Here is a 57,671-nt window from a genome sequence, read left to right as displayed (position 1 = left end):
GAGTTCACCCTGAATACGATAGCTTTGATATCGTTGTCCTGACGGGCTTCCCTGATCAGTTTGATATAGCGGTCACTGCTGATGACAGTTTCTTTTTCGCTATCGCCACCTACTATGCTACCCTGGGCATAGATGAGGGCGATTTTGGCGTCGTTGTCCCTGAAACGGTGTTCATTGGCATTTTCGTAGTTGCTCAGGGTCACGAAGTTCACTTTGTCAGTGCCGCTCAGGCTCAGACGGGATTTGATTTCATCCATCACCTGGTCGTCGTAGCGCAGGCCATCCACCAGTTTCAGGCGGGCGGCATCTTCTGCATTTTGGATAGCGCCGTCATTGGCGTATTTGTGCAGGGTAGCTGTATCGATTTTACGGCTCTGACCTATATTAAATAAGAAATTGCTATACAGTTCACCCAGGTAAGCATTGGTCTGGATGCGGTTTGCAGGGGTCATTTCCGTTTCGCGCAGTGGTTCGGTGGCGCTTTTGAAACGGCCATCGTAGAAGATCTGCGGCTGGATTTCCAACTTTTCCAGCAGCCCTTTCAGGAAGGTGACCTGGGAATAAAAGCCATTGAAGTCAAGCCCTCCTTTTGGATGGAGGTATACTTTGTTGGCCACGGAGGCGACAAAGTAGCTCTGCTGACTCATATTCTCGCCATAGGCATAGATCCACTTGCCACTGGCTTTGAAGCGCTCCAGTGCGTTTCTGAATTCCTGGTTGGTTGCAAAGCCGTTGGCATTGCCTTCCACTTTCAAGTAAATACCTTTGATATTATCATCGCCGGTTGCATTGTCAACCAGCCTGATGACGTCAAACAATCCGGGAGTGCCACCATCTCCTTTTTTAGTGAACATGCTGAGTGGGTTGGCGACTTTCTGTTCACTGAGCTCCTGGTTTGTTTCCAGTACCAGAACGCCATTAGGGGAAATGACAACCTTATCGGGCGATATAGCGCTTCCGATCAATCCCAGGAGAATAACGATTCCCAAAACACCTACGACAATGAGTGCTAGTAGGCTGGCCAAAAAGATCTTAAAAAAACTACGCATATTTTGAGATTAAGGAAAACTGCTTTTTCCAAAAATAAAGATTATGTCTACTTTTGGGCCGTTGAAGATACATGAATAAAGCAATATTACTTATAGGTGGTAATCTGGGCAACCGTACGGAGAACCTGCAACAGGCTGTGATGCAAATAGATAAGCGGGCGGGAACCGTTGAAAAAAAGTCGGGATTGTATGAAACAGCTGCGTGGGGCCATGTGCAACAACCAGACTACCTGAATCAGGCTTTGCAGATAGATACGACACTGAGTGCTGAAGAGCTGTTGGATACCGTACTCGATATAGAACGGCAGTTGGGAAGGGTACGCCAACAAAAATGGGGAGCACGGGTCATAGATATAGATATCATCTTTTATAATGATGCGGTGATCGATTTGCCGGCGCTGAAAGTGCCACATCCGCAGATGGCGAACAGGCAGTTTGTACTGGTGCCGCTGGTGGAGATTAGTCCCGATTGGATACATCCGGTATTACATAAAGATGTCAGCGCTCTGCTGGCGGAGTGTACCGATACATTACCTGCCCAAAAATTTCAGTTACAGGAGCAAGCCAGATGAATTATAAATACATTACAATTGAAGGAAATATAGGGGCTGGTAAAACGACGCTGGCTACAAGACTGGCGAAGCACTTTGGTGCGCAACTGATATTGGAAGAGTTTGCGGATAATCCATTTTTGCCTAAGTTTTACGAGAAGCCACAGCAATATGCTTTTCCGTTGGAGCTGTTTTTTATGGCCGAGCGGTATAAGCAGTTGAAAGATATGTTGCAGACGCAGGATATGTTTAACAACTTTTTTATATCGGATTACCTGTTTATAAAGAGTTTGTTGTTTGCAAAGGTGACATTGAAAGATGAGGAATATAGCCTGTACCAGAAGCTGTTTGATATTATTAATCCGCAGTTGTTACAACCGGATCTGCTGATATTTCTGAATGCACCGATTACAAAGTTGCAGCAGAATATAAAGAACAGGAACAGGTCTTATGAGCAATCGATACCTGATAGTTACCTGGGTAATTTGCAGGATGTGTATATGCAGTATATTAAGCAGCACCCGGTGAAGACATTGATGGTGGATACGACGAAGGTAGATTTTCTCAGGAGTGCTGAAGACTTTGAAAGGTTGTTAAAAGCATTAGAGGAAGATTATCCACCGGGTATAAATTACTTTTAAAAGAAGTTGCTATAAGCCAAATAAAAACGCTTTTGCCAGAGGCAAAAGCGTTTTTATTTGGGGGGATTTTTCAGGATCGCTTGCAGCGATCCTGAAAAAATAGATATAGCATTAATTGCGTCATAAATAATAATCAATTACTCCGTAATCACAGATATAGAGCTTCTCTATTACGTAATAAATAATATTGCTTTGCCCTATATATTTAAGGCGGTTATATTTACGCTAATTTGATGATTAATTTAGTTTTGTTTACTATGGGGCTGACTGTCTAGTCAGCCCATTTTTTGAGCAATAGTCTGTGCAGCAATATAGCCACTACTCCATGCATGCTGGAAGTTGAACCCACCTGTAATGCCATCTACATCCATTACTTCACCGCCAAAGAACAATTGCGGCAATAATTTACTTTCCATCGTATTCGGATCGATCTCTGATAATTTGATGCCCCCACAGGTAACAAATTCTTCTTTGAACGTGGTCTTCCCTTTTACAGGGCATTCCATGGCCACCAGTTGTTTGATGAGTTTATTCTGTTCCTTTGAAGGCACATCGGCCCAGCGGGCGTCTTCGGCAATGCCTGACTGCTCCAGCATAAATTGCCATAAGCGTTGGGGCAGGCCAAAAGGATTTTTGTTGTAGATCTTTTGTCCGCCCAGTTCGAATCGCAGGCTTTGCAGGTCCTCCCGCAGGCTGTTTTCATTGTGATCCGGCAGCCAGTTGATAACAGCGGTAAACTGGTAGTTAAGATCTGCCAGTTCTCTTGCCCCCCAGGCAGAGGTCCGTAAAATAGCGGGCCCGCTCAACCCCCAGTGGGTGATGAGCACAGGGCCCTGTTCCTGTAGCTTAGTGCCTGCAATCTTCACAGCGGCGATAGCGCTGACACCCATGAGTGAGATAATTGGATTGCCCGGCATATTGAAAGTAAAGAGCGACGGCAAAGGAGGAACGATTTCGTGACCGGTTTCCTGCAACCATCCAAACTTATCAGCCTGAGGATACCCTCCAGCCGCTACAAATACAAACTTTGCTTCGATAGGTGCTTCGTCCTGCAACAGCACTTTCCAGCCATCGGAGGTTTGTTCCAGGCCGCTTACAGCCGTGTTGGTTCTGATCTGCACCCTGTATTTATCTGCTTCCTTCAGGAGACAATCGATGATGGTCTGGGAACTATCTGTAACCGGAAACATACGTCCATCGGGTTCTGCCTTGAGCGAAACGCCTCTTTCCTGAAACCACTGGATGGTGTCAGGCACAAAAAAATGCCCAAAAGACTTCTTCACAAAATGCTGTCCTCTTGGATAACGCTTTGACATATATAATATATCGGGGGCATTATGCGTGACATTGCACCTGCCGCCGCCGGATACTTTTACTTTGGAAAGCAGCTTGCCACTCTTTTCTAACAGGATGACTTCCAGTGATTTTGCCATTCTGGCGGCATTTACCGCACAGAAGAAACCAGCTGCCCCACCCCCAATAACTACTAATCTATTGTCTTTCATTTATTTATACCTGATCGTTAAACTGATATTTTCTTAACCATTTTCGGCCTGCAATATCCTAAGAAAGTTTATAACAATTTAGTTTATAAAACACTAGCCGTATTTTTTGTATATGTTATTTTTTCATATTATTTTGCATATTATATTTTTGTATACTATATTGTCGCAAATAAGTTTCCACATGCAATCTGTGAAATCTAAAACTAATCGCTTAAAGTGGTTGTTCCCATTATGTCTGATGGGTATTACAGCAGCCCTTGCATTTTATCCCGCCGATGAATGGCAGGATAAAATTACGCAAGCCCTTGAACAGTACAGCAAACGCTTTCCCCAGGAAAAAGTTTATCTGCAGGTAGACAAAGATTACTACGGTGCTGGTGAAACCATCTGGTTTAAGGCCTATGTACTGTTGCAAGGCCAGCCTTCTCTCTCTGCAACGAACCTATATGTAGAATTAATCGATAAGAGTGGGAAGATTGTTCAAAAGAAACTTATTTCTATAGGTGGTGCTACTGGTTCAGGTGCGTTTGTAGTTCCGGAAACCATGCCGCCGGGTCAATACCAGATCCGTGCTTATACTGCCTGGATGCTGAACTTTGATGCAGAGTTCTTGTTCTACAAGGACATCGAAATCTTTGATCCGGCTCACCCGGGCCAATTGCCGGTTAAACCGGTTGGCAATGACTTTTCTGTTCAATTTTTCCCTGAAGGCGGTAATGCGATCGTAGGTGTGGGCGGTCGTATTGCATTCAAGGCGATTAATGATCAGGGTTACCCTATCGAAGTGAATGGTATCGTACAGAACCTGAAAGGGGAAACAGTTACATTACTGAAAACAACGCGCGACGGTATGGGCATGTTTGACCTGACCCCTGCAGCCGGTGAAACTTACAAGGCAATCGTTCAAACCAGCAAAGGACAACAAAAAACGGTACTGCTGCCACAATTAAAGACAGCGGGTGTGGGACTTAAAATATTCAATAAAGGTACACGTATCTTCTATCAGACTTTGCCGGCTACGAAAGATAATCCTATATATAACAATATGTTGGTTGTAGCACAGATGCAACAACACGTGATATATAAAGCCAAGCTGAATTCAGCTGAAGGCCAGTTGAGCGGCTTCATTCCTACTGCCAACCTGCCATCAGGTATCGTACAGTTCACCATCTTCACTGCAGATGGTATGCCAATCGCAGAGCGTCTGGCATTTGTACGTAAACCTGATCAGCTGCAACTGACTTTACAGAATTTAAAGATCAACAATCAGCCAAGACAGAAGAATGTACTGGAAGTAAAAGTGCCTGATACCATGCTGACCAGCCTGTCTGTATCTATCACTGATGCGGACAATGTGGTGATCAGCGATGATCAGAACAACATCCTCTCTAACCTGCTGATGACTTCTGATCTGAAAGGGTATATCGCCAATCCGGCTCAGTACTTCAGAGATATGGATCCTGCTACCCTGCAGGGCCTGGACCTGGTGATGATGACGAATGGATGGAGAAGGTTTACATGGGAAAAAATTCTGCACAACTACCTGCCAGAAATCAAGTATCCTTATGAACAGGGACTGCTGCTGAAAGGTATCGCAACCATCAACAAGGGTACTGCTCCACTGTCAAATGGTAAAGTGGATTTCATCCTGAAACAGCCTGTTGATACTTCTACCGCATTCTCTTCTGTTACTACGAATGATAAAGGTGAATTTGCCATAGACCGTCTGCAGTTCGTAGATACCATCAACGTATTCTATCGTGCAAACGATCCGAATAAAGCCTGGAAAGACGTGAACGTGAAGTTTGAGAATCATTTCTTCGAGACGCAGTCTTCTGCTAACATGCCTTATCCTTTCAGAGAGCCACAGCCTATTGAAAACACTGTGCTGAACAGCTTCCTGAATACAGTAAATGAAAACAATGCAGTAACACGTTCTATACAGCAGAAACCAATCTTCCTGCAGGAGTATAACGTAAAGGATAAACGTCTGAGCAGAACCGAAGTAGTAGAACAACGTTATGCTACCGGTATGTTTAACGCGGGTGATGGTTATTCATTTGACCTGACCAAGTCTGAAAACGGTGCAATCAACATCTTCCAGTACCTGCAGTCCAAAGTACCGGGTCTGACGATCAATACAACAGATCCTACTACCCCGGCTATGCAATGGCGTGGTGGTGCACCGGTACTGTTCCTGAATGAAATGCCGACGAGTGTGGCAATGCTGAATAACATCAACATCCAGGATGTGGCGTTCATCAAGGTATTGCGTCCGACTTTCGTAGGTGGTTTTGGGGGTAGCAGTGGTGCGATTGCGGTGTACCTGAGACGTGGTGGTGATAGCAAGTCAGACGTAGATACACATGGATTTGAAAAATATCGCAAGGCAGGTTATGATATCGTAAAAGAATTCTATGCACCTGATTATACTGTACGTAAAGAGATCCATATATTGCAGGATAAGCGACTGACACTGTACTGGAATCCAAACCTGGTAGCAGATACCCTGACGCATACAGCACGTATTTCTTTCTACAATAATGACTTTACAAGAAGATTCAGAGTTGTGGTAGAAGGTATGGCTGAAGATGGAACACTGGGTCGTGTGGAACAATTGTATTAATAAGTAGTATACAAATAAATAGAAAGGGTGCGTCTCAAAGTTTTGAGACGCACCCTTTTTTTCTGACAATGGGTTTCATTCCCCGTTGGTAAATTCTCTCTTTCATGAAGGTTTTTATTCGGATACCTCTGATGGAGAGAATTTTCGTATATGCAATTCTCATGGCCTTCCTGTTACTTAGGATACATCCTCTTTTCATTGAAAATAGGTTTCATGCCTGTTGGTGAATTCCCGCTTTCATGAATGTTTTATTCAGATACCTAATGGGTCCGGGTTTCTATTTGGTTGATTCCAAGAGGTTTTAACCAGGATACAACTTCTTTTTTGTAGCTGTCTGCAGGGAATTTTGTTATATTTATTGCGTATCGTTTCGTAAATACAATCTTCCCGGAATGCAACACATGCCATCTATCGCCATAGATATGGACGAAACCATCGCAGATCCCATTACAAAAGCCCGCTCCTGGTATTACCGGGACTACGGCACCATCTTTACAGAAGACCAGCTCAGGGGTAAATCTATCTCTGAAGCCGTACCACCTGAACACAAAGGCATCATCCACCAATATCTCAATACCCCTGGTTTCTTTCGTGACCTCCCCGTATACCCGGATGCTCAAAGGGTGATCGAAGAACTGAACAAAAAATACAAAGTATACATCGTCTCTGCCGCCATGGAATTTCCGAATTCCCTGATGGACAAGATCAGCTGGCTGCAGGACCACTTCCCCTTCCTCACCTGGCGGCAGTACTGCCTGTGTGGCGACAAAAGCCTGGTACAAACGGATTACATGATCGATGACCTGATCAGGAACTTCCAGTTCTTCAAAGGCACCCCCCTGCTCTTTACAGGACCTCATAATATCCATATCGAAGGGTATAACCGTATATTAAACTGGGAAGACGCGGCCGCGAAATTACTCTGACCGGCATCATTCCTGTAACAGGATATCACATAAACAGCTAATTATTATCTGATGATCAGAAAGGGACTATTATTGTTACTGCCCATCCTGGGCCTCTATTGGAATACAAGCTATGGACAGCACCTCAAAGCGGGATTTGACCCCAAAGAATATGCAGACATGCTCGCTATCTGCTTCCTTAACGCAGATACCCCGTGGACCAAAAAGATACCACCCCCGGAGGACTCCAAACTCATTTACCGCTCCAAAGAAACAGGTTTACACAATCGCTGGGACCTCTGGACCTACCATGGCAATGTGGCCGTGATCAGCATCCGGGGCACGGTGGGCAACAAAGAATCCTGGCTGGAAAACTTCCATGCCGGCATGATCCCCGCCATTGGTTCCTTTCAGCTGAACGATAGCACTCACTTCAACTACCGCTTTGCCAAAGACAGTAATGCATATGTACATGCGGGTTGGACACTGGCCCTGGCCTCAATGGCAGGCGATATCGTGGCAAAGATCAAAGACTGCTACCGGCAAGGCATACATGATTTCATCCTCACAGGACATAGCCAGGGTGCTGCGATCACCTTCCTGCTCCGTTCCTATCTTGCATACATAGACGATCCGGCTTTCCCAAAAGATATTACCATCAAAACCTATAGCAGTGCTGCTCCCAAACCGGGGAATTTATACTATGCGTACGACTATGACTTTGTGACGCGCAATGGCTGGGGATTCAGAATTGTCAATACGCGTGACTGGGTACCGGAAGCCCCTTTTTCCTTGCAGACCACCCGCGATTTCAATAGCCCGAATCCTTTCCAGTATGTAAAAAAGTCACTGCGAAAACAATCGCTGCCTGTAAGAATTGTGCTGAGTTATATGTATGGCAGACTGGATAACAGCAGTAAAAAGGCTAGCCGGCGCATGCAAAGAGTTTTGGGCAAACGGCTATATGGTATGGTGAAAAAAACATTGCCTCAATATAAGATGCCGCCTTTTGTAGGCAGCCATAATTACGCCCCTGCCGGCGTACCGATCATACTCGCTCCCACAGCGGATTACGACACGCAATTCCCCTTCGATGGCAAGAACATTTTTCTACATCATGCCTACGATCCGTACCGCTATTTGCTGGAAGCAGACTACCTGAAATGATCATATTAAACCGTACAGAATCAAATCAAACCGCTTAACACGGAATTAACTAAGCACTTAACTTCGGATTAACCAGGTTCAATGTTTTTAAGCGGTATGTTTGTGTCGATAAAAGCAAAAGCACGTTGTCCTTTACTTCCATGTTCCTGCTACCATGCGCAGGGTAGCAGGACTTGGGGGTTAGGGGTTAAGATTGTCATGTGAATTAACTTATTGTATTATTATATAGGGGGAACACATCGGGATTCATGTTATCCGGAATCAAAAACCAACTAAAAAAAAGGGGCTGCCTGCTGGGAGCCCCTTTTTGATGTGTATGGTGCGAAGGTTAGTTCTTTAATTTAAAATAGCCCTTCAATGCAGGTTACCTTTCGATGCGGGTTACCCTTCAATGTAGGTTCCCTTTCAATGTAGGTGCCCCTTCAATGCAGATTAATCCTTTAATTTATGAAGGAAGGTGCTGAGTTTAAATAGCAGTTCATCCTGCAGACCGGCTCTCAGCTTTGCTTCTTCATCGGTAATACCGAGTTTACGCATCCGCTGGTAATAGCCATAGGAGCCTCCAATCAGATCCAGGCATTCCTGGATCTTTTGTTTTACTTCTACTTCTTTACTCTTCTTTTCAAATTCCTTTTTTGAGAGGATTTTGTGCAGGTAGAATACGCTATCTCTTGGTTCTACCCATTGCTGTCCACGCTTGTGCTGGGGTTTATAGACTTCCAGGTAGCAATTGTCCAGTGTGAGTACATCGCCCAGTTCTGTCCGAAGATCGATTACAGGGGGGTGTTGTTTACTCTTTTTCAGCAGACCGCTGATCTGAGCCCCTTTTTCGCCGGCACTGACCAGTACCATGTGCAGGGCAGCCATTTCCATGCTAATGGTGATCTTGGTAAACCGGCTGCCAGCTTTCAGTTTGCCGATCAGGCTTGGATTGGCATGCTCATCAAATACGATATCTTCCACCAGAATTTTGCTAACCATGCGGTAGTTAGGGGTATAGCCTTCTGTATCAGGGGTTTCCTTTTTAGAGGCTTTTACCTTTTCCTGGCGGCGTACGGACTGCAGGTAATCGTCCATCATGCGGAGGTCCTGCATGCGGAGGCGATTGTACAGCTCGTGATGGGTGTAGTTGACAACATTGTTCAGCGAGAGCAGGTCATCCCATACATCGCCGTGCTGTGCTTTTTTCAGTTCTTCCAGCACTTCTTCGGCTGGCATATTACGACGATATAATATTTCCGAGATCAGGAAGATCGAAAAGTCATTGACCGGGTATCCCAGTTCCGGCAACAGATCATAGGGGCTGCGTTTTTGATCGGCAGCCTGTTGTAACTGATCGAGGTCAGACACCACCGGGGCCAGCAGATATCTGCGGGCTGCCGCTCTCAGCTTCTTACTCACATAATCAAGCAGCTGATCGCTCAGCTGACGATGACTGGCAAAGTCATGCAATATCTGCACAAAACGCTTTGATGTAGGCAAGCCGAACTGTAGTAGAATATCATTTTCCATCTCCAGCACAACTGCACCACCGGCCTCTTCCCTGCCGGCCTTCGTCCGCAAATCCGGTTGCTGACAACGCTGATAGTACTCCTGTAATTTCAGTTTTAGCTTATCCATATGTTTTTATCGATTAGGTAAAAATTAATACACATACCTCTCCTGGACCAGTTCGCATGACAATGCCATATGACAAATGTCCATGTCCCGGTTTTCGGATACAAATAGTTGTTTTACAACGAATTAAATAATGGGAGTAGTATTGTGAATTAAATGGGAGAATGCAAATCTAACCTTTTTTGGTATTGGAGCCAAATGAGTAAACGGCTCAAAATATTTTTCGTGTGAGTCTGCTTGTAAAACAAAAAGAATCAACTATTTTGGACACCCGGGCGAACTAATATCAATAGCATATAAATTATTTTTTATATTTTGCCTGCCGGAAGTATTTCCATGCCAAAAAGACGAATCATGTGAGACCTATAGAGCGAACAAATTAAGGCGGAATACCACAACAAGATCAGAAACAATTACAAACAATCTATAAACAGCGCATGACTAACAAGCCTACTGATTTTACCTGGAGTACGGATCCTAATCCGCACCATGTGAGAGTTAGACAAATCCTTAAAGAACACCCGGAGATGAGGGAACTCGTAGGAAAAAATCCATACACCATATTCCTGATTCTTGGGCTCGTAGGTGCACAGGTTGCCATTTCATACTGGGTAAATGATCATTCCTGGTGGATGGTATTTGGCGCAGCCTACCTGGTGGGTGCATTCATCAGCCATGCCCTGTGGGTAATGATTCATGAGTCCAGCCACGGTCTTATCTTCAAAGGTAAATTACCCAATATGCTGGCTGGTATGATTGCCAACCTGCCACATATCTTTGCCAGCTCTGCCTCTTTCCAGAAATATCACCTGAAGCACCACGCTTACCAGGGTGAACATGACCTGGATGCGGATTTGCCTGATTTCTGGGAAGCCCGTCTGGTAAGCAACAACCCACTGAGCAAAATGATGTGGTTCCTGTTCTTCCCGGTATTCCAGGTAACCCGTACTGCCCGTTTGAACATCGAACTGTTTGACCGTTGGGTGGTATTGAACTGGGTGATTCAGCTGACTTTTGATATAGCTATTATTGCGCTGATCGGTCCAAAGGCGTTTGTATTTATGCTGGCCAGCTTCTTCTTCTCAGTAGGTTTACATCCGCTGGGTGCACGCTGGATACAGGAACACTACCTGACACTGGATCCTGTACAGGAAACGTATAGCTATTATGGTCCGCTGAATAAAGTAGCGTTCAATGTAGGATATCATAATGAACACCATGATTTCCCTTCCATTCCATGGAACAAACTGCCTCAGATTAAATCAAAGGCACCGGCTTATTATGATTCATTGCTGTCACATCAGTCATGGTCTAAGCTGATATGGTTGTTTATTTTCAATCCAAAGCTTTCATTGTATTCAAGAGTGTTGAGGAAGGAGAAAGTGAAGATTGTGAAAGAGAAAGAAGAACAGGTATCTCTTTAAATAAAAAAGTGATATATATATAATAAGGGAGTGTATCAAAAGTATGATAAACTCCCTTATTATTTTGACAAATCTCAGCGTCTCTTTTAATATTTCCCAGCTATCTCAAATAAATACCACGCCGCATCCGGCAACCATTACTCCGCCCATCTCCAGTCATAATCCTTCCTGGTCGTCGCTACGATATATTGAAGTCTATATCCGCCATATCCTCCAAACTTCAGATACAGTTTTTATAATTATCAAAGTGTTAAGTAAAGAATACATGAATGAATGGATGACTTTTATTGGCGAATTGCTTTTGAACCTCCTGCAGAGAATTTGACTGAATCACATAAAATCTTAATAATATATAGCGTTAGAAAAGACTACAAGAATATGTGGTTTTGCATAACCCGCCAGGTCGTAACTTGTAATGGATTCCCATAACCCTCGGGAAATATTTTCATCCTGTTAAGATATGCCTGATCAAAAGAAAAATGATGCTGGTAAAATGAGTGGATTCAAGATCTACGCCAATATGATTATCCAGCATGCAGACATTCCCAAAAAGACGATTATCTTTAATACGATAGTATCTGGCCTTGTTAATGCAATTTTATTATCCACACTAAACAGTGCGGCCAATTCGGCAGGAGAAGGTACCGTAAATATCCGCTACCTGGTAGCCTTTGGCATTGCGCTACTTATCTTTTTCATTACTAAAAGATATATCCTGCGGCGGTCTGTTGAGATAGTCGAGAACTCCGTATATAGCCTCAGGTTGCGAATACTGAATAAACTGCGGCAATGTGATTTGTCATCCATGGAATCTATCGGGAAGGATCAGATCTTTACACGTGTTTCCAACGACACCAACTTCATTTCTCAATCAGCGGCAATGATCATCAATGGCTTTCAGGCAGCCATACTTGTTTTCTTTGCATTAATTTACATTGCGATCCTTTCTGTCACCGCTTTCCTGGTTACCATCCTTGTGCTTGTGGTAGCTGTCTCCTATTATTTCAGAAGACAAAAAGATGTAAATGAGGCAATGATGCTAACCAATAGAAATGAAGCCGCGTTCTATGATCATATAGAGAACCTCGTGGAAGGATTTAAGGAAATAAAAATAAGTTCATTAAAAAATGAACAATTATATTTTGATATTAAACAAACTGCACTGGAAGGAAAAGATAACAAAGTAAAAAACGGTTTACACTTTGCAGTAGGATTCATGTTTTCTGAAATGGTATTTTATTTATTACTGGCATGTGTGGTATTTATGCTCCCGCAATTCCTTACATTGTATGCCGGCACCCTCACCCGCCTTACAGCATCTATCCTGTTCATTATAGGACCGCTGGAAAATATTGTCACCACGATTCCCCTGTTCATTAAAGCTATCCACGCTACTAAGAACATACAACAACTGGAAAACAAGATTCAATCATTACGGAATCATGATATCACTCAAAAGAAACAACCACTCCCTCCTTTTGAGGAGCTGAGGCTGGAGAAAGTTTGTTATGAATATATAGATGAAGAAAACCAATCTTCCTTTTCTTTAGGCCCTATCGATCTTGTTTTAAAGAAAGGAGAACTCGTATGTATTGTAGGTGGTAACGGAAGTGGGAAATCAACTATGCTAAAAGTACTTACCAATCTCTATCATCCCAGCTCCGGCCGGATACTTTATAATGGAAAAGATATTTCTCTTTATGACGATGAAGAATACAGGTCCGTTTTCTCAGCTATTTTTACAGATTTCCATCTGTTTCCAAAGATATATGGTGTGAAAGACCTCAATGAAGAAAAAGTAAATGAGTATATCAACTTGATGGCACTTTCACATAAAACACATTTCCAGGGATTAAATTTCAGCAATGTAAGATTATCCACCGGACAGCGGAAACGGCTCGCCTTAATATGTGTGTTGCTGGAAGATAACCCTGTTATGATCCTGGATGAGGTAACAGCGGACCAGGATCCTGAGTTTAAAAAGTTCTATTACCTAGAAATACTATCCTCCCTGCGTCAAAAAGGGAAGACGGTTATGATGGTTTCTCATGATGATAAATATGCAGAACAATTCGATAGGATTATAGAAATGGAATATGGTAAAATTATTTCAAAATAGTCAATCGATATGTATCAGCACTTTTCTCAATTATCCAATATCAACGAGGTGCTACTGCAGCGTACCTTGTTATCAAACCAGAAAATTGTTTTTGTTTCAGGCACTAAACAGGAGGAGGTAGTTACGCATCGACAGTTTGTGCAGGAAGCACAGCTTTTACTAGGATATTTTACAGCAAACGGCATTCGTAAAGGAGACGAGCTGATTATCCAGCTGGAGGATAATAAAAAATATCTTATAGCACTTATCGCCTGCATCCTGGGCGGTATTATTGCCGTTCCACTGGCGACCGGTTCCCAGCACGAACACAAGCAAAAGATCAGGAATGCCTGGCAGATCATGCACAAACCATTTCTGTTTACCAATAAAGCTACAGCTACCAGGCTGGCCCAATATTTTACTGATCATCATGAAGCAGATAAAATATGGTGGCAGCAAATTCAGCCATCCCTGCTTTTCTGGCCGGATGAATTTGAAGAAACAACAAACACCATAAATACAAGTGCGGCACCGGATGAAACAGCTTACCTGCAGTTTTCCTCCGGCTCTACGGGTAATCCGAAAGGGGTAATGATGTCTCATTCCAACGTGTTACATAATACAGATGCAATACTGACGCTTTCAGGCGGTACCCCGGCTGACCATACAATTATTTGCTGGCTTCCACTTACGCACGACATGGGGCTGATAGGCTGTTTTTTCACGGCCATACTGGGAGGCCTCAATCTTGTAGTAATCCCTACCACATTGTTTATCCGTAACCCCCTGATCTGGATGGAAAAAACCCACCAGCACAGGGCAACAATCAGCTATTCCCCGAATTTCGGCTTTAAATACTTCCTCCAGGAATATAAGGCAAGAGAACACAATCCTGATTGGGATCTCAGTTGTATGAAAGTGATCTATAATGGAGCAGAACAAATATCCAAACCTATTGTAGATGATTTCGCCGCATCACTGAAAGACCAACACCTCGGTACCGTAATACGACCTTCTTATGGTCTGGCAGAAGCCACCCTGATCGTTAGTTCTCACAGACTGCAGGCTCCCATCATTTCTGTATTTGCTAACAGGTTAAGTATAAAAGAAGGCTGTGCCGTTGAATTTGTAACGGAAACAACTGAAAACTCACTGGAAATCGTAGCCTGCGGTAAAGCCGTTAACTATGCAAGCTTCAGGATCTGTGATGAAAAACACCAGGTATTAAGTGATGGATGGGTTGGACAGATTGAGTTGAAAGGCCAGGCTATAACAGCGGGTTATTATAAATGCCCCGACGATCAACTGTTTTCGCCTGATGGATGGATAATGACAGGTGATTCCGGATTTATTCATGATGGAGACCTGTACGTTGTAGGAAGACAAAAAGAAGTTATTATTATTAACGGCCTTAACTATTATCCTTATGATATGGAACGGGTGCTGGATAGCGAAAACAACCAGGCTTTCTCCATTACCAAAACAGCTGCCGTTGGCGTGCCGGATGAAACAAACAGTGAAGCCCTCGTTATTTTTGTACAATCCAGGCTACCGGAAGAACAATTCCTTCCCATTGCAGCAGAAGCCAGGAATATTATCCTGCAACATTTCGGATTAATTGTAAAAGATGTAGTGCAGATAGGCCGTATCCCGAAAACAACCAGTGGTAAACTGCAACGCACTAAACTGGCAGATGAATATATTGCGCAGAAAAAAGTACCCCATGCTCCACCCGTTCATAAAAAATATCTGCCACTGCTGAAGGAACAGATATCCGCATTATGCAATATGCAGGATATACCATATGATCTGCCATTGACAGATCTAGGATTTGATTCGTTGAAAAGCACCGAACTGATAAACAGGCTAAACAACATCACCGGGCTTTCACTCAGACCTACCATCGTATTTGAATATACCACCATTTATAAACTGGCGGAATACCTCGAAAACATTACACAAAACAATATCGTATCCTCACCGGTAAAGCCGGCAACCTTTGAACCGGTTGCTATTATCGGTATGAACGGAATCTTCCCCGGAAATGCTGATAATCCTGAAAAATTATGGGAGATGCTGATGAATGGCATTGACCCCGTAGCAGAAATACCGGCAGCAAGATGGAATGTGGAGCAGTTTAAACCCGGGAAACAAAAAGGACAGGGCAACATGCTGACCAACCTGGGAAGTTATACCTCCCATCCGGAACTATTTGATGCCGGCTTCTTTGGTATATCTCCAAAGGAGGCAGTATCTATGGATCCCCAGCAACGGATGCTACTTGAAACGACTTTCCTTGCCCTGGAAAACGCAGGATATACCCTTCCCGAAATCCGCAATACAGATACCGGCGTTTTCGTGGGACTGAGTCATAGTGAATATGTACGCGCACATATGTATGCAGACAATCCGGAAAAGATTGATCCCTACTCACTCACAGGTACAATGACCAGCACTGCGGCAGGCCGGTTGTCTTATTTCTTTGACCTCAGTGGTCCCGCAATTGTGATCAATACCGCCTGTTCCTCTTCTCTCGTAGCAGTACATTATGCCTGTCAAAGCCTGCAATCAGGAGATTGTTCGATGGCCCTTGCCGGCGGTGTAAACCTCATCCTCACACCGGAAACCACCATTGCACTTTCAGAAATACAGGCATTGGCTGCTGACGGAAGGTGTAAAACATTTGATGCAGATGCTGACGGGTACGGACGTGGAGAAGGTTGTGCCATGATTGTACTCAAACGGCTGGATAAAGCACTTGAAGATGGTGATACAATATCAGGGATCATCAGAAGCTCTGCTGTGAACCAGGATGGGAAAAGTAACGGCCTTACTGCCCCTAACGTTGTTGCACAGCGGCAGTTACTCAGCAAAGCCATCCAGACAGCAGGAATCGATCCGGAAGAAGTCAGTTATATCGAAACACATGGCACCGGTACTCCACTTGGCGATCCATTGGAAGTACAGGCCATCCTGGAGACCTATAAACCCGGACAGCGAAAACACCCCCTCCTTATTGGCAGCCTGAAATCCAACATCGGCCATCTGGAGGCGGCAGCTGGTATTGCCGCAATGGTAAAAGTCCTGTTATCATTCAAACACGGAATCCTACCACCTGATTTACATTTCAACAAACCTAACCCGCTTATACCCTGGGAAACAGGTAATATAAAAGTAGTCAATGAACCCACAGACTGGCCCGCCGGCAAAAAAAAGATGGCAGGAATCAGTTCCTTTGGTTTCAGCGGCACAAATGCCCATCTGATAATTGAATCCCCTGAGCTAATTACCTCCGTACCACCTGTCAGAAGCAGTTACATATGCACGTTATCTGCACACACACCGGATACATTGCAGGAGATGGTTGACATATTACTTTCTGCCCTGGAGCAGGAACAGGATAGTATTGGTGAATGCTGTTATAATTTAAACAGGAGAAACCACCTGCTGGCCTACCACTGGTATTGTGTTGCAGATAACAAAACACAACTGTTGAGTGCATTAAAAACATTTGAGGCCAGTCAGGTACACAAAACAAAACAGCTACAACCACTGCTGGCTTTCCAGTTTACCGGGCAGGGTTCTCAATATTCCGGCATGGGAAAAGAACTATATGAAGCTTATCCCGTATTCAGAAATGTTTTAGACGAATGCGACCGGATCTATCGTTTATGCAATAACGGAATATCCATTACAGAGATCATTTTAAAGGATGACCCGGAAAAACGGATAGATCAGACGCGGTTTACACAACCAGCTCTTTTCTGCCTGTCCTACGCATTGTCTGCTCTTTATAAAAGCTTTGGTATTACGCCATCCATCGTACTTGGCCACAGCATTGGTGAAATTGCCGCCTCCTGCATGGCCGGACTATTTTCCCTGGAAAGTGGCATTCAACTCGTGAGTGAAAGAGCACGCCTGATGCAGGAATTACCGGCAGGTGGCGGTATGCTTTCATTACAGATACCTGAAGCAAAAGCCAGGGAACTGATAGCTGCACAAAACTTTCAGTTACATATTGCCGGTGTGAATACCGCGGAGCAAACCGTCGTTTCAGGAACAACAGATCAACTGGAAAAACTGAGGGTATACATGAAGCAACAGGATATTCTTTGCTTTCCGTTGAATGTATCCCATGCCTTCCACTCACCTCTCATGCAGCCAGCTGCAATATCTTTACTTGAAACAACAAAACACATCCCTTTTCATACAACCACCATTCCTGTTATTTCAAATATAACAGGGCAACTACTTACTACAGAACAACAAGCCGATCCTGCCTACTGGTCTGAACATATGCTACAACCGGTAAGATATTTGGATTCCCTTCAAACATTACAGGAAACCGGGTGTACGATCTGCCTGGAAATTGGCCCCCACCCCATATTAACCAATATGGTGAAAGGGTTACCAATGCAAACAACGGATGCTGTTCCTTCACTCAAAAAAGGGAAGTCTGCCGTAAAACAATTCCTTGAAAGCCTGGCACTACTTCAACAATCCGGCATACAGGTTAACTGGAAAACCGGGGAACCCGGATTTCAGTTACGTCAGCAGGCAGTAATAACTTATCCCTTTCTGAAACAAGCATACTGGTTGCCGTTGACGATGGGAAGATCCCAGGCATCCCCCCTACCGGTTAAACATATTTCTGAAAACCAGAACATACTGGAAGTTATTTATTCACCGGTAACAGCCTTACTACCGGAAGAGCAGACAACCATCACTTCGATGCTGATATTGTATGATGAACTAAAGGCAACTGCTCTCAACTGGCGCCGCCAGCTCTACATACAGGGTATTACCGCGGTTACAGCCCACATTTCAGCTATTCCTGTCATACCTGCAGGTACCACAGTCTGCTATCTGTCCAACCCTTTTGATGAAGAGTTACCACTCATCAGTGAGCAGGAAGTATTGAATATGCTGCCCCTGATAGAAAAGATCAGTCATACAAACAACTCACGATTGATCATTGTTACCAATAATGTACACCAGGAAAATACACTTGTCAATCTCAGCGGCAGCATGTTATGGGGTTTCTTTCTTTCCCTGAAAACTGAGCTGGATTACCTGCCGGTGAGCATCATTGATGTAAATGAACTGAATTACGAACCCGCGTTTACAGCTATTTCCAAACATCTTATTCAACTGGGATTACAACTGGTTATCAGGGATGGTAAATGGTTCGTACCAACTATGCAGTCAGTGTCTGTAAATAAACCACAAAAAGAACTGATCATACAGGCAGGCAAAGCATACCTTGTTACAGGTGGAATGGGCAGTATCGGTAAACAGGTAGTAACCTGGCTGATACAGAAAGGTGCTACAAATATTGTAATTACCGGCAGAAGCACCTTATCGGATATACAACATCAACAGTTGCAACTATGGCAAAGTAAAGGATGTATCATTACTTATCTTTGTTGTGATATCAGTGACCAGGAACAATTTGCCCGGTTATTGGCAGCAACCTCTATTCCTCCTATTACAGGCGTGATTCATACAGCAGGTGTCTTAAGCGATAAATTACTGATCTCACATACACCCGAAAGCTTTACACCGGTATTTCCGGGGAAAGTACAGGGTGCCTGGAATATACACCGGTTAAGTAAAGACTGGCAACTGGATTTCTTCATACTCTTTTCTTCCACAGTGTCCTTGCTAGGTAATACAGGACAAAGCAATTATGCTGCTGCTAATTACTTCCTGAATGCATTGGCCTGTTACCGCAGGGAAAGACAACTCCCCTGCACAAGTATCTGCTGGGGCCCATGGCAGCATTCTGCTATGACTGCCGGACTCACTGCACAATTTGAACAACTTGGTATCCGTTCTTTTGAAGGCCCCGAAGCCCTGCAATCAATGGAAAGTATAATCAATGCAGCTCCCGTATATGCCATTATTGATGTACTACCGGCAACAGCAACACAATCCTTTCCCGGATGGCTGCACCCATACATTCCTGCTCATTGGGTGACCATTAAAAAGGAAGCATCCACAACATATATAATACCCACGGACAAAGCCGGTATGCGCAAGCTGCTGGAGGAAACTGCCAGGGAGATACTTGGATTAAGAGCGGATGAATACCTCAATACAGACAGACCATATTTTGAAACAGGTTTTGATTCCCTGATGCTGAATAAATTTAAAAACAGTATTACCGCTACAACAGGTATTCAAATCCCGATATCACATTTTTTTCAATATCCGTCACTATCATCACTTGCAGATCATCTGTTCAAAGATTTAACTATTACGCCGGTATCCCTGATTGAAGAAATCAGCCGGATTTCAGATGAAGAAATAGCCCACCTATTAAACGCATATACCGTATAATGAAAAAATACTACGTAGGTTTATCCAGCACCTTTCATGATTCTTCTATTGCAATTCTGAATGACCAGGGAACAGTGCTTTTTGCAGAAGCAACAGAAAGAAAATTACAATATAAACGGGGATTAAGTTGTCCTGCAGATAACTTTGATATAGGCCGCATACTGAAGAAATATTGTGATAAAGATGCTTCGTTTGTTATTGCAACTTCCTGGAGTGAGGATTACCTGCAATTACTGAACAGGATGGAAAGGATGAACTTTTTTTCTGAAAAATCACTCACTAATCCCAAATTGCAGCTACCTTCAAAATATATCTTTCCCAAGGCGTCTATTTATACTATCCTGAAACTGCAACATCAATATCTGAAAAATGCCGGAACAGGTAGCCTGCTGGCGATTCAACAACAATTTTCCGGCAGTGCTGTGAGCTTCAGGAGTTATCCGCATCATCATACACATGCAGCATATGCCTGTTACAGTAGTCCTTATGAAGATGCTGCATGTGCAATTATAGACGGTTATGGAGAAGGTGGTTCTATCTCTCTTTTTCATTATCAGAACGACCAGTTGAAAGAAGTGAGCCTGCATAAAGGTCCTCAAAGCCTCGGATGGATTTACGAGATGATTACCACCTTGTGTGGTTTTGACTGGTTTACCGGTGAGGAATGGAAAGTGATGGGGCTTGCACCTTACGGCAATATTATTCCGGAGGCGCATAGCTTATTGAAAGAACTCTGCTGGTACGACAATAAGCGATTACATTATCCGGATGATGAAAAAATCATCACTATTACCAGCAAACTACAGGCATTTAAACGTTTACCGGAAAGTAGTCCCTGGTCAGCAGCAGACCTGGCTTTTACAGGACAAACATTTTTTGCAGAGCTGACAACGCTGCTGCTGAAAGACCTTGAATCCATGAAACTTTCTTCCAACCTTGTAATTGGAGGAGGATGCGGATTAAACTCGTCCTTTAACGGAACGGTCACTTCACAAACCGGGTTTGCCCGGTTGTTTGTGCCCTCCGCACCGGCTGATGATGGCAATTCCATTGGAGCTGCCATGCTAGCCTTAAAAGAGGATAACCCCGCCATTCGCTTGGGCAGCAAACCTTTCTTCTCTCCTTACCTGGGTTCTGTTATACAGGAAGATGCCATTAAAAGAATGTTACAGCTGGGAAATATCAGTAAGATCAGACACCTCCCACTGAGTATTCACAAAGAAACAGCTGTTAAACTGGCAGAAGGCAAGCTGGTGGCATGGGTACAGGGACGCGCAGAATTCGGACCACGATCCCTGGGAAACCGTAGTATACTCGCCGATCCAAGGCCGGCAGACATGAAAAACCGCATTAATTCGAATGTGAAGTTCAGGGAAGAATTCAGACCATTTGCTCCTTCCATACTTCATGAATATGGACATGATTATTTTGAGAACTATGAGGAAACACCTTATATGGAACGTACCCTGATATTCAAAGAAGCAGTGAAAGCAAAAATACCGGCGGTAGTACATGCGAATCATACCGGTCGCCTGCAGACAGTAAAAAAGGAGTGGAACAGTGCTTATTATAAATTGATTAAATCATTTTACGATATTACTGGTGTACCTATCGTATTAAATACAAGTCTCAATATCATGGGCAAACCCATCCTGCATTCCCTGGAAGATGCCATCGGCATGTTTTATACTACAGGACTGGATGTGTTGGTGGTAAATGATTATATGATTGAAAAATAATCAAACTATCCTTTTTTACCAGCCCCAATGGCGGGCTGGTAAAAAGAATAGTTTTAAATGGATATGTTATTAAAGACTTCCCGGTATACCGCAAGATTCAGTTGCAGATAATCCGGATCCAGCATAGCGGCATGTGAACCATAACCATTGTAAACTATTACCCTGCCTGCAGTTATTTCCTGCCAGGCCTGCTGCCGTTCTGTATTATGCCTGTTTTCAACAGAACTGATATAATAGATATCTGCATTAATATAACCACTATCACAAAGCTGGTGGATAAACCTGGCAGAATTTTCAATATGCCTGCGCATCATTCCTTTTGTCGCCACACTGCTGTTTAGTACCATGGCTCTTGGATCTGCCAGATATTCATCAGCAATCTGACGGATCGTTTGTTCATCTATAGGTGAAGCTTGTATAAATCTCCTGGAGTCAAGAAATACCAGGGCTTTTACAATTCTTCCGGCAGCTTCCAAAGCGGAGGTTACATGATAACTCAAACTGCCTCCTGCAGAAAAGCCACAGAATACCAGCTCTCCTTCTGGTTGTAATAACTGTACAATAGCTGCCATCTCCGCAATCGTATCGCCTTCAATAAAGTTAATGCCGATCACCCGGAAATCATCCAGATAGGTTGCCAATCCTTTAAAGCCAATCGCATATCCTACAGCCGGCGGAAAAAAGAAAACCGTTTTATCCGGGTTACCGTCCTTCAATATTACATAACCGGATTCTACTTTACTTTTAGTTCCGGAAATATATTGCCTGATCGTATCTGCAAAATCTTTCAGTACTGGGTCATGATACAACTGAATAACCGGTAATAGAATGTCATATTTTTTTTGAACAGCACTGATGATCCGGAATGCCTTAAGGCTGTGTCCCCCGATTTCAAAGAAATTGTCGGCTGTTGAAACCTGTATGCCCAGTTCACTTTCCCATAATTCAACCAGGTAAGATTCCAGGTCATCCTGGGGGGGGATATTCACGGTGCCATACATAGTGTTTACAGGAGAAGGTAACTTTTCCCGGTCAACTTTTCCATTGCTGGTTAGTGGAATTTTCTCAACAGGAATATAATATGGAGGGATAAAATGTGCAGGTAAAGTTGCTGCCAGGAACAACCGGAGTTCACTGGCCGTTACCACCTGATCCTTAAATACAATATAGGCTACCAATGCCGGCATTCCCATTACGTTTACCGCAATAACACAAGCCTCCCTGATAGCGGCATGTTCCTGTAAGCGGCAAACAATTTCACCAGGTTCTATGCGATAACCACGAATCTTCACCTGGTTGTCTATTCTCCCCAAAAATTCGATATTTCCATCCGGCATCCATCTGCCCATGTCTCCGCTTTTATATATTTTTCCTATGCCGGTTATTGGATCAGGTATAAATTTCTGACTGGTCAGTGCGTCTTTTTTATAATAACCCGCAGATACACCATCCCCTCCCACCAGTATTTCACCCGGTACTCCTGCTGCACAAAGCTGCATCTGTTTGTTAACGATATATACGGTTACTCCTGGTAGTGGTTTACCGATACAGGACTCTCCGCCGGCATGCAGGATTTCCTGATCGGTTACCTGGTGCCATGTAACATGCACTGTTGTTTCGGTAATACCATAGAGGTTGTAAAGTGCTACCTTATCATGTCCTTTGATGGATAACCAGCTGCGTAATTTAACGAAGTCCAGGATGTCTCCTCCAAATATAACCAAACGAAGTGCTGTATTTTCCAGTGTCGCTGTTGTGCTGATCATAATTTCCGTCAGCTGATAAAAGGAAGCCGGTGTCTGGTTAAGTACAGTTACACCTTTGTTTATGATGAGATCAAGGAATGTGGTACCATCTCTTACCTGTTCCCTGCCCGGAATATATAATGAGCCACCATTTACCAGTGCACCAAATATTTCCCATACAGAAAAATCAAATGCGGGGGAATGCGCCATCATCCATTTATCTGCTGCTGAGAAATTGAAACACGCTTTCTGCTGCAGAAACAGATGACTCAGATTGCGGTGCATTACCTGGCAGCCCTTAGGCTTTCCGGTAGAGCCGGAAGTATAGATGATATAAGCAATATCGTCTCCGTATATATCAGGAAATACTGCATCACTATTATGCCCAGGCAAATCTTCCATCAGTATGAGCGGGAAAAGTTGTTCCGTCTGATCCTCAATAAATCCTGCTCTACTGATAATGACCTTCACTTCGCTATCGGATGCGATATACATTTTACGTTCCGGAGGATATTCCACATCTACCGGCACATAAGCAGCCCCTGCCTGTAATACTGCAAGAATAGCAATCACAAAATCCGCAGAAGGTGGCAGGCAAATCAGTACCCGGTCTCCTTTCCTGATCTGATGGGTTTTTATCAGCCATCCGGATAGGCGGGTTGCTTTTTGCATCATTTCAGAATAGGAGAGTATTTCTTTTTCATCTTCAAGTGCGGTCTTATGAGCATGAATCCGTGATATATTATCAATGGCTGTCAACAGGTTAATAGCCGGATTAAAATCACCGGCAGATTGTCCTGCTTTTATCAATGCTGCGCGTTCTCCAGCAGATAGCATATCCAGTTTTGCAACCGGCAGGTTATCAGGAGCAATGATGGCCTCCATTATATGCAGCAGGTTAGACGCTGTTTTTTCTATCAGTGCATCTGTATAGCGATGACGGTTATACATAAAACTGATCATGAAGTTTTCTCCAGGATAAATCACAACGGCCAGCGGATATCCTACCTGCCCAAATCCTTCTTTGGAAGTGATTGTTATTTCAGATTCGTCTACAGTACCAAGCGGATAATTCTCAAACACCATCACATGATCCAGTAAATCTTTTTTAAGTGCACTACACGACTGAATTTCTGCCAGTGAAAGATGCTGGTGCGCCTGTATTGAAGACAGGTAATTCCTTATGCCGGAGAATAATTCGCTGATACTGGTGTATTCATCCCAACGAATACGGATAGGCAGTGTATTAATAAAAAGGCCTAACAGGTCTTCCATCCCTTCCATATCTGCCGGCCTGCCGGAAACTGTTACTCCAAACACGACATCTGCCGTATTGTTATATTTCCCTAATAATATCCCCCAGGCCACCTGCATGAATGTACTGGGCGTAATTTTATGCTGACGACAGAATAACGCTATTTTACCGGTAAGTACTTCCGGTACTGTTAACGTATATTCAGCCCGGTCATATACCGTGCTGGTAACACTTCGGTTGGTGGCGGGCAGTGCTGCCACCGTTGTATAATCTTCCAGGTATTTTTTCCAGAATGAAAGTGATGCGGTATTATCTGCAACTCCTTTCCACTCCAGGAAGCGGGTAAAGGAGGTATACTTTTTCCACACAGGTGTAACACCTTTACACAATGCTTCATAACATTCCATCATCTGCTGCACAATAATCTGGAAGCACCAGCCATCCATGATGATATGATGATAGGACCATAACAATTGTGATTTCCCCTCCTGCAGAAATAGGGTAGCCCTGAGCAAAGGACCTGCTGTAAGGTCAAATCCTTCATTGATCCAGGCTGTTTTTGTGTGGCTAACCTGTTCTTCACTGTACTGCTGTAAGTCCACGATGTTCAGCACAGGTGCATGACCATCAGCAATTGTGCAGTAAAGTCTGAAATTTTCATCTTCTGCAAAACGGAGCCGCAGGATATCAAAATGTAATACTGCTTCCTGAACGGCCCTTTGCAGATGATGCGGTTGAATGTTTCCCGTTATTTCAAAATGCCTGATTATATTATTGGCAGCAGAGCCGGGAAATGCTTTATAATGGAAATACATGGCTTCCTGCATCGGCAATAATGCATAACGCCTCTTCTCAGGTTTCAGAAAAGCAGCAAGCGCCTGCACATTGGTATATTCAAAGATATCAGACAACTGGCATTTCAGTCCCTTTTTATTTAACCTGGCTATTATCTGAATAGCTTTAATAGAATCTCCGCCTGATTCAAAAAAATCACTTGATGCTACAATAGTAAGCCCCAGTATTTCAGACCAGGTGGTTGCTATCAGCGTTTCTGTTTCATTCATAACAGCATTGCTACCAGCTACTTTATTGATTACCAGGTAAGGATCCGGCAATGCTGTATAATCCACCTTACCATTCGCAGTAACCGGTAATGTATTTATCCTCACAAAGAAAACAGGGAGCATATAATCCGGTAGTGTTTCAGATAGCTTTTTACGCCATAACTGGCTATCAATTTCTGTCGGGGATAAATAGTAACAAACAAGTTCTTCTCCAAATGACCGGGAAGGAATCAGCTTCAAAAAGATGTCCGTAACACCCTGCTGCTGTAATGCCCTTTTTATCTCTTCCAGCTCAACCCTATGCCCGTGTATCTTAACCTGTCCATCTTTTCTTCCATCCAGGAAAACTGTTCCATTCCCCATCAGGTAACCGGTATCCCCCGTATGGTATACACGTATCGTTTTTCCATTCAGTACGATGTTCCTGAATTTCTCCTGGTTCAGATCGTCCCTTTTATAATATCCTTTGGCCACCCCTGCTCCTGCAATAAGTATTTCACCTTTTTCACCGGGTACACAAAAGCGCCCCTCATCATTCACAATATATACTTCATTTCCACTTACAGGCTTTCCTACAACAGGTTTATTTCCGAAAGACACCAGGGCTTCCGGAGTAATGAGATGAAAGAGCGTACCAATTGTTGTTTCAGTAGGACCATAGTGGTTCACAAAAGAGATGTCCTTTTTGATCCGGGAAAAGCGGGTAAGACCGGCTGTATCAATTTTTTCTCCTCCTGAAAAGATTAGTCGCAAAGCGGAACCTGCCAGTTCTTTTATATTCTCCGCCTGTAATAACAAATAAAATACGGATGGTGTAAGTTTTAGAAAAGTAATTTCCTTCTCCCGGATATAAGAGACCATCCATTCTGCTTGCTGCCGGTGTGCTGCTGGAACGATATGAATGGCAGCACCTGCCGTTAAACACCCCCATAAACTTGTATAGCCAAGATCATATGCATAGGATGCCTGCAGAATACTCTGATCTGTTTGGGTAATATGAAATGTCTGTTGCAGCCAGTTGGTATAATTCAGCAAATTTGCGCCTGTAATCATTACTCCCTTTGGTTTTCCTGTAGTACCGGAAGTATAGATCATATAAGCTGTTTCTGTGCCGTTAAAATCACAAACAGGTAATGGTAACCCATGATCCTGACAAAGCCCGGACAGGGCTGTTACTGATAAGTGAGGCATTTCCTGTATATCTGAAATAATACATTTTACAGCTACATCCGCCAGTATATGCTGTATCCTGGCAGGAGGATTACCACTGTCCAGGGGAACATAAGCAGCACCTGCTTTCATTACTGCCAGCAGCGCAACCGGCAGCCACTGATTTTCATTCATCATTACGCCTACAAAATCGCCTGCTTTTACATCGTGCCTGTGCACCAGAGAAGCTGCTGCCAGATCAGAATAACGGTTCAATTCATCATAAGTAAGATCGCCCGACAAAGAGCGCACAGCCATATTTCCCGGCACCCGGGCAGCAACAGCACGGAAGACATCCACAACATGAAGGAAAGGTGCAGGTGCGACTTCCCTTCCGGCAGCTACCTGTTCAGCAAAGGTCTGACGAAACAATGCGGTGCGTCCTGCCAGGCCTGCATGTTCATGTAATACGGATACGTACAGGCTCAACATCAACCGGATATCTTCCTCCCTGAAATAATCAGGATTATACCAGTATGAAATTTCCACAGACTTTTCCTGTTCTATGATCTGGCATTTCAATTTTTCTCCCTGTATCCATTGAAATACTGTTTCTAAAATATTATTGGTATGAATGTACCCAAACTGATAATCATATATTTTATCAGAGGTAGTGTATAACTGAAACGTTTTAATATTTTGGAGGTTATGATCCACATATTGAAAAAGATCAGGCTGGTCTTTTTTAATGGTAAAGGGCAATACCTTACTCAATAAGCCTATCGTGGAACTTAATTCATCAAATTCTCTTCCATAACATTCCAGGCCAACAGAAAATAATTCACTATCCGTCAGTAACTGCAATACTTCCAGGAAGGCCCCCAAAAAGATGGTTTCAGGAGTGATGCCTGTATGATTTGCTTTATCATACAATTGCTTGCATAACCGGAGAGGAAGGGACGTTGTACAGACTTCCGGCTGGCCAGCCTGCTTTACGGAAGGAGTTTCATTACGCAATATCAGTTCACCATGAAGGTGTTGGCGATTCCAGAAAGTAAGTGCTTCTGTGGCATCATCACTATCCAGTAACTGGCATTGCCATTCTGCATATTGCAGGTAGCCGATCCCCTCTTCTTCCTGGTGATCTTCTTCCAGCATATGCAGCAGCTGTTCCTGTAAAACCATCAGGCTGACTACATCTGCAGCCAGCGGATTCGCTTCCAGCAGGATCATGGTACCACCGGCAATCTCCTGCATGGATATGTACAGCTGAAACGATTGACCGTTATTTTCAGGCGACTGCCGTTGTGTAAATAGTACTTTCGTTTCACCACTCATGGATTGTAACCATTCTCCCTCATCACTTTCCTTTAGTATCAATCGAAAAATATCATACCTGTTCAACAGCGAAATAAATGTATCCTGAATATGTTGTTTTGTATAATGACCGGCAACTGAAAAAGACAATTTACTATAGTTAAAACCTGATGGGGAGGATAACAACAGGGATTGCTGCTGGGGAGATAATCTGTAGGTAAGTGCAGTAGTCATAAAATATTAAAGAGGTTTATATTGGATCAGATCAGGATAAAAACGTTCGGCTTTTCGCAAATACGCATCAAACTCTATTTGCATACTCATTGGGTTTGCAATCCATTGCCTGGTAAGCCTGGCTACATCCGGAGCTATAGGTAGTGGTGTTCCTGATTGCATGGCCATCAGGTTAGTGGTATAAGCCTGCTCTGCAGCAATCATCAGAATAGCAGCAGACTCAAGATCTGTTCCCATTGTTAGCGTTCCATGATTCCGGAGTAAAAGGGTATGGTTTTCCCCGGTTGCATGGAGCAATTGCTGCGCCTCGTTATCTGATAATACCGGACCATTATATTCATCATATAAAGCATGATCCTCAAAGAACATGCAGGATGTCTGGTTGATGGGCGCTATAGGTAAACCGAGTGATGTATATACGATGCCGTGGGGAGAATGGGTATGAACAATACAATGAATGTCAGGCCGGCCTTTATGCAGTGCTGAATGGATACAAAATCCTGCAACATTAACAGGATAATCGCCTGCTACAACATTGCCTTTGCCATCTACGGTAATGAGGTTATCCGGGGTTACCTCTTCAAAAAACAATCCGAATGGATTTACCCAGAAAAGATCTTCCTGTCCAGGTACTTTTAAGGAGATATGACCACTGATTCCTTCATCCAGTCCCTCCATAGCCAATATCCTGTAAAGGCCTGCCAGCCGGTAACGCAGCCACTCTTCGGTTTGAGGTCTTGCTTTCCGTCCAAAAAAAGCAGATGTATTTCTGCGGGCATTGGTTATAGCGCCGGCAGGTGTAACCTCCGGTTTCAGAGAAATAGGGTCAGACATTGCCACCAGTACCTTCCGGTTACCCGTAAATGGTCTTCTTCCATGTGCGAAACGCATATTATCCAGTAACAACACATCATTGTTCTGCCAGGGAAATATAATCGAAGCTTTACTATAGGCAGCTGCAATAGCATCCAGGTCTTCTTTGCTTAACACACTGCCATCTCCCAGGAAACTGTTCCTGGGTACGTTTGCTGCTCCTAATAATTCTATCAGTGATGTCCTGGTGACCTCATCCAGGCTCATGATATTAAAAAGATGCGCCTGGTTAAACCAGACTTTCTCTCCCGATAAAGGATGTACTGCTACTCCCTGAACAGTATAGGATGTTTGTAATACATCGTTTTCTTTCCAGCTGAAAGTCATCCCTTTCTTTTTACAAAGCATCTCCACTTCTTCCCTGCTATCCGTACCAAAAACCTTCTGCCAGGGCAGATCTATATCCTTGTGGAATGTTCGCACGTAACTTACTCCCAGTTGTTCAAATTTATCTCTCAGGGCAACCGGCATCAGCCTGTATACCAGTGCAGCATCTGCAATAGGCGTTTCCCCGCCGGAAACAGCCGCTTCCCTGCTGTAAAACCATATTTTACCCGGCCACGTATCTGTATAGGAATGTTCATTATGCAGCGGAATATGCCTTTCTTTTGGATATTCGGTAGAAGTGTATACTTTATCATTCACCTTTGTTCTTGGCGTTGATGGTTCTGTATAATCCAGCAGCTTCCCTGCAAATGACTGGCATACCTGTTGAAAATCATCTTCATTGCCAACTTTAAAGCCCCTGAAAAGAACAGCACCGTAAGTGGTATATAATTTATCAACCTGTGGTTTATTGGCAATTAACCAGTCTTTTAACGTGGTATTATTATCATTACAGGATAACACGGCATACTTTGTATGTTCTGTACCTCCCTGCATAATTTCCTGCTCTACGGTTTTGCCGGCTATAACAGGTTTTGGAACCGCACGTTTCAAGGATTGTAAAACATCTTCTTTTTTCATCTGTTCAGTTTTATTTATGATACACCTTTCAAATGTTTCAATAGCTCATGGGAACGGGATTTCAGGTTGACAGCAGATTCATCCCAACCGGTTAAAAAAAGCGATTCCACCTTCACGTCGTCCAGTTCACAAACACGTTTCAGCATCATTTGCCATTGATTCGCATAAGTATGAATCACCGTTTTGGTATACATGCTTGTTTTATATTCAACATTGAGTGATAAACCTTCCCCGAATGGTTGCACGGTAAAACTGAGATCAAACTTGCTTCCTTCCATTTTCACTTCTATCTCTTCAACTGCAATATCACCGGCATGTATATCCAGCGAAGAAAAATCGTTATATACAAACCGGGTGTTGATATAATTCCCTAACTGTATCGCTCTCTCTTTTCTGAATAAGGCAGACAACTCATCAAATGGAATGGCGGCATGTGCCATATCAGCAGCCATACCTGCTGCAAAATGCTGTAAGGCTTCCCGGAGTATCACCTGTTTATCAATATTTACTACCACAGGCATCATATTCACAAAAAATCCTACAACAGGCTCCATCGCACTGTTCGTCCTCCCGGATACAGAGGTGCCAATTATAAAATGATCATTGCCCGAAAGCCTGGATTGCAATAATGCAAAAGCAAACATCATTAGTTGAAATGTGGTGCATTTCCTTTCCTGGGCTGTTTGTATAACCAGACGTGAAAGATCGTCAGGCAGAATAAAATTCGAAGTGGCTCCCAATAAATTGTCTTCAGTTTTTACATGTGGAAAAGCGGCCTGCCGGATCTGTGGTCCAATTCTCGACAACCAGTATGCGGATGAGTCTTGCTGATTCCTTCCAGACATCCATTGTGCAAAATCTACATAACGTAAAGAAAGTGGAGGCAACGAATAATGATCTCCTTTTAGTTTTGCATTGTAAAGCAGGATCAATTCTGATAACAGGATAGAGATAGACCATCCATCCGTAATAATATGGTGCAGGTTGAATACGATATAAAAATCCTGCGGATTATTTTGCATGATCATCACACGGAATAACGGCCCCTGATTCAATATGAACGGCTGGTTACAGAAATCACCTGCCAGGGATTTAAATTCCTCTACGCTTTCAACACCATCTACATAATGCAGATAAGCAGCTGAAAGCAGTGTTCCTGATAATTTTACTACAGGACCATCATCATACAGCACTATGCTTGCTCTCAGCTGATCATGACGCTGCACAAGGTAATCCAGGCATTCTTCAAGTAATGGTTTGTTTAAAGCAATCATTACCCTGAAAGCGGTGGTCATATTGTAAGAGATATCCTGCGGTTCATTTGTCTGAAGCAACCAGAGCCTTCTCTGCAAAGGTGAAACCGCATAAAAATCGCGCTCCCCAGCCATTGGAATATCCTGATCAGCCGCTCTTTCAAGGGAGGTGATCAATGATGCCAGGTCGACCAACCGCGGGTTATTAAATACATCGTACAAATTGAGCTTTACTTTGAGCCGCTCCCGTATCCTGTTAATCAGTTTAATCGCTAACAGACTATGACCGCCTGAAAAGAAAAAGTCATCTTCAGGATGTACTACTTCAAGCCCCAGTGTTTCTTTAAATAACAGGGATAGCTGTTGCAATACAATGGTATCGGCAGTTGTATCCCTTGTAACGATCAATGGCACAGGCGTTTCAATTGCAGGCAGTTTAACTTTGATGAAAGTATCCAGTTTTATAATATCTCCCTCCAGCAGTTCACAGAAAGTATCATACAATAATTGCGGGAAAGCCGCATCCACTTTTCCGGTAGCATATATCACAGAAATAAAAAAAGTTTCGTGTTGCGCGGTAACTTCAATACTGAGATCAAATTTAGCATCCGTCTCAAGCTGCTTGTCCGGAAAATCCCGTTCATCGTCATCCTGTGGTAATACCACGTAATTGAAAAGAATATTAAACAGGGGTTGTGTATTACCGGAGCCTGCTAACTTCTTATCCATCAAAATATGTGAAAGCGGATACCATGCATGTTGCATCAATGCTGATAACCGCCTGCCTGTTTCCCGCATATATTCCCGGAAGGGAACAGCCGGTAGCAAATCTGCCCGGATGGGAAGCGTGTTTACCATAAACCCGGTAACATCTTCCATCCCGGCAATACTCCTGTTGGAAACAGGAATACCACAAGTAAAGCTGGCTTGTTTTGTTAAACGGGCTAATACTAACTGGAACACAGATAATATTACGGCGAAGTCTGTTACACCCAGATCTGCCGACAATGACCGGATCTTACCGGCGACTCCGGCAGGAAATACATCCTGTAATGTATTTCCTTCAAACAATGAATCACCGGTAATAGGTGCTGCCGGCAACTGTAATGAAGCCGGCAATGCTTCCAACCATTTGGCCCACCACGCTTTGTCGTTTGCATATTGCTCTCCCGGAAGATATGTTTGTTCATACCATCTTACCACATCATGAAACTGTAGGGAAGGCTGAGGAAGTTCTTCCTGATGATATAACTGTATTAATTCCCGGAGGAATAAAGTGTTGGAATACTCATCTGTGATAAGATGATGTATATCCATTAAAAGGAAGAAGACACTATGCTGCTGCAACAGATAAAACCTGCACAATGGCGCCTGATCAATAGCTATTTTTTGCCTTTGCTGCCGGAATAAAGCTAATGGATCTTCGCTATCCGGCTCCAGGTAAGTTAATCCTCCCGCTATAATGAATGCATCAAATACTATATCTGCAGGAAGTATCTGCTGTTGCACATTACCATCAATTTGTAGAAACCTGGTACAAAGAACTGTATGTCTTTTCATCAGCTCTTTTATAGCCTGCAGCAAAAGCTGTTCATCCGGTTTTTCTTCCAGGCGTATCAGGCCGGGAACATGGTAAGTACAACCAATATCAGGCAAACTTTCCAACACGTAAATACTTTCCTGTGCAGGTAGCAGTGCCAGTGCATCCGGCGCAGGAGAAGCTGTAACAATAGTTGCGGAGGATGGTTGCAGTTCTTTTATGAAAGCCGACAGATCTTTCAGCGTGTTATGTGTTAATATATCCGGTAAGGAAACCTGTACATCAAAATTTCTTCTGATAGCAGATAACATCCTGATAGCGGTGAGGCTATGCCCGCCATTGGCAAAGAAATCAAGTGCAGGGTCTACCTGCTTCCCGATCAGTTTTTGCCATATCTGCCTTAATTCAAACTGTACTGCATCTTCCTGCAAACCGGCAGTGGCAGGCACTTCATCTTTCAGTAATAAAAGTACCTCCTTACGGTTAATCTTTCCACTGCCTAATCGCGGTATATGTTCCACACACTTAAAACCAGAGGGGATCATATATGCCGGAAGCCATTTGGCCAGTTGTTCCCGGATGCTAAGCAGCGGTATTTCATCTCCTGTATAAAGAGCATATAATATGGAAATTCCAGCCGCCTTTTTATGCAACAGGACAACGGCTTCCCGCACTCCTTCCAACAATAATATTTTTGCTTCAATATCACCGGGTTCTATCCGCTGGCCATTGAATTTAATCTGCTGATCTATTCTGCCCAGGTATATGAGATTGCCGGTATCACTCCACATCGCAAGATCCCCGGTACGGTACATCCGTTCGCCTTTTACAAAAGGATCTGCCATAAACTTTTCCCTGGTCAGTGATTCTTTACCAATATAACCACGTGCAACGCCGACACCTGCAACCCAGAGTTCGCCTGGTATCCACGGTGGCAGTAACCGGTATTGTGCGTCAAAGATATAAGCCCTGTCATTCAGCAAAGGCTTTCCGATTGGAATATATTTATAAGTTTCCGCTAAAGGAGAACAAACAAACCCGGTACAATCCACAGTCGCTTCCGTTGGTCCATACAGATTAATCAGCAGGGTGTTATGCTGCCGGTATAAGTAGTCATTAAACTGTTGTACTGCTCCAAAGGATAATGCCTCTCCACTGGAAAAAACATATTGCAGAGAAGCGCAATCACTGGCATTACCTTCCTGTAAAAGCATGTCCATAAACAGGGACAACATAGAAGGTACAAAATGAATCACTGTAATCTGCCGCTCTTTGATCGTGCGTATCATCTCGTCTGGTGCACTTTCCTTCCCTGCAGCTAAAAAGAAAGTATTGCATCCGGAAAACAACCAGTGAAATAACTCCCATACAGAAACGTCAAAACTGCTGGTGGTTTTTTGCAGGATGCAATCCATTTGTGACAGTGGATACTCTTTTTGCATCCAGTATATCCTGTTCACCACAGCTCCATGCTCCACCACCACTCCCTTAGGGTTACCGGTAGATCCGGAAGTATAAATAATATATGCCGCATCTGCCGGTTCCAGGGCAACCACATCAATGCCGGATACATGCGGCTGTTGAATAGCAGATTCAATATCTATGTAAATGTTATCTGCGCCAGTACTAAAAGAAAGTTTACCATACCCAAGCACCACCTTTGCCCCCGCATCCTGCATCATGTAGGAGATACGTTCTTCTGGTAACCGCATATCAATCGGCAGGTAAGTGGCTCCACGTTTAAAAACCCCCATGATAGCCACCATCAGCCATACAGACCGTTCGCAACAAATAGCCACTACATCCCCTTTTTCAATGCCGGCGCCGGCCAGTGCAGACTGTACCGCATTACTGTACAGCTCTATTTCCTTTACTGTAAACCGGTGATTTTCATCTTCAAGAATAGCCGGCGACTGACGATTTAGCTGCGCGTAATAAATCGATAAAAGCGTTTCTTCTGCCGGATAATCGCCCTTTGTATCATTGAAACTATTGATCAGTTTATTCGTATGGACATCCCCCCAAATGCTGATGTCTGAGAGCCGTAAACCATGACTAACAGCTGCTGCTACCTGGGTAGCCAGCAGTTCAATGTGTTTGAGCACCTGCACCATAAGTGCATCCGGATACCTGTCCGGGTTGTAGGATAGTCGCCATAAAATACCCTCTCCTACAGATATATGAACAGATAAGGGATAATTGGTACGATCAAATACAGTTGTTTCAAATACCTTATCATCGCGCTGGTTTTTCACTTCATCAAACGGGTAATCTTCCACTGCCAGTATATGATCAAACAGTGCACCTTCTATTCCTGCCGCATGTTGAATTTCCACTACGGAACAATACTGATAGGGAAAGCTGCTGATCAGTCTCCCCGAAATATCCTTAAAATACTGATCCAGTAATAAGCTATCTTCTACCTGGAATGCGAATGGCATTGTATTGATACACATACCCACCACACGTTCGGCATCAGGGATGTCAATTTCACGTCCGGACACTGTTACACCCGAAACAACTTTTTGCCGGCGGCTGTATCGCGATAATAAAATTCCCCATATACCATATAAGATGGAATTAACGCTTACGCGGAGTTTTACTGCTGCCTGTTTTAATGCATTTGATACTTCCGTGCTTAAAACAGTTTGCAGGGAAACCTGCTGCATGCTAACGGAGGGCTGCATAAAAACGGGGGTTAAAGAAGCCACCGTAAAATCCGGTTCAATATCCAGGTGCTTTAACCAGTAAGCCGTTATCTCTTCCTGTTTCTGTGTGGCCAGCCAACCCGTAATACCCGTAAAAGAAACCGGCTTACCAGGTTGAAACTGCAGCCCGTTCTTTTCTGCGCGGTAATGACTGATCAATTCATGCATGATAATCGCATAACTCCAGCCATCTAGAATTATGTGGTGAAATGAAACCACCAGCTTTGAAACATCGCCCAGTTGTAATATCGCTACCCGGAACAATGGTCCTGACTGCAGCTCAAAAGAACGTAACCTGTCCTGTTCAAGAAATGTATCAAGGTATGCCTGCTGTTTAGCCGGTTCATCCTTTTCCAGCGGGTGAACACTTAACTCCGGTGTCATACTTTCCAGTATCACCTGCACTGGCCGAACACCCTTATCAGCAATAAACTTTGTACGTAATGCATCATGCCGTTGAAATATGAAGGCAAGACTTTTTTCAAAACAGACTTCATCTATTTTACCAGGCAGGGTAAAACAATATTGCTCAAAATAAGCCTGATCATCCGTCTTTGCCAGGGAATGAAATAACAACCCTTCCTGCAGGGGTGTTAGTATTTGTATACTTTGAATATTATGCTGCATCGTTAAATTGAATTAAGTATCTCATCCAGCTCCCTTGCATTAAGCCCCTGGGTATCTATTCCGGATAATGTTCTTTTAAATGAATAGGTATCACTCCGCAATTCGGTAATATATCTTTCAAGGGTAAGTATGTATAGCTGCAACAGCTCTTCAATGGCAGACCTTGTATAAACTCCCTGGTGATAAGAAATATCAATGCATAAAACACCATCTGTAATAATCAGTGTAAAGAAAACCGCAGAAGGCATATAAATTTCTCCCCCGATATCCTGTTGAAAAGAGGATATTTTATGAATGGAAAACGGAGTATTATCCAGCGTATCTCCTTGTCCCAGGTAATTGAAAGTAAAAAACGGCTCATTCCCATTTTTAAGCACATTTTCTTCCGTCAGGTATTTAAGACAAAGATACCCTTCTCCATTACCGGGTATTTGTTCCATCGCATGAATGGTTTGCTGAATGTTGCCCGCTACTTCAGCATCCGGCATGCCGGAAAGCCTGATTGGGTATTTCATGGTAAACCAGCCAATCGTTTCTGCAAAAACAGCAGCATCACCGGTACTACTTCTGCCATGAGATTCCAGGTAACAGGTTATTTCGTCCATCCCATTCCACCTGCAGATCGTTTCAGACAGGCAGGATAGTAAGATCTCTTCGATCGATATTCCCATTCCATGCAGATCCATGTGCAGCAACTGACCTGTTTTTTCTGCGGGCAAAACACCACTTCGCAATTCATAGTGACGGAATGTCTTTTCTATGTGTCTTTCTGCCGGCCATTCATCTTTTATGCTTTCACTCATCTTTTCCCAGTAATCCTGTTCAGCGACAGAGATCTGCTGCACCCGCTGCTTCAAAGCAACTGACCACTGGTAATAGGACCCTGTAGCTGAAAGATGAAGGTCTTCCGGGTTGGTCATCAGGTACAGCCGGGATAACTGTTCCAGTAAGATTCTCCAGGATACGCCATCTATGATAAGATGATGTGCTAAAAGGAAGATCATGTCTTTTTCGCCATCGCGGAACAACAAACAGCGAAACAAGGGCCCTCTTTCCAGGTCAAACCGTGCCTGCCAGTATCGCATCTGTTCTTCCTTCTGCTCATCAGCGTTGGAAAGCACCAGGAAACAATCATTTCCAGGCATGTCCGCAGGTAATATTTTCAGGGTGCGTACATTGTCTGTTATTGGAAAAGTAGCGCGTAACATGGCATGTGAATGCCACAATTTAAGAATGGCTTTTTTTAGCCGGTCTTCATTCACCCGCTCTCCCGCATCCAACAGGATGGACTGATTATAATAATGAGGTTGTGTAATGTTATCGTTGAAAAATTTAATCTGCAAGGGTGTAAGTGGTACTTCCCCTGTGATGGCGGCATCTGCTTCAGGATGCGGATCATTTTCTTGCAGGTAGTTCACCAGCGATGCGATCGTTGAACACCTGAGAATATCCCCCACCTGCAATTTCCATCCTATATCGCGCATCCGTGCTACAACCTGGATAGCTTTAATGGAATCTCCACCTATACTCAGGAAATGATCATGTATACCTATCTGTGTTCTTTTCATTACAGTCTCCCAAACACCTGCCAGCAGTTTTTCCAGCTTTTTTTGTGGTGCTACATAATGATGCATACGCCCGCGTACTTCTTCGGGAGAAGGTAGTGCAGCCATATCCAGTTTACCATTTACATTCAGTGGAAATTTCTCCAGCGCTATCAGGTGAGGAGGATGCATGTATACAGGGAGATGGATGTTAAGCTGTGCCTGTATTTTATCTGTCAATAATTGTGTTCCTTCATAATAGCCTACCAGTTCCAATTCATTATCTGCATTCATACATGCCATTACAAAAGCATCATTCACACCGGCCACCTGTCTTATTACAGCCGCTATTTCACCCGGTTCTATCCGGTAACCCCGGATTTTGATCATCTGATCATTCCTGCCTGTATAACGGATGTTACCATCCGGCATCCAATAGCCTTTGTCGCCGGTACGATACAATTTGCTGGAAGTACCGGCAACAGGAATAAACCTGGCTGCTGTTTTTTCGTCATCCCTGAAATACCCGGCACCAACTGTTTTTCCACTGATATAAATTTCTCCCTCAATACCGGGTGAACACAACTCCATATCCGTGTTAAAGATGAATGCACTGGTATTACTGATAGGTTTCCCTACCAGGATTGTATGGAATGTTTCAGGCACTTTCCATACAATACAGCCTACCGTACATTCCGTTGGACCGTATTCATTATAGATATTCATCCCTGGATTTAGGGCCCTCAATATTTTAACATCACTTTCAAGTAATGCCTCACCTCCTACAATACAGGTATTTATGTGAGTGGTATGCACATCCAGATATGGTAAAATCCGTATGTGCGATGGTGTCAATTTAATCGTATCTATTCCGGATAATCCTTTAAAGGAATCACTGATAAGTTGATTTATGTAATCCTGTTCTCCAAACACATATAAGGCAGCTCCTCTCATCAGCGTGCAGAAAAAAGAAGTAACGGTAAGATCAAATGCCAGCGTTGTAAATAATGGCATTACTCCCTCTGCAGCATCATTGAAATAATAACTGTTTGCCCAACGGGTATAATGCAACAGGTTATCCATCGTAATCACACAACCTTTCGGCAAACCGGTGGTTCCCGACGTATACAATATGTAAACGGGATGATCAGCCCCGCATACCGGTAGTGAGCGCGACAAACTGATTACAGCAGATTCCATTAACAGCTGATCAAAGGATACCTTTTTCAGCATCGTATCCATTGTACTGTCTGTGATGAGGAGTTTTGCATCAGACTGTTCCAGGATATACCTGATCCTTTCCTCCGGGTATTGCTTATCTACCGGGATATAAGTAGCACCACTAAAAATAATTCCCCAGATAAGCGGCACCACTTTATCTGTGCGGGAAACATGTACTACTACTCTATCGCCCGGAGAGATATCAAATTGTTCCATTAACGTTTCCGATAATTGCCTGGCGCGAAAGAACAGTTCCCTGTATGTCATACTACCCTGCCCCCAGATTACGGCGTTACTTTCAGGGAAACGGGTAACCGTATCTATAAAAATATCTGTCAATGTTTCCTTATCATATAATATGTCAGTTCCAAATGCCAGCTCATCCAGTATTTTCTTTTCTGCATCCGGGGTTAACAATACAGGAATATTTATTACATCTCCTTCCTGTTCTGCAAAGGCATTGATATACTGCAGCAGGGTTTGGCTGATCCAGGCAAGTGATACTGCGGATATTGCCTGTTCATTCGCCTGCAATAATACTCTTGTTGTATCAACCCTTTCTTCCGCAAAAAACGAAAGCACAAATGGTTCATTAACAGATAAACTATCGATGCAGACCGGCATTTCTTTCATCACCGTATCAGGAAAATGTATACGCTCCAGGTATTCAAATGAACAGGAATGTGCAGGCATCCCTTCCGGATTAAAATATTCCCGGTATACTTCCAGACTCTCTCTTTGTTCTTTCAGGCTTAATATATCCTGCTGCTGTTCTTTTCGTATATGATAACTGATTGCTTTGGCAAACGGGCCGGGAATTTCTCTGAACTCCTCAAAGTTACGCCCGGAAGAAACCAGGAGATGTGATCCCTGTTCCTGCTCCTGGTATAAAGCGAGCAGGTTTGTCCAGGCCCAGTACCAGATATCACATGGCCGAAGGTCCATTTTGAGCGCGATAGCGTTCAGCTCAGTTAACAGATCATCCGGGAGGATCACTTCCTGTGTAATATAGGTTTGTCCGTCTGCATGACCTTCTTCCAGCGTAAGGGTACATGCTCCTGTACCCTTTGTCCATGCAGCTTCCAATCCGGCGGGAAGACCTTCATCCGGAGGAGAAAGTTGCTCCAGCCATTCCACATATTGCACAAACTCAGGAGATTCGGCGTTTATATCGGCTGTGGTGATCAGTTGTTGTGCCAGGTACCGTATAGACCAGCTATCCAAATATACAGCCGGCGAGACGATGCCAAAATAAACCGGTTGTTCCTCAGTTGTCTGAAAGATGATCAGCCTGATGGCATCACTTTCTTCTTTTGTAAACATATTCCAGTTATCCGCGATGTCCTTTTCATCTGCTGTAATTAACTTTACTGTTGTGTGGTCTGCTGTTGTTATCTCCTGGAACGGGAGTAATACATTGTTGTTATAGGTAAATGTAGTACGCAGAATGCTATGCTTATTTACCAGCTGGCGCCAGCGTTGTACCAGATCATGGGCAACAGGAACATTTATACGGAACAATGCATAATGAAATAGTTTCTTTTCCCTTGAATGCCTGAATATTCTTTTCTGTACAGGAGATATATGAAAGGTACTCATAAATGAAGATGCTTATCTCTTAGTTAAAAATGCTTTTATATTTGATGATTGTGACGCCTGTACAGTTGCATTCTCCCTGTTGCTGATGTCCTTCATCAGCTCCGCAACCGTTAATGAGTCATCGTGTACAGGTGCAAGCAGCAGCTGCTCCAGCCTGTTGATACCACGCCTTATGTTTGATTCACTAAAAAACTGCCGATCAAACAGGCATTCCGCCATCAGTGCAGCGTAATCTGTTTTAAAATGCAATTCCACGCTGAATTTCCTTACCATATTTATAGACGATTCAAAAGGCAATACAGCAATATCTGGCAGGGATTTTATCTGTTCACCATACTGTTCCGAAAAATCATCTATATGAATTTCCATGGTACCGCGTGCTATATTCTCTTCCGCAGCTGAAGGAATCCATTGTGCGGTAAATGCGACGGTGTCATTCGTAAAACGGGTATACTGACGTTGTACTTCCTGTAATAATGTAGCCAAACGCATACCAGGCTGCCTGGCAATAGTGAAAGCCACTACATTCATAAACACTCCTGCAGTGTGATGCCAGCGCGGATCGAATCTTCCGTGTAAAGGTGTATAAACTGTAAGTGCAGCGGATTCTCCAGCTTCCATGAAAGACAATGCCTGCAGGCCTGTGATTACAGCAAATGAAGACACTTCATATAACTGTGCCAGGGCACGGATACTTACCAGTACACTTTCTGAAAACAGATGTTTAAAATAACCCTCTCCGCTTTTACCGGTTATTTCCTTTAATATTCCCGTACCTGCAAGCCTTTTACGATCAGGAACAAAAGGAGATACCTTGCTTATTTCATCTGCGTAATTATTATAGGATATGATATTTTCATTTTCAGTGGATGCATGATAATATGCAAGAATTGAAGTAAAAAGGATTTTAATGGTCCATGCATCTCCTATAAGATGATGTAATTTAAAAGCAAAGAGATAATCGCCCGCACCATATTCCCGGAGGTAACAATAACATAAGGGCTCCAGTGTAGGATCTATAGCAATGGCAGACAATTCCTTTACGAAAGTCTCCTTGTCCTGCCCATCCATATGATCCTGAAACTGCACCTGTGTAACTTCAATTGCAAATGGTTTGCATAAAAGCCCGTTGCCTGATAACCGGAAACGGTAACGGAGTGCGTCCTGTTCTTCCAGGACTTTTGTGGTTGCTTTTAACCAAAGGGATACATCCAGCGGACCTTTCAGTTCAAAAGCACCTGTCATCAGGTATTTTAGTCCACCCTGTAATTCCATATCAGCCCATACATGCTGCTGCATGGGAGTAGCGCTGATCCATCGGTCCTGTCTCTCTTCCTGAAGGTCGGGATCCTTTTCTTTGGCTTCCAACAACGATGCCAGTTCATGCACCACCGGATACCGGTACAAATCACCTAATGTAATGCGCTTCTTTTCCTGCCGGTAAATCGCTGAAATCAATTTTATCGCCATCAGGCTCTGCCCCCCGGCTGCGAAAAAATTTGTAAAACGGTCTGCAACGGTAATTCCCAGCAACTCCCCGTACAGCTCACATAACAGTATTTCTGCTGCGGTTACTGCCACCGTTTCATGATCAGGTATGTGCAGGAAGGGAGAAGGTAAACCTGTAATATCTTTCTTACCGTTGATGTTAAGTGGTATATGCTCAACCGGCACAAAAAATGCAGGTACCATATAAGATGGTAAAACAGTCCTGCATGCAAACATCAGGGCATCCGTTGTATAGTCAGCATACTCTTCTTGCAGCACAACATATGCCAGCAGGACCGGATGTTGTGCTGTTTCAAATGTATGATATACAACTACCGCATCTTTCACAGCAGGAAGTTCCAGCAGGCAACGGGTCACTTCTTCCGTCTCCATCCTGTTACCATTAATTTTTATCTGCTGATCCCTTCTGCCTATAAATTCCAGCAGTCCTCCGGGTAACCATTGTACCCAGTCACCCGTGCGGTACCAATGCTGATGGTCTTCTTCATAAAAATGTTTCCCGGTTTCCCTGTCATTGTTGTAATAACCTTTTGCAAGTCCGGGCCCTGAAATATGTAGTTCACCGGGTACACCCACCGGCACCATCATGCCGTCGGTATCTACTACACGAACTTTTACATTTACAATAGGCGTACCTATTGACATGACAGTATCTGAAGGATTAATTTTTGTAAAGGTGGTACATACCGCATTTTCAGAGGGACCATAGGCATTAAATAAGGTATGCCTGGCTGCCAGGGCCTGCCCGGTTTTTACAGGTAAGGTTTCACCCGCCGAAATTAACACCCGCAAAGCGGATGGTAATGCGGATGGCAGTGCCTGCAGGTAAGCGGGAGTGATGGTTGCTACTGTAATAGCGTGTTCCGTCAGCCAGTCAATAAATAAAGGCTGGTTGTGCATCAGACCGGGCTCCGGAATGTGTAGTGCCGCCCCTGAAAAAAGTGCCATAAATATTTCAGACAGTGAGGCATCAAATCCTGGAGATGCAAACCATCCGCAACGGTCCGTTTCCCGGATACCAAAACCTTCGGTTTGTGCTGCAATCATGTTCATGAATCCACCATGCGTAATAGTGAGCCCTTTGGGGACACCGGTGGTACCGGAAGTAAAAATCATGTAGGCCGGAGATTCCTGATTAATGACTACAGGTGCGTCATAATTATAGAGAGGACGGTTGGTCTCGGGAACCCTGATATCTATTCCTGCCAACAGGAAAGGCATACCGGATGTATTAAGTACCAGGTTCACTCCTGCCTGTTTGAGTATGGAATTAATCCGGGGTTCCGGATGTTTTGCATCTATGGGCAGGTAAACCGCGCCGCACTGCATAATAGCCAGCATGGTTACAATCGTTAATTCATTACCGGCTGCCAGTACCGGCACAACCTGTTCCGGTTCAACGCCCCAATCAGTCAGCAGTTCACTTATGATACCCACTTTCTTTCCCAGCATTTCATAGGTGGTACTTCCTGATGGCGAAACAACAGCTATACGTCCCGCATGTTTCAATGATTGTTCCTGGAAGGAAGAAATGATTGTCATTCCAGGTAAAAGTGCTTTACAAGGACCTGAAGCATACGCAAATAATTGCTGTTGTTCTGCATCGTCCAGCATCGGTATTTTACCTACGTGGAGTTGGGCATCAAGCATTAGTTGCCTGGTAAGTTCCATGCAATGACGGGTCATGCGGTGTATAAATTCTCCTGAATAAAGAGAACTGTTATAGTCTACTGCCAGGTACAGGTTATTGTTATGCAGCGAAAAATTGAATGCCAGTTCCACCTTGGCATTTGTACGGTAATTGTAGTCCATCTTTTCAAGCCGCAAGCCTCCTTTCTCTATCACATTTCCATGTTCCCGTTCCTGGAAATTAACCAGTGCATGAAAAAGAGATTGCCCCTGCATCTGGTCTCGGCTAACCAGCTCCCTGGCCAGCCATTCATAAGGATATTGTTTATGTTGTAACGCTTCAGCCAGTTCTGTGGCCCAATTATCAATTAATTGCAACGCATCCGCTGCAGAATCCAATGTATTTTTAAGCAGTATAGTATTCAGGAAAAAGCCTACCTGTTGTTCAAAAACCACATCCAGGCGATTATCTACGGGTACAGCTATTACCCGTTCTTTCACCCCGCTGTAACGATATAATAACAGATCTACGATACTCAATAACGCAGTGAAAAGTGTATGTTGATGTGTATTGGAAAATGCCAGCAACCCGGCTGTCAGTTCCTTTCCAAAGTCAACGGTATAAGTGTCTGCCATATCTTCCTGTAACCGTGTTGTTTTGCCTGGAGCAGGAATACCGGATGCAGGAACCGGGGTATTGAACTTATGAAGCCAGTATGCTGCACTATGCCGGTGCGCAGCGTTCAGCTTATTCTGCCATGCAGCATACTCCTTATATTGCAATGGCGCTTTCAACACATTGACGGCATGGTCAGCTTCATAATAAGTAAACAGCCGGTTCAGCAGGATATCTTCCGATAATCCGTCTGCAATAATATGATGCAGGTTAATGAGCAATAACCAATCTTCAGCAGCCACTTTGTAAACAGCTACCCTATATAGGGGTAATACATCCAGCGCAATATACTGCTGACCATGATCCTGCAAAATTTTCCCTATATCAGCATCCCTGGCCAGTTCTTCATAATGATACTGCAGTGTATTACCTGGATGAATCTGCTGTTTTATTCCGCCTGCGCCGGTATCAACAAAGGTGGTACGCAGGGATTCAAACTGCGTAATCACTTTTTCAAATGCAGCAACCAGTCGTGCTATATCAAAAGGCCCACTGATGCGGTAAGCTACCGGCATATTATATGCAGTGGATAGCGGTGTGGCATGATGTTCCGTCCAGATACGCAATTGTTGTCCGGAGAGCTCATACATTTCCTGGGCAGGAAGTACTATGGGGCCTTCTGCAGGAGATGATTTTATATGATTTGTTATCTGAGTGGCCTGTTCTGAAATAACAGGATACTCAAAAATATCCTTCAGGGTAAGCGTAGTGTGAAACTGTTTATTTAATCTTGCTACCAGTGCAGAAGCTTTTATACTCTGCCCGCCGGATGTAAAGAAATGATCATTCCTTCCAATACGGTTTACCTGCAAAATCTCCATCCAGATAGCAGCTATTTTTTCTTCAGTTTCATTGATGGGAGGCTCAAAAGTTACAGCGTCTTCTTTTATTGTGAGGGTGTGCAACCGCAACTGTTTTTCATCTGTTTTCCCATTAACGGAGAGTGGCATATTTTTTACCTGGTAGAACTGTTGCGGTATCATGTAAGCCGGTAGCTTTTCACTGAGGGCTTTCAGCAACTGTTGTTTATCTATAACGGATGTGGCTTCATAGAAGGCAGCCAGTACAGGTTCATTCAACTGTTGCTCTACCAGAATATGCGCTTTTACAATTCCTTTTATACGGGTGAGATGGTATAAAATTTCTTCTGTTTCAATCCGGTATCCCCTGATCTTTACCTGGCTGTCTATTCTGCCAAGGAAAATGAGTTCTCCGTTTGGTAATCTTCTCACCAGATCCCCGGTACGATAAAACAGTGTATTTCCCAGCGTAATAAATTTTTCACCAGTGAGCGTGGTATTATTCAGGTAACCTTTGGCAATGCCGTTACCATAGAGATAAAGTTCTCCCATCAACCCACGCATCAAGGGTTCCTGCCGGTTGTTAAGAATCATTGCCCGCATACCGGCAATAGGATTACCAATGGTGATCAGCTCATCATCCGGCTGTATTTTCTTTACAATGCATCCCACAGTAGCTTCCGTAGGGCCATATTCATTATACAGATTTATTTTTTCATTCAGTCCGAACAGTAAATCCACCTGAGAGTGAAGCAATTGTTCTCCACCTGTGATCACAAGTTGAATGGATGTGCTTTTAATATCCGTATGTTTCAGCAGGCTGATATGTGAAGGGGTCAGTTTTATGCTATCCACTCCATTCACTCCGGAAAAACATTCCTGCAGTATTACATCTGCCTGTTTGGTTTCAGGGAATACCACGATACGTTTCCCTTTTACCAATGGTAAAAAGATAGTGGTAATGGTAAGGTCAAAAGACAATGGTGTGAACCAGGGAAAATTACCGTAATCATTATTTTTCAGGTAATTATTATTACACCAGTGTATATAATGCGACAGGTTTTCCCTGCTGATCATACATCCTTTCGGCTTACCGGTTGTACCGGATGTATAAATGATATAGGCCAGATCTGTTCCCTGCGTTTGGGGAAGTGTGATGGCGGTGTTAATTTCCGTAGTATTGAATAAGCTGTTTACCGTACAGGTATTACCTGGGATATGCCGGTCACCCGGCAGTGCGGTCAGGATAAGTGCGGGTGATGCATCATTCAACACGGCATGAATACGTTCGTCCGGCTGGGACATATCAACAGGAAGAAAAGCAGCGCCGGTTTTCAGAATGGCCAGAATAACAGCAATAAGGTCTGCACTCCTGGATGTACATAATGCAATGATATCTCCGCGCTGAATACCTTTCTCTGCTATCAGGCATTTAGCCAGCATATCCGATTGCTCCTGTAAGGAGGTATAAGTATAACTTTGAAGATCATCCATAACCGCTGTCTTAGCTGCATATTTATGACAGGCGGTATTAAACATCCCGAGGATATCCTTTTGTGTGGGATCCGGCTTTACCGGAGTAACAGAGAATGTTTCTGTGAGCTGGTTTACATCCGTGAGGTTGTCCGGAAGAGCTGTTCCTTTTTCAAATAACCTTTGCAACACAACGTCCAGTTGTTCCACATCAGACTTTTTAAAACAGGCCGTGTTATAATTCCACCTTGTTGTGATGTGGGTATGATCTTCCAGTATATCCAACTGTAAAGCGGCACCGGGTTGCAGTACCTGCCAGTCATCCAAACTAACGCCTTCCGGCATTTTCACATACTGGATAATATAAGGAGTGGTATGAATAAGGTCATGACTGATATACTCTGCTACAGATTGAAGTTCTGACAGTAGGTTACCGGTTAAAGTCCTGAGTTGATGGAAAGAACATGTTTCGTCAAAAGTAAGCTGTAAAGGCACTACCTGGTCAATTAATCCTACAGTCTGATCCAGTTCATCATATATACGTCCGGGTAAAACAATACCTGGCCGTACCACGTTTTTATTGGTAAAATGACTGAGTAGTATAGCAAAAATCGCATAACAATATTCCCTGGTTATAACAGAAGAGAGTGGAATGGTATGTCTGCAGGTGGTTTCGTATTTCCCGGCAATAACAGGTGCAGTGCGGTGAAACAGGAAAGGGGTAAAATCAGTCTGCCCGGATAACTGTTTGTTACACCAATCCTTTACAGCTTCAGGTACTTCTTTTAATGTATCGTGTTGCCAGCTTACATATTGCGAATATGCAACGACCGGAATGGCGGCTATGCGTCCGGAAAAGAGTTCCTGAATAGCCACGCAAAGCTTTCCCATACTATGAAAATCAACTATACCTGATGGAAATTGCAGATATGCATTCCAATATCCTGCTGTTGTATCAGGAGCAGCCATAAATACGCAACGCATTTCAGTCTCATGCGGATAGTTTCTGCAATGCAGCAGGAAATCGGTGGCATTACCGGGATGGCTTTCCACAGCGATATGATAGCCAGAAACATCATCCGGCATTATTCTCTGCAAAGGGTATACAAGATTGGCCTGTTCTACAAACCTGGTCGAAAGCGCCTCATGCTGTTGAAAAAGGCAGATAATCATTTTTTTCAGCACCGGAACATCTACCGGGATAGTAGTTTCAAACTTCCAGTTACAAAAAACGGGGAGTCTATCTCCACCTGTTTTGAATATCACTTTCTGCTGTTCAGTAAGGGACAGGGTAATCGCGTCCAATAAAATACTTGTCATTGTATAAATAATTAGGCATGTTCCCCGAAAGGCTGCATCATTACTACGTTAATTTCTCTTGCTCCTGTGAATGAATTACGACCGTGTGCCACCAGCATATTATCCATTAACAGGATATCCTGATTTACCCAGGGGAAATACACACATTCATCCCGGTAGGCTTCGTAAATAGCGGTAAGAAAAGCAGGTTCAATGGGAGACCCATCTCCATAATAAGTATTGAAGGGCAGCTCGTCCATACTAGCAAATGCTGTACGGATTTCAGGGGCCAGTGCCATGAAGTTGAAGAAATAGCCATGATTAAACCAGATCTCTTCACCTGTAACAGGATGAATACGGATAGCAGGCCTGCACCATTTTATTTCCAGGGCATCCTTTTCCAGCCACTTAAAATTCAGTCCGTATGTTTTACAGTGCTGTTCAACGACGGCTCTATCTTCTGTCTGATATACTTCCTGCCATGACAGGCCTACTCCTTTTTGTAACAAACGGCGGTATAAAATACCTTTCTGTTTAAAACTGCTGATAAGTGCATCCGGCAGTCGCTTTAATACTTTTCTTACATCTGCAATAGGAGTTTCTCCTCTTTCCAATGGTTGTTTTGAACAGTAAAAGGCAATCTTCAGCGGCCATGTATGAGAGTAGGAAAGTTCATTATGCATATTGATCACCTGGTCTGCCGGGTGCTCTGTGGAAGTATATAAATTGCCACTGATTTCAGTACGGGGAGAAGAACGGTCTTTATAAGACATCAGCTCTTCCCCGAATGCTTTCATCACTTCCTGGAAGGCATCTCTGTCCGGCACATCAAATCCTCTAAAAAGAATGGCGCCATATTTTTTTAAATCTGTCCCGATATCTGCCAGGTGATCTCCTATCCATGAACGCAGGGAGATGCCATCTATAGCCGGCTTATATACCATGGGAAAGTGACCAGGTAACATCGTTTCCCGCTGTAATATATCTTCGGGCAGATCAACGGTTTTAGGTTGTATATTTTTCAGGGAAAACTGGGGTCTGTTAAATTGCATAACGAATATAATTATGGTATTTTGTTGGATAAAAGGCCGGTGATATTCTTTTTGCGGTGTGTTTGAAGTGCATTTGATTTTCTTTGCTGTTGCATCTCTCTGATGGATGCAGTGAGTGCTCCAATTGCCTGATCCTGCTGGTCTATAAGCAATTCAAGCAGTTGTTGCCAGTCGCTGATCATTTCCTGTATCAGCACATCAGGATATAGCGTACTATCATAGACCAGTTTCAGCATAATATCTTCATGACCTTCATCAAAGCGGAACTCCATTGGATATTTCCTGGGATCTATAGAGAGGCTTCCGCCTAAAGGGCGAACAGTGAGATCATTAAATTTCCGGTCATTATGATGGCGTTTTAACCGGAAGTTCTGCAGTGAAATTTCCACTTCAAAGAATGGGAATGTACTGCTACGGTCCCAGCATTCATTTTTCAACAGTTCAAATGGATAATCCTGCTTTTCATACATCTCCAGCAGCAGGGTTTTAAGCCGGTTGAGAAAATCAACTGCACTTTCTTCACTCCTGATATCAATACGTAATACCAGTATATTGAGGAAGTGGCCTATCAGCCTGTTCCATTTATTTTTACTTCTACCTGTAACAGGTGTTCCTGTTGTGAGATCTGTGGCGCCGGTATAACAATGTAATAACAATTGTGTAACAGCGGCTACTACAATAAATACACTCAGGTTCAGATCAGCCGCCAGTTGCTTAATTTGTGAATACATTACACCGCTTATTAAAAGCGTTTCTTCGCCTTTTCCCTGGCTACCGGTTACAGCCGGCATATTCATCGGGGCTATGTTATTTACCTGGCGATGCCAGAAAGATTTCAGTTGTTCATTGGTAGCTGTATTTTGTTCTTCTTCTATATATTGACGGTATTGAATAGGCTGTGATGGATCTTTTTTATTACCTGTTGTCAGTTCATTATAGGTATCGATCAGCTCATTGAACAATATTTCCATTGACCAGCCATCGCAGATGATATGGTGAATGGTTACTGATACGATATAACGGTCCTCACCGCGCCGGCATACAGATACTTTCCATAATAATTCATTGGCGGTGTTAAATGGCTGGCTGTTCAACTCAAATAATACTTTCTCTGCTGCTGATTCGTCTTCCGGTAAGAAGATCTCGCTGAGCGTAATACGGGCATCTGGGCGCATTTGCTGCCGGGGTATCCCATCTTCCTCATAAAAGGACATGCGAAGAATTTCATGCTTCTGAAGCAGCAGGTTACATGCTTCCTCAAATTTTGCAGGAAGAAATGGACCTTCAATCAACAAAGTTTCTGAAAGATTAAATGCGGATGAATCAGGCTGTAATTTCCAGGCCCACCAGATATTTTGCTGTGCATAGGAAAGACTTGAATTTACTACCGGTGCTTCAGTGCGGATCAGTTGTGCGGCCAGTAACTCATCAAAACTTTGCTTCACTGCATCAATAAAATAGCGGATATCTTCCTGGGTATGTGCAGTTGACACGTAACAGTTCCTCCCCTCCCATATGTAAATATTCTTTGCCAGCAGTTTATAAAAAAGCAGTTCATAATTTCCTTTGAGAACAAACCGGAAAAGCGATCCGAAATGAACCATACTTACCGGAAGATCTTTCTCTTCAAAATACCTGTTTAATTCACTGCAGATCTGTGCTGTTTTTTCTTCCAGTGATACATAGATATCAGGATTTGCTTCCAGGTAATCAAGCACCTGCATTCCGGCTTCCATGGCCAGCGGATGATGGCAGAAGGTACCAGCCACAAATGTATTGGTCACTGAAGGGTAAGAAGGATCACCATAAGACCAGTGACCACCATCGACGGCATCCATAAATCTCTTATTCCCGGCTACAATACCCACCGGTATTCCTCCTCCTATAATCTTTCCATAAGTGCTGAGGTCCGGACGGACCTTTGTAAAAGCACGAATACCATTGATAGCGAATCTGAATCCGGATATTACTTCATCAAAGATCAGGGCTATGTTATTGGCGGAAGTAATATGCGAGAGTTTTTCAAGGTATGCTACCGGAAAGAAATCCGGTCTTCTGCTCTGCACAGGTTCTACCAATACAGCGGCTATTTCGCCAGCCAATGTGAAAATATGTTCCAGGTCCTGTTCATTACCATACCGCAGCACAATTACATCCTGACTAACGGTGTTGCTTACGCCGGGTGCCAGTGGCTCAGCATAAATTCCTTTTCCAGGTCTGGCCAGGATGCCATCAAAAGTCCCGTGATAAGAACCGGAGAAAAGGACAATCTTATTTTTACCGGTGGCAGCCCTGGCCAAACGAAGTGCTACCATTACAGCCTCTGTACCGGTGTTATAGAATGCCACACGGTCATTTCCCGTAATTGTACAGATCCTTTCTGCGAGCCTGCCTGCCTGGGGAGATAATGCTCCTAATATCAGCTGACGCTGTAATGTATACTGTAAGGCTTCATTCACAAAAGGAGGATTATAACCAAACAGGTGTACTCCAAATCCCATTGTAAAGTCCAGGAAACGATTGCCATTTACATCCCATATATGTGCGCCAGCGCCTTTTTCTGCCACTAGTTGATACACCATATCCTTCCACTTCGGTTTGAAGCCGGCAATATTCCTGTTATTGGCAAAATAGCGGCGGAAGTGTTGTGTTATCTCACGGGATCCTCCGCTCTTCTCCACTACCTCATTCACCAGTGCCATTAGTGCCTCATCCTGTTCATTCGGTTTCTGATCTGAACTAACTTCCGGTTGTTTATATGGAACATAGGCATTATCATCAGCACGTTCCTCCACATAAGCGTTTGCCGGCAAAGAAACCTGCAGGAATTCCTTTAGTTTGCCAGGTGTATTGACCCGGTCGTAGAATGCTGAAATTTCAATATTGATATGTTTATCATCCAGGATCATTTCCCGCATGTGCATCACCATGATAGAATCAAGACCAATACTGAAAAAATCATCTTCGTCGGTAAAGGCATCTGTACTAAGTTCTGTGATTTCACAGATGATCCTGTTTACATACAATGACAATGATTCTGCCGAAACATTTTTCACTTCAGCTGCAAGTGCCATAGTGGTATCCTCCTGTTCCGGGTGAATAAATGCGCGGTATAAAGCGGCATCAATCCAGTACATCTCATGATCAAACTGGTAAACCGGTATGGGTACTTTTGTGCCCTGTATTGAAAATGCAGCCGGGGTGATCATTTTAGAATCCAGGTAAGTATGTGCATCTTTCAGCAATGTTGTTGTATCTGCACCAGGCGCTACCAGCAGGCGCTCTTTAGTATTAAATGATTGCAGGAGCTGGATAGCAGCCTGTTTATCAGTGGCAATAACTGCCAGTTTCTCTTCAAAATGATCCCGGCAATGTAATGCGGAAAATGCAATATCAGTGAATGCATATGTTGTATCCTTCAGGTAAAGCACATATGTTTCCACCAGTTTTTTTAAGGATCTTACAGATTTTGCAGACAGCATTAACACGGTTGCCTCACCGGTTTGTTTTCCCTGATTTGCTTTGTGTGCTGATTGCAATATCATATGCACATTTGTTCCGCTAAAACCAAAAGCACTCACGGCAGCAAATCCGGATGCACTGGCAGGTAGATCCGTAAGCGTAGTGATTACTTTTACCTGGTCGTTCCAGCGGATAGCGGGATTGGGTGAATTATAGTGCAGGCTGGCGGGTATTTTCCCGTGATAAAGGCATAAAGCAGTTTTTATCAGGGAAGCTACCCCAGAAGCGGCTTCCAGATGTCCAATATTAGTTTTAACACTTCCTATATAAAGCGGATGATCTTGCCGCGGTATTTTGTTATATACGTGTTGAATGGCTTCCACCTCAATCGGGTCGCCCAGTTTGGTACCGGTACCATGTGCTTCCAGGTATAATACTTCACTGGCAGAAACACCTGCCTGTTCGAGCGCTGTATGCAGCAATCTCTCCTGTGCCAGACCGTTTGGAGCAGTCATCCCGTTACTGGCACCATCCTGGTTTAATGCAGATCCCCTGATGATAGAGAAAATATGGTCTCCATCTCTTACGGCATCTTCATATCGTTTCAGGATAACAATACCACATCCCTCACCGCGCCCATATCCATCAGCACTTTCATCAAATGTTTTGCAACGGCCATCGGGAGATAATGCCCTTGTTTTAGAAAGGCAAATATGCCCTAAGGGAGAAAGCTGCAGGTTGATACCCCCTGCAATCACGAGGTCTGTTTTGCCGGCCCGTAATTCCTGCATACCAAGATCTACAGCTACAAGAGAGGATGAGCAGGCCGTATCTACGACCATATTGGCTCCGGTTAGTCCTAACTGGTAAGCAATTCTTCCGCTGGCAGTAGCGGCAGCAGTACCTGTAACAGAATAAGGAGATATTCCTTTTCCGTAATTTTCTGTTGAAAAATATTTATAATGATCGTCGGACGCGGAGAGGTATACAGCTGTACCGGTGCCCATCAGGCTTCCCGGGCGGATATTAGCAGATTCCAGCGCCTGCCAGGTAGTTTCCAGCAGTATCCTTTGCTGCGGAGACATATGTTTTGCCTCTGCAGGAGTAATTTTAAAGAAGGCAGCATCAAATCCTTTTACATCGGCCAAAAAAGTGCCACTGTTACAATAGGACTTACCCGGTGTATCAGGATTTTTATCATAAAACCAATTTGTATTCCAGCGATCTGCCGGTACTTCAATCACAGCATCCTGTTCATTACACAGATTATTCCAGAATGCGGCGATACTGTCCGCACCGGGAAAACGACAGGACATGCCAACTATAGCCACGGGACCATTTTCCTTTTTCTCCAGGGATTCAATCTTTGCTTCGGCCGTTCTAAGGCTTTCGTATAACTTCCTGACAAGGTCAATATTTTCCATCATCTTATGAATATTTTTGAATTTCTTTATTGATCATTTTCAGCAATTCGGCATCACTCATATCTGCTGTATAACTATACCGGAGATTCTCTTTAACTGTTTTTATCACTGTTACAGGTTGCGGTGTTGATAATTCATTGATGTGGGTCGTTAACAAACCTGTAGCCGGGTAATTGAAGATTGTATTTGAAGTTATGGTTGTGCCCAGGCGTTTATTGATTCTTTCCACAAACTTCAGGAGTAAAATAGAATCCATTCCCATATCACTAAAACTCCTGGCGGGATCTATCTCCTCTTCTTCGGGAATGACTAATACATCTTTTACAAGGAGTACCAGTTCATGGTGAATAAGGCCCGCTCTTTCAGCGTTATCAGTGATCAGCACCAGGTTGGGCAATGTACCGGTATTGCTTGCTGTTACAGGCTTCTGCTGTTGCATTCCGCGTAATGTATCCCAATAACTTTGCGCGCCTCTTATTTCCATCATCTGTAAAAAGCGGGATTGATTTAACTGTACATAAATCCGCTGATCCTGGCTTATACCCAGCAGGGAAGCATAACTTCTTCCAACAGTATCTGCATGCACAGTCAGCACGCCGGATTCTTCCAGCAGGCTGGTGGTATTACTATCTTTCAGCACCATATTACTATTCTTCCAGGGTCCCCAGTTGATGGTTGCAGCAGGAATACCTTTTGTTTTTAAATGGAGTACAAAAGCATCCATATAAGCGTTTGCAGCAGCATAATGCGCAAGCATGGCAGAACCCCATATTGCCGCTATGGAAGAATAAGTTACCAGGAAATCAAGCTGATCAGACGGCAGATGCCTGCTGAGGTACCTGATACCGTTGATTTTGGGAGCTCCCACCTGCAACATATCATCTATGGTCATATCTTTTAGTAAACAACGGCTGTTTGTACCGGCGGCATGTACGATCCCTTTAAGCGGCAGAGCACTGCTTTGCAACCATTTACCAAATGCTTTTACATCTTCTTCACAGGCAACATCCAGCTGTTTATAAATGATACGATCATTTTTATGGTTTGCGTTTGCAGATCTGCCGGTAATAATTACCTGGCCGGCTCCATTGTCTCTCAACCAAATGGCGATATGTTCACCCAGGCTTCCGTTGCCTCCTGTAACCAGGTAGGTGCCTTCTTTATCCAATGTCACTTTTATTGGGGGTATCGGTGTGGCAGGTGCAATAACAGGATACCAGTATTTATTGTTTCTGAAGGCTGTTTCCCGGAAATATGACTGCTGCACATAGCGATTAATAAAATTCATATCCGGAAGATCATTGTATATATCCAGCACCAGCATGGCAGGCGATTGTAACTCCAGCGATGCGGATCTGATAAAGGATGCAAGACTGTGTTGTAATGCAGATAAGGGTGCAGTTCCGTTTACATGGAGGCCCTGACGGGTGATAAAAAGTATAACGTCCGGCGATAAAGAAAGTGTTTTTAAAGTCTGAAAGAGTTGAATGATATGTTTAAAGGCTGCGGACAGGGTATATTCATCATTTTCATCCTCTTCTACCCATGCGCTGAGATCGTATACCAGGCAATATTGCTGATAACGTTGTGTAGAAAAAATATTCTCCAGCCGGCATAGGTGATCTATTGAGATAGAAAAAGCGTTTTTACCGGAGAGAAACGATTTCTGAAAAGCCGGAGTGCCTCCATCTGTTTCAACATATACGTATGCCATATCATTTTCCGGTTTTTTATCTGCAGCCAGTTCAACCTCTTTCCATCTAACGGCATATCCGGCAGGAACAACAGGTCCGGGTATTTTTCCCAGCCAATGGGGTTTTAATTGAAAGTCTGGTGGCGGGATGCATTTTTCAACCATTGTATGTTGATGTTCCGCAACAATACAGTGGGCAACAGTTCCCGTAAAGCCGAATGAGCTAACACCACCAATTATACGTTTTTCATCGTTACTGAAAAGGTATTCTTCTGCATTAATATGAAAAGGCATCTGTTGCCAATCGATATGATGATTAGGAGTTTTAAAGTGGAGGGAAGGGGGTATTTGTTTGTGGTATACATTCAGGCAGGCCTTCATGAAGCCAGCCAGCCCGGCTGCTGCTTCCAGGTGTCCGAAATTGCTTTTCACAGATCCGGCCACTATTTTTTCCCTGTTATGGCGTTCTCCGAAAGCGAGGCGCAGTCCTTCGGCCTCTACGGGATCGCCCAGGGGGGTACCTGTACCATGGGTTTCCACGAAGCGGATATCATCGGCCTCTATACCGGCAGCGGCAAGTGCATGTTTAATTACTTTTGCCTGACTGGCCGGATCGGGCACGGTCAATCCTCCGCTGGCGCCATCCTGGGCAACTGCAGAACCTTTAATACAGGCATAAATGCGGTCGCCATCTTTTTCAGCATCTGATAATCGTTTAAGTACAACAGTAATGCAACCTTCGGAGCGCACATATCCATTTGCACTATCATCAAAGGCCTTACAACGACCATCGGGAGAGAGCATACCTGCTTCAGTAAGGCTGGCCTGCAGGTAGGGTGATAAAATTAGGTTAGCCCCGCTTACCAGTGCGAGGTTACATTCATTGCGTTTCAGGCTGGCCGCGGCCTGGTGTAATGCCACCAGAGAAGAAGAGCAGGCGGTATCTATACTGATACACGGGCCATGAAGACCCAGGCAATAGGATATCCGTCCGCTGGCACCGCTGAATGAATTACCGCTGCAGACATAAGGATTTATTCTCAGGGATTCATCCTGTTGCATAATGTGCAGGCTATAGTCAAATGCGCTTATACCCGTAAAGACACCTGTATCCGAACCTTTCAGTGTATCAGCGGGGATGCCTGCATCAGCGAGTGCTTTATGAGCAAGCATGAGGAGATGTCTGTGTTGAGGATCTATATATCTGGATTCTGCCGGTGATATATGGAAAAAGTCATTATCGAACAATGTAATATCATCTAGTAATCCGGCATGGGGCATACATTTATTAAACAGGTATTCCTTTTGTTCCATTTCCTGCCAGCGGGTTAACAAGCTGTAATTTGTTACCAGGTCTTCTCCCGCAAGCAATGCATTCCAGAAATCGTTCACTGTATGAATACCACCTGGCAGATGGCAGGCCATCCCAACGACAGCAATTTCTTCCATTGAATCAGTACTGATTAACTGATCTTTTAATTTTCTTTCGAGGTTTCTGATAATGAAAAATGATTTTTGCAGACTGCTCAGTGATTCATGGGATACTGACTTCATAATAGATAAATTAGACGTAGGGTAATTGAGTGCATATAACATAACGATGGATAAACTGACTTATCTTTTTACTGAAATCCGGAGATTCAAGCAAAAAAAAGTGGCCTCCGTCGAGGAATTCATGAATACATATTCCGAGGGTTTCTTTCTGCCATGAAAGCAGCGCCTGGTTTTCAGCAATTCTATCATTGCTGCCGTTCAGCAATACAAATGGAATATCGAATCTGTTGCTTTCACAATACTTATAGGTATCATTCAAACGCAGATCATTTCTGATTACGGGCAGAAAAAAAGAAATAAAATCAGGATTTGTGAGAAGGCTAAGGTCAATGCCTCCCATA

Annotated in this window: 21 protein-coding genes (2 of these 21 running past the window's edge); 9 read left to right on the top strand and 12 right to left on the bottom strand. The window is 43.7% G+C overall.

Translation table 11 applies throughout. The annotated features are described in order from the left end of the window. Positions 1 to 1,049 carry the 5' portion of a signal peptide peptidase SppA gene (sppA, locus tag SIO70_RS15385; protein WP_320581738.1) on the bottom strand. The gene continues 709 nt to the left of window position 1, outside the view, so the window shows 1,049 of its 1,758 coding nt (coding positions 1-1,049); its start codon is at positions 1,047 to 1,049; the stop codon falls past the left edge of the window. A 71-nt stretch (positions 1,050 to 1,120) separates the two neighbouring features. Between sppA and folK the strand changes: the two genes are divergently transcribed. Together folK and SIO70_RS15375 are read left to right on the top strand one after the other, a co-directional pair. Continuing rightward, on the top strand, positions 1,121 to 1,621 hold the full coding sequence (folK, locus tag SIO70_RS15380) for a 2-amino-4-hydroxy-6-hydroxymethyldihydropteridine diphosphokinase (RefSeq protein WP_320581737.1): 501 nt from the start codon (positions 1,121 to 1,123) through the stop codon (positions 1,619 to 1,621). Then, entirely contained in the window at positions 1,618 to 2,241 is a 624-nt protein-coding gene (locus SIO70_RS15375) for a deoxynucleoside kinase (RefSeq protein ID WP_320581736.1), read from the top strand. The genes folK and SIO70_RS15375 overlap by 4 nt, the downstream gene beginning before the upstream one ends. A gap of 275 nt (positions 2,242 to 2,516) precedes the next feature. On the opposite strand, the gene SIO70_RS15370 is transcribed toward SIO70_RS15375, so the two are convergent. Next, positions 2,517 to 3,746 (bottom strand): NAD(P)/FAD-dependent oxidoreductase, encoded by a 1,230-nt coding sequence (locus tag SIO70_RS15370; RefSeq protein ID WP_320581735.1) that lies wholly within the window; start codon positions 3,744 to 3,746, stop codon positions 2,517 to 2,519. A 181-nt stretch (positions 3,747 to 3,927) separates the two neighbouring features. On the opposite strand from SIO70_RS15370, the gene SIO70_RS15365 reads away from it, so the two are divergent. From SIO70_RS15365 to SIO70_RS15355, 3 genes are all read left to right on the top strand, one after another. Beyond that, positions 3,928 to 6,372 (top strand): MG2 domain-containing protein, encoded by a 2,445-nt coding sequence (locus tag SIO70_RS15365; RefSeq protein WP_320581734.1) that lies wholly within the window; start codon positions 3,928 to 3,930, stop codon positions 6,370 to 6,372. 392 nt (positions 6,373 to 6,764) lie between these two features. Continuing rightward, positions 6,765 to 7,298: a 5' nucleotidase, NT5C type gene (locus SIO70_RS15360; RefSeq protein ID WP_220388819.1), complete on the top strand. Its 534-nt coding sequence runs from the start codon at positions 6,765 to 6,767 to the stop codon at positions 7,296 to 7,298. A gap of 51 nt (positions 7,299 to 7,349) precedes the next feature. Further along, positions 7,350 to 8,444, top strand: coding sequence for a lipase family protein (locus tag SIO70_RS15355; RefSeq protein ID WP_320581733.1), 1,095 nt, complete (start codon positions 7,350 to 7,352; stop codon positions 8,442 to 8,444). 432 nt (positions 8,445 to 8,876) lie between these two features. Here SIO70_RS15355 and SIO70_RS15350 read toward each other — a convergent pair whose 3' ends face one another. Next, on the bottom strand, positions 8,877 to 10,064 hold the full coding sequence (locus SIO70_RS15350) for a hypothetical protein (RefSeq protein WP_320581732.1): 1,188 nt from the start codon (positions 10,062 to 10,064) through the stop codon (positions 8,877 to 8,879). A gap of 434 nt (positions 10,065 to 10,498) precedes the next feature. On the opposite strand from SIO70_RS15350, the gene SIO70_RS15345 reads away from it, so the two are divergent. The 4 genes from SIO70_RS15345 (at position 10,499) to SIO70_RS15330 (ending at position 21,664) form a co-directional block, all read left to right on the top strand. Next, positions 10,499 to 11,485: a fatty acid desaturase gene (locus SIO70_RS15345; protein WP_320581731.1), complete on the top strand. Its 987-nt coding sequence runs from the start codon at positions 10,499 to 10,501 to the stop codon at positions 11,483 to 11,485. Positions 11,486 to 11,945: 460 nt separating this feature from the next. Next, entirely contained in the window at positions 11,946 to 13,604 is a 1,659-nt protein-coding gene (locus SIO70_RS15340) for a cyclic peptide export ABC transporter (RefSeq protein ID WP_320581730.1), read from the top strand. A gap of 9 nt (positions 13,605 to 13,613) precedes the next feature. Continuing rightward, positions 13,614 to 19,925 carry an SDR family NAD(P)-dependent oxidoreductase gene (locus SIO70_RS15335; protein WP_320581729.1) on the top strand — a complete coding sequence of 2,104 codons (6,312 nt, stop codon included), beginning with the start codon at positions 13,614 to 13,616 and terminating at the stop codon, positions 19,923 to 19,925. Next, on the top strand, positions 19,925 to 21,664 hold the full coding sequence (locus tag SIO70_RS15330; protein ID WP_320581728.1) for a carbamoyltransferase: 1,740 nt from the start codon (positions 19,925 to 19,927) through the stop codon (positions 21,662 to 21,664). Before SIO70_RS15335 ends, SIO70_RS15330 begins: the two co-directional genes overlap by 1 nt. Before the next feature lie 53 nt (positions 21,665 to 21,717). Here SIO70_RS15330 and SIO70_RS15325 read toward each other — a convergent pair whose 3' ends face one another. The 9 genes in view from SIO70_RS15325 to SIO70_RS15285 are tightly spaced (at most 14 nt apart) and all read right to left on the bottom strand, a layout consistent with a single transcriptional unit that may run on beyond the window. After that, entirely contained in the window at positions 21,718 to 28,428 is a 6,711-nt protein-coding gene (locus SIO70_RS15325; protein ID WP_320581727.1) for a non-ribosomal peptide synthetase, read from the bottom strand. A gap of 6 nt (positions 28,429 to 28,434) precedes the next feature. Next, positions 28,435 to 30,267 carry a class II aldolase/adducin family protein gene (locus SIO70_RS15320; RefSeq protein ID WP_320581726.1) on the bottom strand — a complete coding sequence of 611 codons (1,833 nt, stop codon included), beginning with the start codon at positions 30,265 to 30,267 and terminating at the stop codon, positions 28,435 to 28,437. A gap of 14 nt (positions 30,268 to 30,281) precedes the next feature. Continuing rightward, on the bottom strand, positions 30,282 to 36,395 hold the full coding sequence (locus SIO70_RS15315; protein WP_320581725.1) for a non-ribosomal peptide synthetase: 6,114 nt from the start codon (positions 36,393 to 36,395) through the stop codon (positions 30,282 to 30,284). Positions 36,396 to 36,397: 2 nt separating this feature from the next. Next, positions 36,398 to 40,759: an amino acid adenylation domain-containing protein gene (locus SIO70_RS15310; RefSeq protein ID WP_320581724.1), complete on the bottom strand. Its 4,362-nt coding sequence runs from the start codon at positions 40,757 to 40,759 to the stop codon at positions 36,398 to 36,400. Positions 40,760 to 40,771: 12 nt separating this feature from the next. Further along, on the bottom strand, positions 40,772 to 48,166 hold the full coding sequence (locus SIO70_RS15305) for a non-ribosomal peptide synthetase (protein WP_320581723.1): 7,395 nt from the start codon (positions 48,164 to 48,166) through the stop codon (positions 40,772 to 40,774). A gap of 11 nt (positions 48,167 to 48,177) precedes the next feature. Further along, complete coding sequence (locus SIO70_RS15300) at positions 48,178 to 49,197, bottom strand: TauD/TfdA family dioxygenase (RefSeq protein WP_320581722.1); 1,020 nt, start codon at positions 49,195 to 49,197, stop codon at positions 48,178 to 48,180. A gap of 11 nt (positions 49,198 to 49,208) precedes the next feature. Next, the gene (locus SIO70_RS15295) at positions 49,209 to 54,086 is read right to left on the bottom strand and encodes an aminotransferase class III-fold pyridoxal phosphate-dependent enzyme (RefSeq protein ID WP_320581721.1); all 4,878 of its coding nucleotides are present in this window, start codon (positions 54,084 to 54,086) and stop codon (positions 49,209 to 49,211) included. A gap of 1 nt (position 54,087) precedes the next feature. Continuing rightward, complete coding sequence (locus tag SIO70_RS15290) at positions 54,088 to 57,330, bottom strand: SDR family NAD(P)-dependent oxidoreductase (RefSeq protein WP_320581720.1); 3,243 nt, start codon at positions 57,328 to 57,330, stop codon at positions 54,088 to 54,090. Positions 57,331 to 57,340: 10 nt separating this feature from the next. Beyond that, positions 57,341 to 57,671: the 3' portion of a thioesterase II family protein gene (locus tag SIO70_RS15285; protein ID WP_320581719.1), read on the bottom strand. It continues 407 nt past the right edge of the window; the window shows 331 of its 738 coding nt (coding positions 408-738); its start codon lies off the right edge, out of view; its stop codon occupies positions 57,341 to 57,343.

The sequence above is a fragment of the Chitinophaga sancti genome, from assembly GCF_034087045.1.
In the GTDB taxonomy this organism is placed as follows: Bacteria; Bacteroidota; Bacteroidia; order Chitinophagales; family Chitinophagaceae; genus Chitinophaga; species Chitinophaga sancti_B.
This window is presented reverse-complemented; position numbering and strand designations above follow the sequence as displayed.

Excerpts from the sequence above, each read along its gene's own strand:
- SIO70_RS15370 (WP_320581735.1), bottom strand. The coding sequence starts at position 3,746 with ATGAAAGACAATAGATTAGTAGTTATTGGGGGTGGGGCAGCTGGTTTC.
- SIO70_RS15295 (WP_320581721.1), bottom strand. The coding sequence starts at position 54,086 with ATGATGGAAAATATTGACCTTGTCAGGAAGTTATACGAAAGCCTTAGA.
- SIO70_RS15310 (WP_320581724.1), bottom strand. The coding sequence starts at position 40,759 with ATGAGTACCTTTCATATATCTCCTGTACAGAAAAGAATATTCAGGCAT.
- SIO70_RS15320 (WP_320581726.1), bottom strand. The coding sequence starts at position 30,267 with ATGAAAAAAGAAGATGTTTTACAATCCTTGAAACGTGCGGTTCCAAAA.
- SIO70_RS15305 (WP_320581723.1), bottom strand. The coding sequence starts at position 48,166 with ATGACAAGTATTTTATTGGACGCGATTACCCTGTCCCTTACTGAACAG.
- SIO70_RS15330 (WP_320581728.1), top strand. The coding sequence starts at position 19,925 with ATGAAAAAATACTACGTAGGTTTATCCAGCACCTTTCATGATTCTTCT.
- SIO70_RS15355 (WP_320581733.1), top strand. The coding sequence starts at position 7,350 with ATGATCAGAAAGGGACTATTATTGTTACTGCCCATCCTGGGCCTCTAT.
- SIO70_RS15365 (WP_320581734.1), top strand. The coding sequence starts at position 3,928 with ATGCAATCTGTGAAATCTAAAACTAATCGCTTAAAGTGGTTGTTCCCA.
- SIO70_RS15300 (WP_320581722.1), bottom strand. The coding sequence starts at position 49,197 with ATGCAATTTAACAGACCCCAGTTTTCCCTGAAAAATATACAACCTAAA.
- folK (WP_320581737.1), top strand. The coding sequence starts at position 1,121 with ATGAATAAAGCAATATTACTTATAGGTGGTAATCTGGGCAACCGTACG.
- SIO70_RS15375 (WP_320581736.1), top strand. The coding sequence starts at position 1,618 with ATGAATTATAAATACATTACAATTGAAGGAAATATAGGGGCTGGTAAA.
- SIO70_RS15345 (WP_320581731.1), top strand. The coding sequence starts at position 10,499 with ATGACTAACAAGCCTACTGATTTTACCTGGAGTACGGATCCTAATCCG.
- SIO70_RS15360 (WP_220388819.1), top strand. The coding sequence starts at position 6,765 with ATGCAACACATGCCATCTATCGCCATAGATATGGACGAAACCATCGCA.
- SIO70_RS15350 (WP_320581732.1), bottom strand. The coding sequence starts at position 10,064 with ATGGATAAGCTAAAACTGAAATTACAGGAGTACTATCAGCGTTGTCAG.
- SIO70_RS15315 (WP_320581725.1), bottom strand. The coding sequence starts at position 36,395 with ATGCAGCATAATATTCAAAGTATACAAATACTAACACCCCTGCAGGAA.
- SIO70_RS15335 (WP_320581729.1), top strand. The coding sequence starts at position 13,614 with ATGTATCAGCACTTTTCTCAATTATCCAATATCAACGAGGTGCTACTG.
- SIO70_RS15290 (WP_320581720.1), bottom strand. The coding sequence starts at position 57,330 with ATGAAGTCAGTATCCCATGAATCACTGAGCAGTCTGCAAAAATCATTT.
- SIO70_RS15325 (WP_320581727.1), bottom strand. The coding sequence starts at position 28,428 with ATGACTACTGCACTTACCTACAGATTATCTCCCCAGCAGCAATCCCTG.
- SIO70_RS15340 (WP_320581730.1), top strand. The coding sequence starts at position 11,946 with ATGCCTGATCAAAAGAAAAATGATGCTGGTAAAATGAGTGGATTCAAG.